Below are 49,867 nucleotides of genomic sequence, written 5' to 3'. Positions count from 1 at the left end.
GCAATGTCAGCAATACAGAAGGCAAACCACTTGCTAACACCCGGGTGGAATTCTGGCAAAACGATCACTCAGCCAAATATTCCAACTTTGACTCCGATGCGCCGGACTTTAACTTGCGCGGCCATTTCTATACGGATGAAAACGGCGACTTTGAAGTAAAAACCATCGTCCCCGTCCCATACTCCATTCCAACAGACGGCCCAACCGGTGAATTCCTGGAGTACATGGAACAGCACTCCATGCGTCCGGCTCACTTGCACATTATGTTTGAAGCCCAAGGGCATGACACCTTAATCACCCAAGTCTTCTTTGAAGGAGATGAATGGCTTGAAAGCGATGTCGCAGAAGGCGTTCGTGACGAACTGCTCACCAAACTAGAAGACAAAGGGGATCATAAAGAAGCTTCTCTCAACTTCGTTATGCGCCCGTTATAAGCAATGAATAGGGACATTTCAATATGTCCCTTCCTTTTTTTCATCTTAAAAGCTTTAAAACGGAGGATATTATGGAAAAAGTTACGATTAAAAACATCACAACACAAATACTGGACATTCCGATTAAACGTCCACATCAATTCTCTGCAGTGAAAGTCTCTTCTAAAAGCTTCGTGCTTTTAAAAATAGAATTAAGCAACGGCATTGTAGGAATTGGAGAAGGAACGACACCTGGTGCTTTTTGGAACGGTGAAACAGTGGAAACAATGCAAACCATTATTGACCGGTATGTATCGCCTTTGCTGTTAGGCCAAGATCCCGTGTTAACAGAAGCTCTTTTGCAAAAAATCAACCGGCAAATCCGAAACAATTATTTTGCTAAAGCAACGGTAGAGATGGCTTTATTTGATGCGCTGGGAAAATGGTATAACACACCAGTCCATCAGCTTTTAGGAACTCTTCATAAAGACAAGATTCCTGTACGCTGGGCACTAGCTTCCGGCACACCAGAAGGTGACATTGAAGAAGCAAAAGAATATGTCGAGAGCGGGACGTATGCCAACTTCAAAACGAAATCTGGTAAAGAAGCACCAGATGATGATGCAAAACGTTCGATTCGCATTGCAGAAGGGATTAAAAGCCATTCCACCATTGGTATTGATCCAAATGGTTCATGGGACCGCTTAACAACGATGAAATGGATGGATGCTTTCTTTGATGCTGGTATTGATTTTCTTGAACAGCCGCTTCAGCCGCAGGATGTTGAGGGGATGGCGAGATTAGCCGCTATGAAGAAAGTTCCTATTATGGCAGATGAAAGTGCCTCTTCTGTCGAAGATGCGATGCGTTTAGCAAAAGAAAATGCGGCCGATATCTTCTCCTTAAAGATCCATAAAGCTGGCGGCATGAAAAACACAATAAAAGTTGCGGGCATCGCTGAAGCAGCTGGCATTTCATGCTTTGGAGGCACGTCCTTAGAAAGCTCCATCGGTACAGCCGCTTGTGTCCACGCGTTCGCATCCATCCCTAACCTGGATTATGGAAGCGAATTGTTCGGTCCAAACTGGCTTTTGGATGACCCTGTAACCGAGCCGCTCACGATTAAAGACGGTTATATTCATGTTCCTGATAAGCCTGGACTTGGTATCGAACTAGATGAAGAAAAAGCAGCAGCATACACAAGACAATAAACTTTACAATGTATGCAACGAAAGGAGATATACACCAATGCAACACTTACCTGCTCCCTCCCTTGCATTTTTAGCAGACATGGAATTAACAGTAGAAGGTGCACACTTGCCAGGCAAAACACCTATTGGAAACCGCCGGATTATTCGCGTGACAGGCGGAGCGCTGCGTGGAGAAAAATTAAATGCTGAAGTTGTTCCAGGCGGTGATGATTGGATTACTGTCCGGGAAGATGGAACGATTATCCAAGATGTACGCATTCTGCTTAAGACAGAAGATGATGCGTTGATATTAATGACATACCGGGGGATTCGCACCGGCGAACCAGACGTGTTACAGAGGCTCGACAATAATGAAGACGTTGATCCCGATGAATATTACTTCAGAACCTCCCCCGTCTTTGAAACAGCTTCCGAGAAATATGACTGGTTGAACCGGCGTGTATTTGTCTCAAAAGGTATTCGCCTTCCGGGAAAAGTAAACTACTCCATATACACCGTTGAGTAAAATCTACGAAAGAAAGGATACGAGTGAGACATGGGAGAATATGTCACCGTCAACAATGGGCAGAACCTTTATATTTATCGAACAGGCCAAAACAACAAAGGAACCATTATCGCGGCTCACGGCTTAACTGGCAACCATAAGCAGATGCACTTTTTCCAACAAGCTTTCTCAGAAGATTATCAGTTTATCAGCTATGATGTACGAGGACGAGGATTAAGTGACAGACAAGATACTAATACGTCCATTAATAAACACGCCGACGATTTAGTTGAATTAATTGAGACATTAAATATTAAAGAGCCTATCCTGATGGGTTATTCCATGGGAGCGTATATCGCAGCGATTGCTGCCAGCCGCTTGTCTCATGTAAAAGGACTAATACTGCTTGATGGAGCCGGTGAAGCAGATGACACTACTCGTGATCTTGTCATTCCTTCGCTAGGACGCCTGGAAAAAACGTACGCGTCCGCAGAAGATTACGTAAAAGAAACGAAACATTTATATGAAAACTTAAACATTCATTGGGACACTCGTTTAGAAGACATTGCCCGCTATGAAATCAAACAAGTTGGCAGCTCTTTTACGCACCGCTCAGACTATGATTTAACCAAGCAGGACTTTGAGAGTTTCTATACGTTTGATATTCACGGCGTTACCTCTTCTATTACGTGTAATACACTTCTCATGATTGCCACCGGAGCCATGAAAGATAACAAATCGCTTTTTACAGAAGAGTCTTATCACCATACGCGAAACAACATTCGTCATTTACAAACAGAAATAACTCCGGTTAACCATTATGAACTGGTATTTAATAAACAACCCGATGTGTTGAAACACATACAACAATTTTTAACGAATGGAGGGGCGAGCTCATGACTGTTTCCATTATAAATGATGCACTGCGCGAAATAACCAGAGTACAAACAGGAGACACTGTCATGGTCGGAGGCTTCGGATTGGTGGGAAGTCCTTTGACATTGATTGATGCTCTAACCAAACATGATGCTTCCGAACTCACTATTATCAGCAATAACGTTGGTGAGACCGGTAAAGGGTTAGGTATCTTATTGCAGCAAGGCAAATTAAAAAAAGCTGTCGGATCATACTTCACTAGTAACCGTGAAGTCGCCCAGTGGTATAACGAGGGAAAATTAGAGTTGGAACTGCTTCCACAAGGGACATTTTCTGAAGCCATTCGTGCTGGAGGTGCCGGCATCGGCGGCTTCTATACAAAAACAGCCGTCGGCACAGATCTTGCCAAAGGAAAAGAAACAAAAGACATCGATGGAGAAACCTACCTGTTAGAAAAAGCATTAAAAGCTGATGTCGCCTTAGTCCGGGCATGGAAAGCTGATACAAAAGGCAATCTCGTATACTATAAGACAGCAAGAAACTTCAATCCTATTATGGCGTCTGCTGCCAAATATGTCATTGCGGAAGTGGATGAAATTGTCGAAGAAGGCGAATTGTCTCCAGAAGAAATCGCAACCCCGCATTTATATGTCGATTCTCTCATTAAGAGTCAATTGATTTTAACCAAAGAAGGGGTGATTGATCGTGAGTAAAAAAGAAATGATTGCTAAAAAAGCAGCAGAGGAGCTGGCTCCTCATTCCATCATCAATCTCGGTATCGGTATCCCTACGCTCGTTGCTAATTATCTCGATAAAGATAAATATTACCTGCATACAGAAAACGGCCTTCTTGGAGTTACATCGGTCGAAGAAGAGGATATTGACCCACTGCTTGTCAATGCCGGCAAGCTTCCAGTCGGTGAAGCAGTTGGTGCGTCCTACTTTCATAGTGCCGATTCATTTGCGATGATCCGCGGCGGCCACGTGGATACAGCTATTCTTGGAGCTTTACAAGTAGATTCCAATGGCCACGTCGCAAATTGGGCGATTCCCGGAAAAGACATCATTGGTGTTGGTGGAGCGATGGATCTTCTTGTTGGAGCAAAACAAATCATCATCACAACCAATCACGTATCAAAAGACGGGTCTCCAAAACTTGTAGACGAGTGTTCGTACCCTATCACTTCCAACCGGCGCGCAGATATTATTATTACAGATATGGCCACCTTTAAATGGAAGAATGATGGATATGAATTAACAGAATTAATCGACGGTACATCCTTAAAAGACGTAGAAGAAAACACCACCCTGTCTTATCGTGTAAGTGAAAAGCTGCTGCAAAAGGAGAGTAAATAATGAGCGAAGAAGTAGTTATTGTTGATGCCGTTAGAACTCCTATCGGCCGATACAAAGGTGCTCTGAAAGACGTTCGGCCTGACGACCTTGGTGCTGTCGTTATCAAAGCATTACTAGAGCGAAATCCTAACCTGCCGGCCGAAGCCATTAATGATGTTATTTTTGGCAATGCCAACGGAGCCGGCGAAGAAAACCGAAATGTTGCAAGAATGTCCTCCTTGCTGGCAGGACTGCCTCAAACTGTAAGTGGTACCACGGTCAACCGTTTGTGCGGTTCTAGTTTAGATGCTGTCAGCATTGCAGCTCGTGCTATTTTGTCCGGGGAAGAGGACATTTTAATCGCCGGTGGTACCGAAAGCATGACGCGTGCACCTTTTGTCATGGCAAAACCAGAAAAAGAATTTCCTCGCGGAAACATGGAAATGTATGACACAACGATTGGCTGGCGTTTTCCTAATCCTAAAATGGTGGAGATGTATGGCATTGACTCTATGCCGGAAACAGCCGAAAATGTAGCTAAACGTTTCAATATCTCTCGCGAAGACCAAGACGAATTTGCTTATCAAAGTCAAATGCGGGCCAAACAAGCGATTGAAAATCAACGGTTCCAAGAAGAAATAGTACCTGTAACGATTACAGACAAAAAAGGCAACGAAACCGTCGTGGACACAGATGAACATCCACGTCCGAATACAACGCTTGAAAAACTAAGCAGTCTGCGGCCGCTTTTCAAAGACGGCACCGTTACAGCCGGAAATGCTTCCGGGGTAAATGATGGTGCTTCCGCTTTATTAATCATGCGGGCATCACGTGCGAAAGAACTTGGCTTGAAACCTCTTGTTCGTTTTAAAGCCTCAGCTACTGCCGGGGTAGAACCTTCTATTATGGGAATCGGCCCAATCGCTGCAACGAAGAAGCTGATGGAGCGCAACAACTTAAATAGCAGTGACTTTGATTTAGTTGAATTAAATGAGGCTTTCGCTTCGCAATCACTGGAATGTGTCAAACAATTAGAACTCGACCAAGACAAAGTAAACGTTAATGGCGGTGCGATTGCTTTTGGACACCCTCTTGGGGCAAGCGGTGCCAGAATTTTAACGACACTTATTTATGAGATGAAAAAACAATCTGCCGGACTCGGCCTTGCCACAATGTGCATTGGTGTGGGACAAGGTATTTCCGTTGCTGTTGAAAACGTTGACTAAAACGTGAAATAACGATTGGAGCCGATGGAGCTGACCACAGCATGTTGGCTCCTTTTACGTTTGTGCCTGTACACCTGCCGTTTATTCCTGCAGCTATAAAGAAAAGCGCAAGCGCCTTAAAAGAAGGAGATCCGGCTAAGGTGATGAAACTTCGAGCGGGCAGGTACTTGCACTGGACCATGAAAACGCCAACCTTTTATCCTTTCTTACCTTAGAACCAAAAACGTGATGGCTCTTGTCTCCTAGCAGCCATCACGCCATTTCTTTATACATCTTGTACACATCGAAAACCAACGTTTCCCGAGGAACTGTCCGGCGTATTTCCCGTTCGTGCTGCTACCCGGTACCGATTACAATACGAGTCATGACATAAATAAGATCCGCCTTTCATTACTTTAGCTATGCCGTTCACCGGCCCTTGTGGATTTGTTTGGACACGCGACCGGTCATGATGAGGAGAAAACCAATCCGCACACCATTCCCATACGTTCCCGACAGTATTGTATAAACCATATCCATTGGCGTCATACGTATCAACCGGAGCAGTCGACAAAAACCCATCTTCTTTTGTATTGTACACAGGAAATTTGCCTTGCCAGATGTTGCATTGATCCTGTTGATTCCTATCTTTCAAGTCGTCCCCCCACGGAAATATTTTTTGTTCCAGTCCTCCTCTAGCTGCATATTCCCATTCCGCCTCAGTCGGTAATCGCATCCCCACCCATTTACAATACGCTTGGGCGTCATTCCACGACACATGAACAACCGGGTGATCCATACGATGTTTAATAACAGAAGCCGGGCCTTCCGGAGCTTTCCAGTACGCACCTTCCACTACATACCACCAAGGAGTTTGCTGGACAACCTGCTGTACATTTTCTTTCACTGTATTTGAAACGAGCAAGTGAAACACAAACGACCATCCATATTGTTCAGCATCAGTGATGTATCCGGTATCATCTACAAATTTTTGAAAGTCATGATTGGTTACCGTGTAAGGATCGATAAAAAACGGTGATACTGTCACCTCACGAATGGGACCTTCTCCGTCTTCCGGATGACTGATCGTGCTTTCTGTTCCCATTAAAAAATGACCGCCGCTTAAATGTATCAGCCTTTCTTGATTCGGCGGCTGCTTTGTATGTGCTGGTTTTTCATGAGAAGATATTGTTTCTGCTGTTACCGTTTCACGTTGCGGCCCGCAGCATGGTTTCACCGTACCTCCCCTCCTTCCTGTACATATCTCTTCCACGACTGTATTCTTTTTCCTGCTTCAGACACCGCATGAAAATGTCAATATGTCTCCATCATGAGAGAATGAATACATGTAATCCCATTTCTGTTTTCTTAACATATTGACACCTCCCTATAAATAAAGCAAGCTCATTTACTATGAAGGATGATCATAGGTGTATAATTGTTTTTTATATGAAAAGTCCATTATGATTTCCATTCCTTCTGTTCCTGCAGCCATCCCGTCACAGCTTCTATGTCTCGAAAAAACGGACGGTCATGGGTAATCGCAGGAACGACCTCGCGGGCTTTAACCAATACGTTTCTGGTTGCTGCTGCCATTTTTTCGATCCCCCGATATTCTGCCGCTTCCATACTGCAAATAAGTTCCATCGCTATAACTTGCCGCGTGTTTTCAATAATTGCTGCAGCATGCCGTGCAGCAATGGTTCCCATACTTACATGATCTTCTTGGTTGGCCGATGACGGAATGGAATCAACACTGGCTGGATGTGCTAATGTCTTATTTTCTGAAACGAGTGCGGCCGCCGTGTACTGCATAATCATTGCGCCGGATTCCAGGCCCGGATTGGCACTTAAAAACGGCGGCAAATCACTTAACTGAGGATTCACGAGCCGCTCAATCCGACGCTCCGACATGTTCGCTAACTCCGATGCAGCAATGCTGAGAAAATCCATTGCAAATGCAATCGGCTGCCCGTGAAAATTACCGCCGGATATCACCTTGCTGCCGTTATCAAACACAAGGGGATTATCGGTTGCTGCGTTTATTTCAATCGCCAGTTTTTCTTGGACATAGTGCAATGTCTGCCAAATCGCTCCATGAACTTGCGGAATACAGCGCAAAGAATAAGCATCTTGCACACGCAGCTCGCCTTGTTTCGTCGTTAAATTGCTCCCTTTAAGCAGTTGTCTCATTCGTTTAGCCACAGCTATTTGTTCTTGATACCCTCGTGCTTGGTGGATGTCATCATCAAACGCATCAATAATGCCGCGCAAGCCTTCTATCGTCATTGCTGCAACATACTCTGCCTGCAGAGCCAGCTGCTCCATCTCGATATAGGCAACCACGCCCACAGCTGTCATTGCCTGGGTGCCATTGATTAGCGCCAACCCTTCTTTAGCACGCAATGATACTGGCTGCATGCCGGCTTGTTGTAAACCTCGTCGTGCCGCCATTCGTTTTCCTTTATAAAAAACGTCCCCTTCTCCAGTCAAAGCCAAAGCCAAATGAGCAAGCGGAGCAAGATCGCCGCTGGCACCGAGTGAGCCTTTCTCCGGAACACATGGATACAGCGGAGCATTTACCCATTCAATCAAACGTTTGATTAACAGAGGACGAACACCAGAATAGCCTTTTAACAAAGCATTCGCACGCAGCAGCAGCATAGCATTCACCACTCTTTCAGGAAAAGGTTCTCCTACCCCGCATGCGTGAGAGGAAATCAAATTTTTCTGCAGGATCTCTGCGTCTTGTTTTGAAATACACACATCGCTGAATTTCCCAAAACCGGTCGTAATACCATATACAACGTCTTCTTTCTCGACGATCTTTTCAATCGCTTGCCGGCTGTTTTGCACTTTTTCCATGCTGTTTTTATCTGCAGCTACTGTTTCTTTGTTCCATAATACCTTGTGGATATCTGTCAAAGATAAATCTTCTCCTGTTAAAACAACCAATTGAACTCCCTCCTTTAGCAGAAAGTTCATTACGTACAAAGGACTATACTGCTGAAACATATTTGCTTCAGAAGCATAGCCCCCTTACCCTGCCTTGATATGTCATCATTGATTCATTCTATGCACACACGCCTTCTTACATGCGCAGCCGGCCTTGTTTCTGCAAGCGTTTCGTGTAACCGGTCAAAAATGATAACATCGTTTGCACAGACGTTTTCACCGATATTTCTGCGACATCTTTTCGCGGATCAGAGCAGACAATGTCCACTGCTTTTACTTTAGCGCAGGCACCAGCTATTGCTGCGGCCTCAAACAATTCTTCGCTGTACATTCCTCCAGGAGCCGAGGCTGGTGCTGCGGGATGGTGCGTGATATCAAGCACATCCATATCAATCGTCACATAAACAGCATCCACATGCTGGCACAGCTGCAACAGTACACGCCTTGTTACATTACTAATTCCCCGCTGTCTTGCTTGTTTCATTGTCATATAGTGGATGGCGTGTTTATCGGCATAGTCTTTTAAGGTTTTGCCGTTAAAAAACCCGTGCACACCAATATTGTATACATGAGCACCTTTCACCGTGCCGCTGTCTATTAACACGCGAATAGGCGTACCATTGGCTTTTCCCAGCTCTTCCGGGTCCCGCACGTCAAAGTGCGAATCAAACTGCAATATTCCTACCGTTTCGTGCGTGTGCACTTGTTTGTAACCTTTTACGAGCATTGCCGTAATCGAATGATCGCCGCCTAATATGACGGGCAGTGTGTGAGGGTGGTGGATGCGCATCACAGCCATTGCCTCTTGAATTCTCTCATGTGTCCAGGCAATATCAGTCACGTGTTGTTTCACATTGCCAAGGTCAATCGCCTTCATCTCTTGCAAATCTATATCTTCATCTATGTTATACGTATAAAATGCCTTCCATGCGCGCCGCATCGCATCTGGATTTTCACTTGCACTCGAAGAGCTGATCGAAGACTTTGACAAAGGCACCCCTATGATTGTGACATCATAATCAGACCAGTCAGGAACCGTTCCCGCAGCTGTTTTCACCCACTGATGTACTTTCATGTCTCCTGTCCCGCTTGAAGTGTGCGTCCATACAAACGAAGGCGGATCTAACATCGGATATGGATAACCGCTCATAACAGGTGCCCGCCTTCCACACAGACATTTCCGTTTTTCACGACCGTATCTACGTGATTCATTCCGTATTGATAAGAAAGCATCAAATAATGAGGCACATTAAAAATGGTTATATCCGCTTTCTTTCCCGGCTCTATACTTCCCACTTTAGAAGCTGCTCCAACCGCATGAGCAGCGTTAATCGTTACTGCGGTTAACACTTCTTCAGGAGTCATGCCCATTTTCAAACAACCCAAATTCATCATAAACGGCAGAGAATGTGTCGGAGATGACCCTGGGTTGGCATCGGTAGACAGCGCTAACGCAACACCTGCGTCCCTCATTTTGCGGGCGTCAGCAAACTCTTTCATTAAGAAAAAGGCGGTGCCTGGGAGCAGTACTGCAATAACCCCTGCTTCAGCCATTTTCGATATTCCAGCGTCTGAGGCTTTGAGTAAATGGTCTGCCGACACAGCTCCCACTTGTGCTGCCACTTCCGCTCCTTGGTACGGCTCGATTTCGTCGGCATGAATTTTAGGCAGCAGACCATGTCGTTTGCCAGCTTCTAATATTTTCAACGATTGCTCTGGTGTAAACACTCCTCTTTCACAAAACACATCATTAAACACGGCAAGGCCGCGTCTGGCCACTTCGGGAATCATGTCATTGACCACACGCTCAACAAAACGGTCAGGATGGTCTTTTTCGGCATAGGGAATGGCGTGTGCTCCCATAAACGTAGAAACAATATCGACAGCATGATTGTCTGCTAGCGCATGCGCTACCTCCAGTTGTTTGATTTCATGCTCAAGCGTCAGCCCGTAGCCGCTTTTTGCTTCAATCGTGGTGACTCCGTGCAGCAAAAACTGATCCAGCCGGGCTTTTGACTCTTCATACAACTGTTCAACGCCTGCTTTTTGCGTAGCCCGTGTCGTCGCATGAATGCCTCCACCTGCCTGCATAATATCCATGTAGCTTTGCCCGGCAAGACGCATTGCATATTCGTTTTCTCTCGTTCCTGCATAAACAAGATGTGTGTGCGGATCGATTAAACCGGGTGTAGCCAGTTTTCCTGCAGCGTCGATTTGTTTTGCCTTTTTAAGACGGCTTTTATATTTCTCACACAACACCCTGTCTTCTCCTGCTTCCACAATACAGCCGTTTTCGATTAAGACACTGCCGCCTTCAATGACACCAATATCCGACATTGCTGTTTTTACAGCGGGCCGTTTAGAATGAGAAGCCATCGTAATCAACTGGCTTGCATTTCGAATCAGTACGGTTTCGCTCATTTATGCCCCTCCCTGGTCACTATCCATCGGCATCTGAATGCCATGCTGCTGTGCCGCTTTTTGAGCTTCCAAATAGCCGGCATCGGCATGACGGACAATACCTAAGCCAGGATCTGTCGTTAACACACGTTCTAGCCGTTTTTCTGCTGCTTTGGTTCCATCCGCGACAATTACCATGCCAGCGTGAAGCGAATATCCCATTCCCACACCGCCGCCATGATGAACACTCACCCAGCTCGCTCCGCCAACACTGTTAATGAGCGCATTTAAAATCGGCCAATCTGCTACCGCGTCACTTCCGTCTTTCATCGACTCCGTTTCTCGATTCGGAGAAGCAACCGAGCCAGAATCAAGATGATCCCGGCCAATCACAATCGGTGCTTTAAGTTCCCCGCTTGCGACCATAGCATTAATCTTTTTCCCAAAAGCTGCACGCTCTCCATAACCAAGCCAGCAGATTCGTGCCGGCAAACCTTGAAAACGGATGTGCTTTCGTGCCATGTGAATCCAGCGGCACAATGGCTGGTTATGCGAGAACATGTTTAAAATCACATCATCGGTTTTATAAATGTCGGCAGCGTCTCCCGATAACGCTGCCCAGCGAAACGGCCCTTTTCCTTCACAAAACTTCGGCCGTATAAATGCAGGGACAAACCCGGGGAACTGAAAGGCATCTTTCACGCCTTCATCTTTTGCGACCTGCCGGATATTGTTTCCATAGTCAAACGTGACTGCTCCTTGTTTTTGAAAATACAGCATCAGTTCCACATGTTCGCTTATCGTTTTTTTCGCTCGTTTCACGTAATCATGAGGGTCCTGCTTTCGCAATTCACCGGCTTCATCGACCGACAATCCCGTTGGAACATAGCCGTTCAGCGGATCATGAGCAGACGTCTGGTCGGTTAAAATGTCCGGGATAAACCGTGCTTGCTTCATTTCGGTGAGAACTTCCGCTGCATTTCCCACCACCCCAATCGACAGCGGCTGCTTATTTCGTTTTGCTTCGTTTGCTAACCGCAATGCTTCTGTTAAGCTTTTGGCAGACACATCCAGGTAGTTCGTGTCAATACGGCGCTTAATGCGCTTAGGGTCCATCTCTGCAGCAATACATACCCCGCCATTCATGGTGACAGCAAGCGGCTGGGCGCCTCCCATTCCTCCAAGTCCTGCTGTTACCGTGACCGTTCCTTTCAAAGTGCCGCCAAAATGCTGGCGTGCACATTCTGCAAAGGTTTCATAAGTTCCTTGTACAATACCTTGGCTGCCGATATAAATCCAGCTGCCAGCTGTCATCTGCCCGAACATCATTAACCCTTTTTGATCCAGTTCATGAAAATGATCCCAATCGGCCCATGCTGGAACGAGATTGGAATTAGCGATGAGTACTCTCGGTGCATCCGCATGCGAGCGAAAAACAGCTACAGGCTTCCCTGACTGAATGAGCAGCGTTTCATCGTTATCAAGCGACATCAGTGTGTTAACAATTTCTTGATAACACTTCCAATTCCGGGCTGCTTTGCCGATTCCCCCGTATACGACGAGTTCTTGCGGGTTTTCAGCCACATCTTTGTGCAAATTGTTATTCAACATCCGCAATGCTGCTTCTTGAATCCACCCTTTGGCATGGAGATGTGTCCCGCTGTAATGACACACATGATGCAAGCGTCGGTCTGTCACATTCGTCATCCTTTCCTAGAGCAAACATTCTTCTTTTATACCTATGCGATGGATGAATACAAAAAAACTCCAGAGACGCATTCGTCTGGAGTTTTCTATCTCTATAACTTTTTTCTGTCCTTTTTATTACGACAATATAAACGAAGCAGCTGTATAAAGAGCCACCGTAATTGCAGCAGCAATTAATGCAGGCTTGAGCTTAAAATGAGCATACTCTACGACTGATACATTTAAAATTTTGGCCATGGTGTTGGTATCATCACTTAATGGAGAGGCAAATGCGCCAAATGAACCACTTGCAAATACTGCTCCGATAATCATTGGCAAGGACACATCTGCTGCGATGGAAAGGGAGACACCAAGCGGCATTAAAATCCCCCACGTCCCCCAAGCTGATCCGATAAAATAAGAAACAGCCGCACCAAAAGCAAACATCAGCGGTGTCACAAATGCTTCTGGAATCCATCCGGCATGAGCTGTCACAAACTCCGAAAACCCTAAGTCCTCGGTCACAGATGACAGTCCCCATACAAAGGCCAATAACACGATAACGCCCATCAGTTCATTGCCGCCAACGACAAAACTGTTAATTAAATCTTTTAGTTTAAAACGCTGAAATAAAAAAAACAGAGCCGCTGCTAACACGGTAATCATCAGCGCTACTACCATCGCCTGCATCACATCTGCCTCAATAAACGCTTGCCAAACCGATGACGCCTCGGCCTGGCCATCCCACCACGTCAAAAACAGCGTAAGCACGATGACTAACACTACCGGCACTAGTAAATTCCAGGGCTTAGAAGGAAGTTCTCTGGCAACGGCCGGATGACAGTCATGCCAGTCATCCTCCTCTTTCTCTTCCCCTTCTGTTTCATCGATTTGCATCGGGCCTCCTGATTTTGAATGATGAAAAAAACTCAAGTAGATACCAAGTAAAATAATAACAATCGCAAAAAAGTTAAAAGGAATGCTTTGCAAAAACAAATCATATGCCCCTTCTGTCCCTCCCTGGTTTTCCACCGATATTTGCACAACGGAAACCATATAGCCTACAAACGCTGTTGCGACAGGGATTAAGACAATAACGGGGGTCGCTGTTGTTTCGATGACAAACCCCAGCTCTTTGGCACTCATCTTAACTTTTTTCAATAGCGCTTTCATAATCGGTGCAATCGTCACAAATCGAAACGTCGGGGCGCTAAATGTCCCGATCGTAGAAATATATGTTAAAAAAAGCGCGCCTTTTTTCGTTGATATTCTCTCCGATGCTGCTTCGACAAACCCTTTAATACCACCGCAGTATTTAATCATACCAATAAGCCCTGAGAACCCGTACAAAAACACAATAATTTTAATATTGCCCTCGTCAATTAATGCCTGAATCACATACGAAAGCATCTCTTCCATGCCGCCAATAATAGATGGAGATATTAAATAAGATCCGGCCAATAGCCCCAAAATCAGCCCCGGCAGTACTTGCTTAGTATACATCGCTATGGGCATTACAACGAGAAATGGAATAACAGACAGCCAGTTCGCATCCATACACAGTCACCTAACTTTTTTGAAATCACCCGTTTTAGTGTATGGATTGTGCAGCAAAACATGCGCTGTTTCATCTGTTGGCATGTCTTCATCAATATTTAATATAGTAATGATAGCATGTTTAAAGAATAGTCATTTGACTTTCTATTCATCAATAGTGAAAATAAAAGTAGACAGTATGTTTGAAATGGACAATTACATCCACACATCTTACGGCAACATCACGGAGGTATGTAAATCATGAATGAAGTTACCATTTGGCTGGCTTTAGGAGCAGGTGTCATCTCCTTTTTGTCTCCATGTGTATTCCCTTTAGTCCCCGCATACTTAGCACAGTTAACAGGAACGACTGTTTCCAATAATGAAATAAACGCTGACCAGCGTATCATTTTGATGCGAAGCCTCGGATTCATTCTCGGCTTTACTATTATATTCATGCTGCTTGGAGCTTCATCCACGTTTATCGGACAACTGTTCCGCCAATACAGCAATATGATTGCACAAATCGGCGGTGTCATTATTGTCTTGTTTGGCCTGCAAATGACTGGACTGCTTTCGATTCGCAGCCTTATGTCAGAAAAGAAAATCCAGAAACAACCGAAAAAAACGAACAGTTTTGGCGGTTCTGTTCTGTTTGGCCTCTTGTTTGCAGCCGGATGGTCTCCATGCGTCGGTTTAGTATTGGGATCTATTTTAACGATGGCCAGCCAAAGTGAAACCATGACAGCTGGCATGCTGATGCTGTTTGTTTACTCTATAGGAATGGGGATCCCGTTTTTAATTGTGGCTCTCTTCTTTTCCAAGTCTCTTCATAAACTCAAGCATTTTCATAAATGGATGCCCCGCTTGCAAAAAACCGGTGGTGTGGTGATGGTCATTATGGGGCTCATGCTGTTTTTTGGCTACTTCCAAATGATTTCAAGCTACTTGGCTCGTTTCGTACCGTTTAGTATCTAAGCAAAGCACAAGCGCCCTGAAAGAAGGAAGTTCAGCTAAAACTGCCGCGCCTCCTGTGCCAATGCTGAACAGGTCCGCGTCACGTGTACTTGAGCGTCTGGGCGCTTGCGCTGGACACCAAAAACGCCGTACTTGTATACTTTCTTTCCTTAAAAAGCTGCCTGTCATCTGTGTGTATGACACAAGTGATAGGTTTTTTAATGGTTTTACAACAAATGTCGGGGTGCATGGATGGTCTACTTTTTTGCACATTAAGAACGTTTACCTTTGTTAAAAATACGCTATCATCACTCAAGGACAAGCCATCTTTTCTTATTTGTTCCTCAGTGATGTTAGCGGGAAAAGCAGCAGCTGCAGTGTCAGCTCGAAGAACCATCCAACCAGAAAGGAGAAGGCGGCGGTCATCCCTAACAAAAAGTGCAGAGTCTTTTAACAAACATAATAAAATTAACGCTGCGTTTACATTCCTCTCATACCTTCCCATATCTCTTTAACCATTTCCAAATTTTGGTGTGATAATTTGAAACAGATTCAAAAATAACCGCAATACATAGACGATGCTGGTTTCCTTTGCTAGGTTTAATGTAGCTGATCACATTCAGCATTAAAAATGAATGGGGGAGTTGTTTATGAACAAAAAGCTGCTTTACACTACCGCTTCTGCTTTACTTGCATTTGGAGTGCTTACTGCATGCGGTACTGAAACAGAAGATGAAGCCCCTGCTGGCGAAGACGCTCCGGCAGAAGATGTCGAGACAAATGCTGATGTAGAGGAGCCCGCAGATGACGGTGCAGAAGAACCTGCTGATAATGGAACAGAAGAACCTGCCGGTAACGAAACGGAAGAACCTGCAGACGATAGTTCAGAAGACAATGAACTCGAATTAGAAGATGAAGAAAACACAGAAGACCAACAGTAAAAGTTTCGAAATACGAGTTTTTTCGTACCAATCCATCTTTTCAAATGGTCCATAAACAAAAAAGTGCACACCGCCCAGCGTCAAGAAGGAAAACCCTGAGCAGCTAGGCGCTTGTGCTACACAAAAAACGTATATTTTATCCTTCTCATTCCTGCCTTACTACGCCCCCCCTAAACCGCTTTTGACTTTAGGGGGGATATTTATCTTACTCTTTCCACTCAGCAAACAACTGTTTTACTTTTTCCACCGTATACGTACTTCCGCCTTTATCCTGCACACCTTCTATCATCATTACCATCAGCAAATCTTCCTTTTCATAATCGTAAGCCGCGAACCAGCCGTTTTCTTTTGTGTTTTCATCTGTTTGGCTTCTTTTCAGCTCGGCTGTACCCGTTTTTCCGGCAATGGTGAGCTGTTCCATCACTGGCTGATAAGCAGATCCACGGTGATTTTCCACAATACCTTGCATGCCTTCACGGATAACGTCCAGATGTTCTGCAGGAGCGGCCTGTTCATGCCATACTTCTCTAGGCTCTTCTTGGCTTAAAAGTGTCGGCTCAAGCATATCCCCTTCATTAATAAAAGCTGTAAATGCGGCTGCCACATGAATAGGAGACATCAGCATTTGTCCTTGTCCGTAACCCGTATCCGCCAGCAGCATCTCATCATCCAACTCGTCATTGGCAATCGATGAGGGAGCAACTGGAAACTGGTAAGGAACTTCTTCTTCAAAACCAAAACGCTTCAAGCCTTCACTGAACGCTTCACTGCCTGTATCCAATGCCGCTTGTGCAAAGTAAATATTATCAGATGTAATAAGGGCATCTTTTAAGTCTACACGCGTCAATGCGTCCGACACACGTGTCACTTTATAGCCGCCCCAGCTCTCATTTGGCTGCCAGCTTCTTCCTTCTATCGTCTTCGCCTCTTCTGCATGAAGGCTTCCCGCCTGCAAGGCCGCCGATGCTGTCAGCGGCTTTATCGTAGAGCCTGGAGAATAGCGATTATTAAACCTTGCAGAAAATGGTGAATCTGGATGTTCACTTGCTTTTGTAAATGCTCCACGCGGCCAGCCAAAGACAAAATGATTAGGATCATACGACGGGGTGCTCACCAGCGCCAGTGTCTCTCCTGTCTTTGGATCCAATGCCACACCAGCTCCTGCATCGTTCTGCATGCTGTCATACATGTTCTCTTGAAACGCGGCATCTATCGATACTTTCACGTCTTCTCCGTGTTCTACTTCTTTTTCAGCAATCACCGTTTCACTTTCCGGTATATAAATACGCCAGCCTTTTGAGCCATGCAGCTTTTCTTCATAAATGCTTTCAAGCCCCGCTTTTCCTACAACAGATCCCGTTCCATATTCATCTGCCGGCAGTTCTTCTAAGTCTTCTGCTGTTACTTCTTGAATATAACCAGTAAGATGCGCAGCTTTTTCTTTATACGGATAAAAACGTGCCGACGCTTCCTGTATCATGACCCCGTCAATCTCCAGCATTTCTTCGGCTTCGCTGTCTTTCCCATCAGGACGTAATTTTTTTAGCGGCACAAATGTCTCTTCTGTTACCCAGTCCGCCTCCAGAGCGGAAGTAATGTCGTCTTCTTCCATCTCCAAAGCAGCAGCAATTTCCGATGCAGTGTCTTCTGTCATCTTACCTGGCACCAGTCCCGCTTCTTTCACAGGAGACTGCATCGCAAGCGGACGGTCATTTCGGTCATAAATATTGCCGCGCTCCGGCTCTTCCGACATGACCTGTACAGTCTGTCCATCGTTCAATTGCGGGAAAATAAACGAAGCATCCCAGTGAATACGCCACGTCTGTCCGTCATCTGTTTCTTCTTGCACCATCTCCGCTTCTCCGTCAAAAGAAATGGTTCCTGCTACCGTATCCATTGTCACGTGAAAAGGCTTCGGTGTGTCATCACCTTCCTCCTCTGTGGTTGTTCCTGCTTCTACTGTAAGATTTTCTGCCTCAACTCCTTTATAAATGGATTGATATCTCTCCACAAATGTCTCTTCCTCTATTTTTTCTTTTGATTCACTAGAAAGATATGTATACATCAACGTAAAGTCTCCATCATTCCAAGCAGAAACAAATTTCTCCATCACTTCTTCTTGTGTCGGTCCATTGGAGCAGGCTGCCAGTCCAATGAAGAAACATAACATAAGCAGTAATTTTTTCATGGCTGTGTTCCTCCGTTTCACAGATTTATTTGTCCCCTTCTTCTCATTATACGAGCAGCATCCAAATGTTTTCCTGCTTTTTTCTCATTCATCTATTACCTCCCCCATTCTTGTCACCACGTCTATTTCTATTAGTCGTGAATATGTAAAAAGTGATGCACTAATAGACCTAAAAAAATAAAGGATAAGCTCATTAGAAAAACTCGGTACGAAATTTTTATTACACTGATTTGTGTCTTACTAAAACAACCATGTTTTTTGGAATAAACAAAAGTGACAATTCCCTGTCTTTTTCATATTAGACATATTGTATTGTCTTTCTTAATGCTTTCTCTTCTTTATTAAGAATGTGAGAAGTGGGATATATTAAAAGAAACATGGAAAGGAAGTGATGTTTTTGCACAATAGAGACGTTGTCATTGAAGAGTTGAATACCATTTTGCGGGGTACATACATGGGCATTCGTTCATTTGAGCACTACATTCAGCACGTACAAGATTCTCATTTAAAAGAAACCTTTCAAACGATGCAGCAAGAATTAAAACACCATGCCCAGCAGCTCTGTGAACGCATCCAAAATCTCCATGGCGTTCCTGCAGATAGTGAAGGTGTTACCGGTAAAATGCACAGTTTTATGCACAGCCGCATGCTCTCTCATGAAACAGACGATATTCTAGAAGACGCACTCAAAGGCCTGGACAAATACGGCATTCACTATTCAGAAGAGATCGTGCGAGGAGATGTGGACCCTGAAAGCCGGCGCATTGTAGAAGAAGTAATTGATACGAACCGCAAGTTTGTTGATGATATTAGAGCGATGCTTCATTAGCGCGGCTGTCTAACCGTTTTTCCCGCATTTTTTCCTTTCCTCCCCGCGGTTTTCTTCTATCCAAAAACAACGCAGCCCTCTACAGGACTGCGCTGTTGTTATTTGCCATCAACAATTTCCTTGAAAATTTCATACGACCGCTTTTGTTTGTCTGGATCATAAATATAAGAAACAGCCATAATTTCATCAACATGGAATCGCTCTTGAAAGCTGGAAAGCTGTTTTTGCACCGTGTCTTTGCTTCCCATAAATGTCATGCTGGACATGGACTGAGCTGCTTGCTTTTCTGCGGGGCCCCAAATAGCATCCATATCATCTACCGGCGGGCTGAGCGGATTTTTCGACCCGCGTACAACATTTAAGAAAAATTGCTGCATAGTAGTTGATTCACGCTCTGCCTCTTCATCTGTCTCTGCTGCAATTACATTCATGCCAGCGATAATGTATGGAGCTGATAAATATTGTGATGGTTTGAATTTTCTTCGATAAATTGAAAAAGCTTCTTCCATATATTTTGGCGCGAAATGAGAAGCAAACGAATAAGGCAGTCCTAATTCGGCTGCTAAATGAGCAGAATCCGTAGATGAACCAAGAATATAAAGTGGAACACCCGTACCTACACCAGGGTACGCTCTGACATAATCCTGTACTTCTTCCGGTCCAAGATATTTCAACAAAGCATTCACGTCTTCTGGGAACGTATGCACCGACTCATGCTGCGAGCGGCGCAGCGCAGTGGCTGTCAGCATATCGGTTCCCGGTGCACGGCCTAGTCCTAAATCTAATCGATTCGGATAAACCGATGCCATCGTGCCAAATTGTTCTGCGACAACAAGCGGCGAGTGATTCGGCAGCATAATACCGCCAGAACCAACGCGGATGCTGTCTGTGTGCTCTAACGTATGTTTAATCAAAAGAGCCGTTGCCGAACTCGCCAACGTTGATGTATTGTGATGCTCTGCAATCCAATAGCGGGTATAGCCCATTCTTTCTACAGCTTGTGCTAAATCCGCCATATCAGCAATGGCTTCACCTGCATCTTGTCCTTGGCGAATGGGAACCAAATTCAAAACGGAAACCGGAATATTTATATTGGACATTGTCATAATCCTTTCTTGATGGAGTTTCATTATTTATCGTAACAGCAATCTTTGCAGATACAAAAACAAATGCTTGGGGTGTTTTTTATTATCTCCTTCTCGCTTTGTCTTATGATGTCTCTTTGTTATTAACCCCTTCTATTGCATCACCAAGAAAACAAAGCACTGACGTGGAAAACATCAGCGCTTTGTTAACACGGTATATTTAATCTTCTTCCGCAGCCAATGCGTCTGCTTTTGTCTGATGAACCGTTCCATATGGATGCTCAGGCGGCGCATAAATGGTGTATAATTTCAGCGGAACATTTCCTATATTCGTTAAGTTGTGCCACATACCAGCAGGAACCATGATAGCATCATCATCACGTACTCTTGTTTCAAATGGCAATTGATCTTGTGTTTCTCCCATCTGAACAAGTCCTTGCCCTTGTTCAATCCGTAAAAACTGGTCCACATCTGGATGTATTTCTAAACCAATATCATCACCAACATCAATACTCATAACAGTGACTTGTAAATGCTCTCCTGTCCATAAAGCTGTGCGGAACGTGTTATTTTGCGTGGTTGCTTCTTCTATATTCACCACAAATGGCTGTGACCCGTAATCTTGTAAAGAGATGTGTTCATTATTGTAATTATTATTATATGGCGGTGCGTTTTCTGAGCGTTTGGCAGGTGCCGCCTCATTCATATAAGGGTTTATAAACGCTTCTGGATATGCCATCTGCTGCGGCGGCATCTGCCTATCGTGCCAATACTCTGGAGCGGGATAATACCTTGATGCATACCCGTAAGGCATGTAAGGAAACATGGGCGGGACATAGTACATCCATATCATTCCTTTCTTTTATTTGTACTATATCCTATGTCACGAGCTTAGGAAGTGTACGATGGTGTATAGGGATTGCACCCAAAGTAGGAGTGCCGTCTCCTTTTCCAACACTATATATGGAACGTAACAGCCACATGTAAAGGCGCTTTTGAATCACAAGCGCCTATGACCAATTTTCCTCTTCTTTTTGTTCTTGTTTTCGTTTTTTCATCTCTTCGTAACGACGCCGCTGCCGGTATCCATACGTCGCGTTACGTACGATTTCCTCTCTCTCCAATACAGCACCTAATGCACCGACAATCGTTGCTACTGAGCTCGCCACCCAAGCGAGAGCAAAATAGTTTGCCACATGAAATGCTTCTGCTCCTAATTCGTCGGCTAATAAACTGGCCGGAACAAATATAAAAACAGCCAGCAAAAATAAACTGAATAATAAAAGATAATAAAATAACACAGAAATAATGAGTGTAATGACTGTTGTAGCATTATAAAGTTTGGCTAAATAAGGAGAGTCTGCTGTTGATTTCTTTTCCCAAAGACCATGTGCTAAAACAATCCAAATCACCATCGCCATGATTGATGTCACCATTAACAAAATAAAACGATGCAGATCATATTCGCCGCTCAGCCTCCACATCGTTGGGAAAACTAAACCGTAGGAGCCTGTGGCAAACGCTATCGCCACGACTCGCTTAAACTCAGGAAAAATCAACCACGGCCGGTTCGCCCGTACCATGCCCGAAAGAAGCCGCAATCCTCCAGTCAGCCGCGAACGTACAATAAAAATTACTTCTGTCTGTCTGTTATTTTCAAGCTGCGTTTTACGATAAATTGGAGACAGCCATTCAGATACACGCTCTTTCATTAACTGACGGGCCCCTCTTTTCACAACGCTTTTTTGTTTTGTTTGTATTCGTTTAGCTTGCAGACGTTTTTGTTGTTGATCTCGAGCAGACGAGGAACTGCCATAATACATTTCGTTTACTAGCTGCAAGATCGATTCTTCAATCCGGCTTTTGATTGGTACCGCTCCAAGAGACGGAAGCGACAGAAACGCGACACGATGTTTGGCACTTGCCTCTGCTACTACCAAGTCTCTATTTTCAAATAAAGGCAAGTCCGTGATAGAAACACCATAATCCCACGTATAACTATTTTTCCATATCTTTGTCTCATCCAAGATTTCACCAGGCTCTGATGTGGCACCTGTTAATGAATCAACTTTTATTTCTATCTTCCATTCAACACCGCTGTTTACGTAATATGATAAAAGCCCGGGCAGCTCCATTTTTATCTCCTCGGCGACGGCTGCTGCTAAATCAGGTGCCGGCACTAACCCCAGTGTTACAACATTTTCATTGCGCTCTTCCTTTTTCTCTGACAAACTCTTCTCCCCCCCTCTTTTGCCAGAACGTTTTTACCATCTGCTGATTTTTGTCTGTTTGCGTTCTTCATACGTATACCCAATATGATGCTAAAAAACACATACAGATAGAAAACATGTTTCCCGACATGCTTTAAGCACTTCCGTCTTCTATTTCTTTCATTAATGTTATGATAATACATGGTGGAAATAAGGGAGGATCATTGACATGGATAAACGCGTTTACCTATTTATGGTCGTTTCGTTTATTGCCGGATTGGCCGAGCTGATTATTGTTGGACTGCTCGATGTTATCGCAGATGACATCGGCGTCAGCTTGAGTGCAGCAGGCCTTCTCATCACTGCTTTTTCCCTGACTTTTGCTGTTGCAGCCCCTGTACTAATGGTGGCCACTGCAGCAGTAGAACGAAAACGGCTGATGCTTACGACCTTATCTATTTTCTTTGTTGGAAATGTTCTAGCTGCGCTGAGCCATACCTACTGGCTTTTAATGACAGCTCGTATTATTTCAGCAGCCAGTGGATCATTGCTTGTCGTTCTATGCATTACCATGGCTTCTACTATTACCGCTCCTCCCCACCGAGGCAGGGCGATTGGCCTCATTTATATGGGCATTAGTGCTTCTCTTGTCTTAGGAGTTCCTATTGGAATCATGATGGGAAACATCTTTGGCTGGCAAGCTCCGTTTGTTGCAATCAGCTGCTTTACGGTCATGACGATGCTCGGTATTCTCGTGTTGATGCCCTCGGTCCATGTGCATGACACTCCAAGCATCCAAACACAATGGCAAAGTTTAAAAAACAGCCGTCTGTTAGCTGCCCACCTTACTACATTCTTATTTTTAGCTGGTCATTATACCCTTTATGGATATCTTAGTCCGTACTTAAAAAATGTACTCGAATTAAATGAAACGTGGGTGACTATCATATACTGGCTGTTTGGCATCGCAGCGGTAGCAGGTGGTGCTGTAGGAGGAGGGTTATCGGACAAATGGGGGTACAAGCAGACCATCTATTCGGTTATTGTTTTATTTGCTGTATCAATGTTTGTTCTTCCATTTACCACGACGGCGACGACATTTTTCTTGTTGACAGTCATGATTTGGGGCGCCATGAGCTGGGCACTGTCTCCGCCTATGCAAACCTATCTTGCTGAAACGTATCACAAAACATCAGACATACAGCAAAGTTTAAATAACGCTGCTTTACACACAGGAATTGCATTTGGTTCAGTGAGCGGCGGTCTTGTCGTTGAACAAGGAGCTATCCATCATACTCCAACCGTTGGTGCACTGCTGGTGCTTTTGGCGCTCGGTACAGCTGTTTATGCCTTGGCTAAGACCAGCACAGCGTCCTATCAGCACAGCAGCCTGTAACAGCCGCCGGATTTTCACGACACCTTTTACTTGTTTTCGTTACGTGATAGTAGCTTGCAGCGCGGAAGCATTGTTTCTTTCCATTTAATCGCTGTGGTAATCTGCACATATCATTATCAAACGGGGCTTTTATCCTAATCATTGAAGAAAAAAGAAGGAAGTACAATGAATTATTTAGCGGTTTATTATGACATGAACATGATTGTTCAGTGAGGAGACTGTGATGCTGCTGGTATTTCGTACTGTGTCTAAAACTTTGAATGGTTCACCAATACTTACATGCAGTTCCTCGCGCATAATGGTTTTCCATATATGGAAACATTTCATGCACAAGACATATCGCTCGTATGTTTAAAATCTGACTGTCAGCAGAAACAGCTCTTCAGGCGCTGGATATGGCTGACCACCAGCCTGAACGCATTGTGATGGCAGACATGTCAGGGGAAGAAACGCTGCCAGAAGGGCATACTCCCTGTGCCGATTACGTGCACAGTCAACGATTAAAAACCCTGACATTAAACGTCCGAAACATATGTATGATGAAAACACACGAATGTATACGTCTGGTACAACAGGCAACCCTAAAGGTGTGCTGTTAAATAACATCAATGATGTTTCTTCTGCGCAGGATGCCGCCATGTACTTTCCACTCAGTCCTGTCGATAAGACAATGAACATGAGTCCATGGTTTCATCGCGGGGGACTTCATTCAGGCGGGCCGGCACCAGCACTTTACATAGGCGGAGAAGTGATTATTCTTTGCTATCTCCACCCGAAAACTTGCCTGAAATACGCTGAAAAGTACGGCGTTTCCTTCTTAATCGGTGCACCGCCGATGTTAAAAATACTCAGCCAAACCCCAAAAACAAGGTGCCGACTTATGTTATTGAAAAGGAATCATCACCATAGGAGCACCACTTGAAAAAGAAGACTGTATCACGTACCAAAAAACGTTAACCCTAAACATCTTTAACGGATATGGAACATCAGAAGCTTTCTAGAAGACATTTTTACGTCCATTTGATCTGCCGGAAATGCCGGTTCAGCCGGAAGAGCTTGCACTGATGATGATGTTGCTGTCGTAAAAGTATTCCCCAATCGACGTGCCGAACCACATGAAACCATGGAAAAGAACAATGAAGAAGTCGGTGAAGTCATCGTAAACGCCCCGGGGAAAACAACGTCTGACATAAATAAAGAAGATAAGAGCAAAAAAGTGTTCTACAAAGGCTGGATTTACATCGGCGATATAGCAGCATGGAACGAGAATGAATTCATTACGATTGCCGGGCGAAAAGGTGATATGATTCATTCTTCCGGAGAAAATATTCATCCCGTATAAATCAAAGAAATATTAAATCAGCACGAGCACATTCAGCAATCGGTCGTTGTTAGTGTTCCAGACGAACTAAGAGGAGAATCTGTCACTGCGTATATTGTAAAAGACGTCCCTCTCTTACCGCAAAAGTTTTAAACAAGTACTGCACCCAGCATCCGATGCTGGCTGATTATAAACGCCCGCGCTATTATCGACTTGTCGATGCACTTCCCTATACTGCTACAGGGAAAAGAAACATTTTGAAGTTAGGAAACTAGCGCTTCAAGACCAGCAGCAAAATCTTTTAGAAAAAGCGTAACCTTCATAAAGGAGAGACAGATATGAATAGAAGAGTTGTCCTTACTGGTTATGGAGTCATCACACCATTAGGCCACGATGTAGATACCCTTTGGTCTAATATCAAACATGGAAAAACAGCCGTAAAGAAAATACATGCGGAAGGTTTCGAGGATATCAGCACAAAAATTGCCGCAAGCATTGATGACTTTCCAGGAGAAACATATTTCGATAAACGAGAATTAAAACGTTATGATTCATTTGCCCAATACGCCTGTGCAGCAGCCATGCAGGCATTAGAACAATCTGGGTTGAATGATGACAACCTTGACAAAAATCGTGCGGGAATTTATATCGGCTCTGGTATCGGCGGCTTGAATACATTGCTTGATAACCATGAAACAATGTTAGACAAAGGAGCAAAACGTGTATCACCTTTTTTAATTCCCATGCTGATTAGTAATATGGCTTCTGGCTTGTTATCCATCAAAACTGGGTTTAAAGGGCCAAGTTACTCCCCTGTTTCTGCATGTGCCACGGCAAATCACGCTATTGGTGAAGCGTATTTAAACATTGCAGCAGGACACACTGATGCGATTTTAGCAGGTGGGGCAGAAGCTGTTATCCATCCACTGACGTTTGCTGGTTTCTCACGTATGAAAGCTATGTCTACCCAAAACGATACGCCGGAAACAGCCAGCAAGCCATTTGATAAAGAGCGGGATGGCTTTGTCATGGCAGAGGGAGCTGGCGTTTTAATGCTCGAAGCGTATGAACACGCGAAAGAACGCGGTGCGACCATTTTAGGAGAAGTTACCGGATACGGTGCGACCACCGATGGGTATCACATTACGGCTCCGGATTATCAAGGTGCTGCAAGAGCCATGAACCTTGCCCTGGATATGGCTGGCTTAAAGCCTGAGGATGTCGACTACATTAATGCACATGCTACCAGCACACCTGAAGGCGATAAATCGGAAACAAAAGCGATTAAAGAAGTGTTTGGACCTCATGCGTATAATATGAAAATAAGTTCGACCAAGTCGATGACCGGCCACTTGTTTGGGGCTGCTGGTGCCGTAGAAGCCATCATTACTCTAAAAAGCATGGAAGAAGGTATCATTGCTCCTACTATTAACTTAGAGCATCCTGATCCGGAATGTGACTTGGATTACGTGCCAAATCAAGCAGAGAAAAAGGAAGTCCGTGCGGCCATTTCCAATGGCTTCGGCTTCGGAGGACATAATGCCGTATTAGCTTTCAAAAAAGTCTAGACGGCAAAAACACACTTTCCCTGCAGGCTGTCAGCGTGTCATGCCTGTTTTCATGAAAAATGCAAGAACCAAAGTGAAAGAACGACAAAATCATCCGGACGGCTCAGAGGCCGCTCGGATGATTTGTTTATGATTATTATTTTTAGTTGGATAAAGCTTGGCGGGGTTACTGTCGTCTTTCCCTTTCTAGTTGGATGGCTTGGCAAGCTGACACTTCAGCCCCCGGAAAAATTATCCTGGTCGATTTTCAGCTGCTGCTTTTCCCGCTGCGGTCAGAACTTACGGCTTGCTGGCAGCTTGCCGCGTCGTCTTAAAGTCTTCCAATAAATAATTTCTGTTTTAACCGTGCATTTGTGAAACTGCTTTCTTTGACGGCTGCCAGCATTTCTAACAGTTCATGCCGCATAAGCCAGAAAATGGCTGATAAATAAAGGTACACAAATATGTAAACGTTTTTGCAACGCATGTTATCGTTTCCATTCCAACAAGGCGTTTTTGTCTTCTGCCGCCTTTCTGCTTACAATAAAACCATCATCAAATGAAAGAAGGTTCTATAATGAAAAAGTTGTTCCGTTCTGTTCTTACCTATGTGATGGAGTCTCAACAAGAACGAGTCAAACGAATGATGGAAAAAGACCAATTCTTTTAAGAACGAACGTGCAAATAAATAATCACTGGATGTCAGCACACACATCTATGTCCCCTTGTTTCGGATAACCATACGCGATGGACATATGCCTCTTGAAGAGCTGTATTTGCGTCAACAGCTCTTCTTTACAGGCATATGTTTTCTTATGTTTCTATCTTTTTCTCCGCTAGTCACTATTCTTTCGTTTCACGCCAGCCGTTTTTGCGGCAGACAGTCTATGATTTCCACTGTCTTTTAGCTTCTATCCTATGTATCCCCGATGTGACATCAATGCTTGTTAACCTCCACTCCCGATGAGAAAACGCCATATCCAGCCAGGCAGCAATTTGGCGTACGGTGTACTGATTTTTATCCGGACTGCCGCATTGCAGCATCCATGCTTCCATGCATGAAGATGACGGTAATTTGTAAACAATGGAAAAGTCTTGCACTTTTGCGCTCTGAATGTTTCCCGCACCACGTAAATGATGGAACAACTTTAATGCTTCATCCATTACCTTCGCCATAGCAATAAGATAGTCGCCATACGTCCGAAAATGTTGCACATCAATATATTTCCATCTTTTTTTAATACGAAGCAGCAGCGTTTTATCAGTTACAATATATCCATTCGCCAGTTCAAACAGCAGATGATTTAATAACGATTGCAAACGTATCGAATAGCGGTGATGGCACTGCTTTTGTTGTCGTTTCATATTCATGTTATCGTCTTTCACGCACACTCCTCCTAAAAGAACAGCTTTGCTTTTGTTCTTGCTATATGCAAATCGAACAATCATGACAGACTTTGGGACAATGGGTTAGAGATTGATAAATAGAACACCAATACCGCTTCGCATAACATATTGGAATGGAACGCATTTTTGCTCTTTCGGTCACTTTCTTTGCTGTATTGTGGTTAATAAAATCGGTCAATACCAATACAAGATCAATGCTTTCTGGAATGCCTTTATGAATCATGCGCACTTTTCGTCCGCTCAGATGTTCAATATGGCGAAAACCAAGCTCCTCTAGCTTATCCGGAATTGAACCGAGCTTGTCCGCTCCTACAATCATTAAAGACTCCATTCTTTTCACGCCTCCATCATTGAAAATCATTCTCATTTTACATACTTTGATTTTATTGAAAATGATTATCAATGTCAATATATTTCAGAACATTCCCTCTTTCTTTTTCAATATACTTTGTCTGAAGCTGATACCAAACAGGACTCTTGTTTACTGCTGCTTTCACACAAGAAAAGCGCAAGTGCCTTGAAAGAAAGACGTTCGGCTATGGGGAAGGTTCTTCGGGAAGGTTCTTCTACTAAGAACGCACACGTCCTGTTTTGGGCGTTGAAGTCACCACTTCCTGTGGCAACGCTGAACCGACCCACGTCGTGTGCGCCTGGGCGAGCAAGGCGCTCGCACTGGACAGTGAAAACGCCAAATTTTTATACTTTCCTATCTGTGTACAAAAAAAACAGACACTCGTCCGTGAAGTGTCTGTTTCTGCTCAGCAGTGTATATGTATCTCACTGTTCGTGTCGTTCATTGATGGGTTAATCCGCAAAGCTCATACCCATTAACAGCACTTTGTCTTCTTTTTCAACCAATTGTTCGACCTGATTGTCTTGGTTGATATCATTTACGGTGGAAGAACCAGAGTGCATAACATACAGCCACGATGTTTCACTTAGCTCCGCCGCGGCTTTAGACACAGTCTGTTGTACAGCTTGGTCAAATTCTATTGGCACCTCTACTCCGCCCACAGATGAAACCGATGACTCTGTCTCCATTGCATCTTCTCCTAAAAAGCGCTGGCCCAGCGCAATGCGGTAGACAGTTTGCTCGTTAGATGGAATTTCTGTCAGACTAAGAGCAAGTTCTTGCGGTGTTTGTTCATTACTTGTATTCAGCTTTGTCGTCAAAAGCGGACCCTCCCATTCATCGACACGCTCTCCATGTTCATATGCATGAACGTGAACCTCCAAGGCGGATGCAGCAGAAGGCAGCTCGGCTTCATAAACAGCAACGTGGTTTACACCAAAGTTTAAATAATACTCTTCTTGTGCAGAAAGTTCTTTCATCGTAAGCGCTCCCGCTGCAGAGCTCTTCTCTGTTTTTTCAGGCTGTTCAAAGGAAATCTGCTCTGATTCATCCGGACTGCAGGCTGTCATGAATCCTGCTAGAAACAGTACAGATAATGTCTGTCGTTTTATCATGAAAAATTCTCCTTCTCTAGTTTTGCTTTCAGCTCCTCTTCATCGGTCACTTGATAGACCGACAAATCAACGTTCCCATCATCGCTGACCAAGATGCCTTCCATTTCTGCATTCATTTTTTGCTCACAAAAAGCTTCCTCTTCTTTTAGCGCAATGTTTCCCTCTCTGTTGACAACACGATGCCAGGGCAAGTGATACTTGCGGCTCATTGTGTGCAGAACTCGCACGACTTGTCGAGCAGCACGACGGTTTCCAGCCAAGCGCGCGACTTGGCCATAGGTCATAACCTTCCCTGCAGGAATATTCAGGATAATCGTTACAATGTTTTTGGTGAAAGATGTCACGTTTCAACCTCCTGATTTGCTGCTTTAGACTGTTTCTTTACCCATTCTATCTCATTCTTTCATCATTGTAATAGCAAATAAGGTGCAACATGAGGATATTGTCGGACATCTACTCATTCTATTACATGAAAATACCTCTCTGTCCTGTGACGGGAAACGGCGTACCCAAGCTGTGCGGCCGTGAATTAGTTGTTTCCAAGCCACTGGCTTTTTGATAAAATAAACATAATACCAGCAAATTTCACTAATTTTCGAACACCTTTCACTGTTACAGGAGCTGAAAACCATGCTTAGCGAAAAAATAACCCATTATCGGCTGATGAATAATATGTCTGTGATGGATTTATCCCGTGAAACAGGCCTCTCCACTACTCGCTTGAAACGAATTGAACATAATAAACATGTTCATTTACCTCCAGATACAATAAAGACAATCGCTGATGGACTAGGTGTCTCTGTACACTCATTACTCGAAACAGAAAACAATGCAAACAATCCAGCCAACCTGGACAGTGTATGGACAGATATTGTAAAAGAAGCCATGGACTCTCATGTTACGAAAGAAGAGTTCAAACGTTTTTTAGAAGCTAAAAAACGGGAAACAGATCATCATGACTAGTACCACTCGTCCGTGCAGACCGCTCCTCGTACTAAAACACATCAAAACGGAGCCGTATATCAGCTCCGCTGCATCTCTTCGATATCAAATGATACCATGCGTTGATTATCCGATTCGTAGATAACATTCCCCCGTACTTTTTTTGTTTCTTGCGGTGAATGCAGTGTAATTTCAAACGTTTCCTTTGTCCGCTCCGCTGAAATATCAATTTGTTCTACCGGAGCATACCCACCTACATAGAGATTCGGATATGCGGTCTGTGCGATTGCCGCTAAATGTTCCCCCCACCTGCTGCCATTCGTACCGTTATCTCCCGATGACACCGGTGTTATAGCGATATTGATCACTCCCACATCTACGTGTGCACCTAACGCTTCAAATGCTTTGCGGTGAAGATTCAACTTGTTTGCCGGGTAGCCTGATGTCTGATCGACAATAACCACTGTAATTTCGTGATCCGGCATGGACAAGTTCCGAACATGCAAATATTCTCCGCATTGATATGGAGACTGTTCTCCAACGGCCGCTGTCATGCTGTTATTGTCTGACCAGGACAAACCGCATTTCGTTACTTCCCCGCCTTCCGTCCATGTCGCTTGCCCCAGCACGGCTTGCTGCTGACGCATAAATGGGTCTGCATATGAATAAACAGGCATCATTCTTGGTGCATACTGCAGCGGATACGGATGCACAGCATAAGGATACATCGCTCGATAAGGGCCATGTGGATAATACATCTTACTCCTCCTCTTTTCAGCACTCTCGATAACGATATGTGTAAAACAAGCTGCAATATGACACCAATGTTATTTTTGTACAACATTTTTACATGACTGCCTATAAAGAAAGACTTGGCGTCAGCCAAGTCTTTCTTTAGGTGCAGGCGGCTGCCTGGCTGCACTTATATTGATTTCCCCAACGTTTTAGCTGCATCAATCATTCACCCATGCTGCAATATGATACTTGCCTGTTCAGTGCAAAAAAACGCAGGATGCTCCCTGCGTTTATCTTTTACCGTTCATCTCGTAAGTCGAACCAGAGACGGTCATACTGAACAAGAGGCCGTTTATCGTCTTTTCGAACGAGAAACCCTGCCCAACCCTCAATCTCCTCACCGCTGTTCACATTATCTGGCCATGCAGGGATCAAACCTATAATATTATTATATAACTCGTAAGATATACCATCCTCATTCACCACATGAAACGTGTAGGCGTTCACAAAAAATGGTTCGTTTTCCACTTCTTTCAGCGTCATATGAAACTTAGCGAGAATATATTCTAGTTCCGCGCCAGACGGCTCATTATGCGGACTTGCTTTCAGCACGATTTCTTCCGCTTCCTCTCCGCTAATCACTTCGCACAAGGTCATCTCGTAATGAACATGACCATAAAAAAAATCATTTGTTTTTATAGACACTGTCACACCACGGCCAACAGGATTGTCTTTTGACCCGAGTGTCATAGTTTCTTCGATGTCAGGTGGTGTATTTTTTTTATCAGAAGGAGAAACGCCGGATTCACTCGTGCAAGCCATCAATACACTTGCGATCACCCAAAGGCTGATGAAAACCATCCATTTTTTCACGGACGTCCCCTCCAACAACGACGTTCCCTTCGATTTAACTCTCCGCTGCAGCCGGTTGTTTTTCTTTGCGGATAATACCCATTAATCCAGCCGGAATTAAGAACAATGCCGGAACCACACCAAACAACCCGAGCGAAATCAATAGAATAAGTCCACTAACCGCCATCACCCAGCCGCAAAAGACAGGTTTCCACTTAACAGCAATCGCTCCGATAACAGCCAAACCACTAAATACAAAAGCACTAATACCTAACGCTGTTAATCCACTGGCTGCTTCATTTACAGCTGCATCAATTGTTCCCATAAACAACGCAAAAAATGCCGCACCAAATCCAATAAGTCCACCAATGATTCCTAAGACCATCTCCGTCACTCTGTTCATCATGCTGTCCTCCTCATTCTATGAAAGTTGGTATACACAAAAACTATATGAAACGAGCATCGTGGTTATGCTCACCTTTTTGTGCGCACCAGACGTTTCTTGTTTCGCTGGTCTCCTCGATGACCACGTCTTAGTTCCCGCTGTTTTCATTGATATGTTAACTGTTTCGATATTTCAACCGTGCTCGTGCCGCCTTTTTTCACCAATACAAAAAAGCAGTCCACTTTTTTATATGAGTGAACTGCTTTCCTTTCTCCTATGCCAATCTATAATGAAACTTGATAATTTACTTTGTTCCGACATACTCTTCGCGGATGACGAGTTTCTGCCACTTTAGTTGTTCCTTATCTTTTCCTTTTATTTTTTGTTCAGCATTTCTATTTGGATTTACATTCTGCTGTATCATTCTTTTTCTCATCTGCGATTCCTCCCACTTCATATCCTCTGAGTGCCTTTTTCAAATGACACTCTTGATGTTGTACTTTTGTTCATATCCATGTGTGCGCAATCTTCTGATCTTTGTATACATATTTGACACCAAAAAGATTTCATTGTCTTTATTACCAACATAGGAAAAAGGTATATTTCCATTATATAAAAATATAAGAATATTCTCAATTAATAAACCTGTTGTTTCGACAATTATTTTTTATTTTTTTATTTTTTTAATATTTATAGAAATATACTGCTCTTATTCTTCCTATACCCGATTTCTCCTACAAATATGCGCAAGTCTTTTTGTCTTTATAATATGTCGTTTTCATCAGAGTATATGGAGATAAGGAGAATGGCGTTGGTATCACCAATGTTTTTCACATAATGCGGGACGCTGGCATTCCAGCTGAAAGAATCACCGTCTTCTAGAATCACAGAATCTTCTCCTTGTTCGGCCAGCACTGTACCTTGAAGTACTACGTGGCATTCTTCCCCAGCATGCGCATGCGGCTCCTTGCCTGTAGAAGCACCAGGTGCCATGTCAACACGCTGCATACGCAATCCTCCTTTATATGTTAAATGCTCCACTTTTACCCCTTGATTGTTGTGTATCGTCTGCTGACGTTCATGTTCACGAAGTACGCGTATTTTTTGATGATTTTCTAATAATAAGTAGGGAAGAGGCACGTGAAGAAATTCAGCAATCATTTGTAACGTGTGAAGAGAAGGAGATGTATGATTGTTTTCCATATTGCTAATAAATCCTTTTGACAATCCAGTTCCTTCACTCATCTCTGCAATCGTAATATTTCGTTTCTTCCGTATTGATCGAACAGCAGATCCAATGTCCATGCTTTTCACTCCTTTTTTATAAGAAACTTTTTTCGTTATTGGAAAACATATTCATTGACGCCTTTCAACACTTTTTGTTATGTTTTAGTAAACAATTTTTCATATAAGAAAACAATATCATATACAAAATGATTTTTCCAATCATATGAGGAGGTCTTTGACCATGACTATGCCTGCATTTTTTATTGCTCACGGTGCTCCGCTATTAGCATTAGAAAATAATGAATATACCCAAGCTATCCAGCAGCTGCGAGAAGAGTTTCCACGGCCAAAAGCCATTGTGCTGTTTTCTGCACATTGGGAAGCCCCTGTACAAATGGTGAGTAACGCAAACGACTATGACACTATTCATGATTTTGGCGGGTTTCCTGACGAATTACATCGCATGCAGTATCCTGCTCACGGCGACCCTGCATTAGCTGAAGACATTACGCAGTTGTTTGATCACTATCATATTGATTACAGCGTCAATTCACAACGCGGCCTCGACCATGGTGCCTGGGTTGTATTAAATATTCTCTATCCCGATGCAGACATACCCGTTATTTCTATGTCTGTGAATCCGCACCTGTCACCTGCTGATCAATATCATATTGGCAGAGCACTAGCCTCGCTAAGAGAACAGGATATTATGGTGATAGGCAGCGGCGGCACGGTTCACAACTTGATGATGGCACGAATGGACCTTGATGATGATATCGTCGACAGCTGGGTGCCTGAATTTGAAGCATGGCTTAACGAGAAAGTGAAAAACTGGGACACAGAGGCTTTATTTGATTATGAACAACAAGCTCCTCATGCATCCAAAGCTGTTCCCCCTTTTGGCAAAGAACATTTTATCCCGCTGTTTTACGCAATGGGAGCAGCTGACAACAATAAAACAGCAATGCTTCGTCATCAAAGCTATCGTTACCGCAACCTAAGTCACACGATTTGGCAGTTTGGATAATTAAAGAAAAGCATATTTTGGTCCACTTCACCAACAGCCTGTTATGAAAAAATTATTGTCATAACAGGCTTTTCCACTGTATACCATGTACGTATCATCCTTTTTTCAGACTCTATAACGTTTAGCGGGAGCATTCACCGCCTGCATTTTTCTAATTGGATGGTTCTTGGACTGCTTCTATTTTTCACAGGTATCTCCCCTGCTTTCCATTAAATCAGGTCAGAAATAAGAAAAACTCGGCGTGTCACCAAGTCCTTATAGTCGAAGCCGCCGTTTTTCTTAGTTTTTCATTTTTTACATAATGTAAACAAAAAGCACACCATTGATTTACTCCAACATGGATAGTAGAACCTTTTTTCAAAACATACTGTTAGTATTTTTTATTTTGTGTTAATATTTAGTAAATTGTTTTAATTTTATGTAAATTATACAGCGGATAGAAAGGAGGATGATCCATGGCATTATTTTACCTTGGGTGCGCAGCAGTACTGGCTGCTCTTCTCTATCTGTTTTATCATGTATGCCGCAAATGGATAACTAAAGAAACAAACATGTCCAAGAAAGTATTTGCTTTCTTGAGCGCCGGAGGCTTGGTTATTATGATTGCCGGCTTTGAATTTATTGATAGCACGACAACCGCTACGCCCCTTCACAACACAGATCAAACGACAGAACCCCTTACTGAGGAGCTACACACACTAAAAGCAGAAAATGATTCATTAAAAAAAGACTTAAAGACGTTTCGCACCGAAAAACAAACGTTAGAAGAAGCATTACAAGAAAGCAAGAAAGAATTACAAGAACTATCCAAAAAAGCAGAGGAATACATGGAAGAAACAACGAGATTAATTGATGAAATGGAAGTCCTTCACGAACGTATTAAAGAGCTAGAAGATGAAAACGCATCGTTAAAGGCAGAAATAGATGATACAGAATATAATGAAAATTCCTACAATATGGGAGCAACAGATACAACCTTCCCTTCTTCGTCCCAACAGCACAACTAAGCTTTTTCGATAAACAAGCAAAAATGCACACACATCACACCATTTATAAAGAAGTGGTTCCTTACGCATGGACGCAGGAACCACTTCTTTTCACATATTTAAATGACTAGCGGCTTTTTCCATTGTACGGCTTGCTGTGTGCTATACAATACACTGATGTCCAAAGGAGCCTGAAACGATAGATTAGAATCGTGCTGTAGACACGTCAAAGATAGAGTACCCCAAAATGGTCTGCACACTGATGAGCAAAATCTCCAATATGAATAAACCGGTGTTTATGTTTCTCCATTGATACTGCCTTCACAAGCCATCCAAGACATGATATTGCTTATAAACTATGACAGCCTAATCCATGAAACCAAATAATGTTGGTGCCTGTTCCTGTATAACGACTTTGAATAGCGGTCATTCAAAGACCAGCCGTAAACACGCTGTTATAAACATTACTCCATAGCAGATTCCTCCTATAACAACAAATGCAGCACCGCCGTTTCTTTTTGAAAAGACAGAGCTATATACTTTTGAACACAGCTACTTTTTTTCCTTACAAAAATAATAAAGTTAATGGGGGGATGATGATAATAACAGCTAAACTAAACAACATAACAAAAAAGAACGGAACAACAGCTCTTGCTAATGCCGGCATGCCAATCCCTGAAATACCAGAACCAACAAAAAGATTTACCCCCAGAGGCGGAGTGATAAAGCCAATCGCCAAAGTGACAATCATCAGTACCCCGAAATGAATTGGATCTACACCTAATTCCAGTGCTATCGGTAAAAGGATTGGGGTAAAAATAATAACAGCAGCGGAAGTGTCAATAAAACATCCAATCAATAATAATAACAAAATGATACAAAGTAAAAGAATCAATGAATTTTCTGAAATTGATAAGAATTCGTTAGCGATTGCTTGCGGAATCCGCTCCATCGATAACAACGTCCCAAACGCATTAGCTGTTCCGATAATAAGTAGGATAACAACAGAATTTAATGTTGCATCACGAATAATAATCGGAATGTCTTTCCACCTTATTTGTTTATGGAATAAAAAACTCACCAGGCCTGCATACACTACAGCCACAACAGCAGCTTCCGTTGGTGTAAATATCCCTCCATAAATTCCGCCTAAAATAATTACTGGTACAAGTAGTGACCACTTCGCATGATTTAATTTGATCAGCATATTTTTGAAGGTAAACTTTTCTTTTGTACCGGTGTAGTTTTTCTTTTTAGAATATATATATACCCATGTAATCATTACGACACCCAGTAGTATTCCAGGTAATATACCACCCATAAATAAATCACCAATCGACTGATTTCCAGACACACCGTACAGCACGAGTGGAATACTTGGTGGAATAATAATTCCTAACGATCCAGCGGACACAATAACTGCTGTGGCAAATCTTTTATCATAGCCTTGTGCGACCATAGCTGGAATCATAATGCCTCCTATAGCCGCCACTGTTGCTGGCCCAGAACCGGATATAGCCGAAAAAAACATGCAAGTAAGCACTGCAGCCATTGCAAAGCCTCCGGTCAAACGCCCAACAAACACGTTGGCTAGATCAAATAATCGATTGGATATGCCGCCTCTTCCCATCAGTTCTCCAGCCAGTATAAAAAATGGTACCGCCATTAAAGCAAAGTTATCAGTAGCTGTTACCAACCCTTGCGCTAAAAAAGTAATCGAAATATTCGAAGAATAAAGGGCTGTTACCAACCCAGCCAGCCCTAATGCAATACCAATTGGAACAGTTAGAATTAAGAAAAAGAAGAAACTGCCAAATAAAATAAACGTGGTCATATAGCTTCCTCCCGAACTTCGTATTCATTTTTTCGATGTAACTGTTTCCATTCGTGAACCTGCCTAATAAACTGTTGAATTAAGCGAAATGTTGTTAAAACCATACCAGTTACCGGGGCAGCATACACCCATCCCATTGGCAACTGCATTGCTGCAGATTCTCTCGTAACGTTAACCACAATGTCAAACCCATACCATGCAATAACTAACGCGAATACAAGAAATGATAGCGTCGAAATCATTCCCAGTATCACTTTTCCTTTTTTGCCAAATAATATAGAGAAAGCATCGACATTTAAATGTTTGCGTTTTTTCACTCCATAGCTGATTCCTAAATAAATCATCCAAATAAACGCATATCTAGCTGCTTCCTCTGACCAGGACAATGAATTTCCAAAAACATAACGCATAATCACTTGTGTAAAAATAATGACTACCGTGAAGCTGCTTAACAAAATTAATGGATATTCCTCTAAGTGCTCATCTAACCACTTTAATACCTTCATGCATGCCGGCCTCCAAAAAGATCATAATTATTCCTTTATTTGGTCTAGTAATTGATTCACCGTCTCATCATTTTGTTGACGCCGAAATATTTCATGTACTTGTTCGGTCTCTTTTCGAAATGGTTCTTTGTCAGGTTCAATCATTTCCATGCCAGCTTCCTGTAGCTCTTCCATCATTTTTTCTTCATTTTCTACAATCATATCTCGATGATACTGAGCGGCTTCCTGTGCACTTTCTTGAACAATTCTTTGCAAATCAGGCGAAAGTGACTGCCAAAAATCTTCATTGATTGCAGTTGGTAAAGGTATATATTGATGACCAGTAACATTCAGATACTTCTGTACCTCCTGAAATTTACTTGCGTAAATATTGGCAACAGGATTTTCTTGTGCATCCACCGTTCCTTGCTGTAAAGCCATATATAATTCGCCAAAAGCCATTGGAGTCGGGTTTGCCCCTAATGCTTGAAAGGTGCTTAGCGATAACGGAAATTCAGGCGTTCTAATTTTTAATCCACGCAGGTCTTCAGGAGCCTCAATCGGTTTGTTAGATGTTACATGGCGAAAACCATTTTCAAAATAAGCTAACACTCGCAAATTATCTTCTAAAAGCGGTTCGGCAATTGCTTGCCCTAACTCTCCATCTAAAATTTCCCAAGCTTCCTCATAAGAATCAAATAGATACGGCAATTCAAACACACTTATGCGTTGGTCATACTGACTAAACGCACTCGAGGCGGCCATTTGCAAATCATTTAACGTGACACTTTCAATCATTTCTGCTTCTGAACCCAACTGTTCGTTCGGATATACTTGAACATTTATTTTGCCATTTGTCCTCTCTTCCACTAATTCCTTAAAATGCATGACAGCTAAATGCCGTTCATTGGATTCTGCCGCCCCATGTCCAAAACGCAGTACGATTTCATCATCAGATTGGAAAGCCTCCCCGCCAGATATAAATGCAACTAACACGCTGACACCAAGAATGCCTGTCATGGCAACCATTATGTTCCGTAAAAAATTCATGCCTTATGTCCCCCCTTAACTGGTTAATGGTTTAACCTAAAATATTGACAACGTTTACATAATTAGCTAAAAATATAATATTCTTTATCATTAGTACCAAAAAATAGGATACAGGCAGCCAATATAATTGACTGCCCTCTGCTGTCTCTTAAATCTAATCAATGTGTGAACCACCATTAATATCAAGTTCTTCACCTGTAATATAGCTTGCGCCTTCAGATGCTAAAAACGTAATAGAATACGCAACGTCTTTTACTTCCCCTACTCTACCAGCAGGAATACCTTCTACAATAGCCGTTTCCTTGTCTTCTGTCATTAAGCCGGACGTTATATTTGTACCCCCAATTAATCCAGGAGCTACAGTATTGCAGGTAATTCCATATGCCGCTGTTTCGCGCGCTACTGCTTTGGTAAAACCAGTCACTGCTGCCTTTGCTGCAGAATAATGAGAACCTCCAAAGATACCGCCGCCACGCTTTCCTGATACCGAACTTAAATTTACTATTCTTCCATAGTTACATTCCTTCATATGCGGAAGAACTGCTTGAGTAAGAAAGAAAATTCCTTTCATATTAATATCAAAAATTAAGTCCCATTCTTCTTCACTGATTTCCTGCACGCGCGTGGGGCGGGAAATACCAGCATTGTTAATTAGAATATCAATTTTCCCAAACTCTTTTATCACTTTTTGAACAGCTTCGTTTACCTCTGTCTTATTTTTCACATCAAGCTTTAATGCCATTGCCTTGCCGTTATTGTACTGTCCGATTTCTTCCTTCGCATCTGCCAAACCAGATTCATCGATGTCGGTTAAGACAACTGCTGCTCCTTTTTGACCGACCTGTCTTGCCGTTTCTCTCCCAATTCCTTTTTTTGAAGCTGATCCAGTAATCAACACTACTCTATTTTTAAAATCCATCGAAAGTCCCCTCTCCCTGTTCTATTCGTGTTGAACGCTCTTTATTTATTTATAAATTCGTTTGCGACAGAAGCAATACCCGCTCCATCCAACTTATAATGTTGATAGAGATAATACGGCTTTCCGATTAAGGAATATTCATCATAAAATCCATGACGCTTAAACTTGCAGCTAATGCCTGACTCCAGTAATACTTCAGCTACTGCACTTCCAAGACCACCCTGCACATTATGCTCTTCTACAGTCAATACAGCCCCCGTTTCTTCTGCTGCCTGTAATACTGCTTTTGTATCCATCGGCTTAATGGTGTGCATATCCATTACCCTTGTGCTGATTCCTTGTTCTTGAAGCTCATCAGCCGCCTTTAATGCTTCATTCACTTCAATACCGCAGGCAATAATGGTTAAGTCACTGCCGTTTCTTAGCGTGTTTGCTTTCCCGATTTTGTTTTGCACTTTTTCTGCGTCACGTTTATACACTGGCTCTTCACGACCTCGGCTGACTCTGAAATAAATTGGACCGTCATACGTTTTTACAGATTCTTCAATCAATTCAGCTAATGCTGCTCCATCTGCTGGAGAAATGACCGTCATGTTAGCCATTGCTCTTGTAATAGAAATATCTTCTGTGGCGTGGTGGGAGGTTCCATAAAATCCCATAGCAATGCCTGTGTGCGTTCCAATTAAACGAACATTTAAATTAGGGTAGGCAACGGCTGTCCGAATGTTCTCAGCAGCTAATACTCCTAGGAAGGACGCATACGTTGACACAAACGCTGTTTTTCCAGTGGAAGCTAAACCTGCAGCAGCTGTCACCATGTTCTTTTCAGCCAGGCCAAAATTAAAGAAACGCTCTGGAAACTCTTTTCCAAAATCCCAAAGACGCGTTGGTTTACTTAAGTCTGAAGACATCGCTACAATTTCTGGATGATTTTTTCCGAGCTTAGCTAACGTCTCGCCGGCCGTTAACTGCTTAGACATCTCAAGACTTTTGTACAGTTCCCACGTATCTTTATGAAAAGTCGTTGTGTTCATCTTAATTACCTCCTTCAATTTCTTCAATAGCGCGCTTGATATCGTCTTCTCCTAAGTTCGCAACGTGCCATTCATAGCCATGTTCCATAAAGGAAACGCCTTTTCCAGCTACCGTGTCGCAAATAATGGCCGTTGGCTTCTCGGAATCCACAGCCGGAAGATTTTCAAATGTTTTAATTAGTTCTTCTACATCGTGACCGTCAACATCTACAACATTCCAACCAAAGCTTTCCCACTTTTCTCTAATTGGATTGATATTCATTAACTCTTCCGTGTTGCCGTCTACTGTTACTTTGTTATTATCAATAATTGCTACCAAATTACCTAGTTTGAAATTCCCTGCGCTCATTGCTGCTTCCCAGACTTGTCCTTCCTGTAATTCCCCATCCCCCATTAGAATATAGGTTCTATATTTTTCATTATCCACACGTGCACCTAAGGACATGCCAACGCCAACCGACAAGCCGTGGCCGATAGAGCCAGAACTGAAATCGACACCTTTGATTTTATTCATATCTGGATGGTCTCCAAAAGGACTGCCTAACTGTGTATATGTGTCCAAATCCTCTTTTGGGAAAAATCCGACATCAGCAAGAATTGGGTACACACCAACTGCTGAGTGTCCTTTCCCCATCACAAACCGATCTCTGCTTTTCCAACTTGGATTCTTGGAATCATAGTTCAATGTATGATAGTAAAGGGTCGCAAAAATTTCGGAACTAGAAAAAGAAGACCCATAGTGCCCACTCTTTGCTAAAGATATCAACCGAATAGTTTCCAAACGGGACATTTTCGCCTTTTCTTTAATTAACTCTATTGTGTTTTGTGCAACCGAACTGGTTTTTGTCACGGAAAATCCTCCTTTTGGTTAATCGTTTTACCAACTTTGATTGTGATGATACTATGTAAGCGTTTTTCTGTCAACAATAAAAGACAGAAAGTTTTTATTAATATAGATATTTGCAACAAACTTAGAAAAATAATAAGGTTTTGACGCTGTTTTATGGATAATCGATCTTATTTTCTTTACAATGAAGTAAAAGGATTTACTTTGTGGAGGAATACAGAAATGAAGGTGACAATGAAGCAAATCGCAAAAGAAGCAAATGTTTCGGTAGCCACTGTTTCACATGTTATAAATGGAACAAAACATATCACTGAAGATAAATACAACAAAATAATGCAAATTATTCATAAATATAACTACAAGCCGAACTCCACCGCAAAAAACCTCCGGCAGCAAAAAACTAAAACAGCCGGTATGGTAGTATCCAGCTTTCCAGATAGTTTTATCACAGAAATGGTATATGGTGTGGAAGAGCGAGCAAGGGAAATGGGATACAACCTGCTGCTTGTCAATACAAACGAAGATAAAAATTACGAAGAAGAAACAATCAATCTACTGCACTCTAAAATGGTTGACGGTATTATATTATCACCGACTTCTAATGATATTGAGTACTTAAATGCTTTTACGGATGAAGATTTCCCAATCGTACTAGTAAACCGCTACAATAACATCGTACAACATGCACCCAAGGTTACTGGAGATAACGTGCAAACGGGATATGACGCTACCATGCATTTACTGCAGCATGGGCATAAAAAAATTGGGATGATCTATGGAGTATCAAATGTCTCTACCACGGATGAAAGAATTGAAGGATATAAAAAAGCATTACAGCAATACAATCTCCCTTTTAACGACAGTTACTTTGAGCTTGGTCACGCAACAGTTTCCGGCGGTGCAGCAGCAGCAAAATCTTTGTTAAGCCGCCATAGTGACATCACCGCTTTATTTATCCAAAATGATTTGATGACAATTGGAGCCATTTCGCAAATTAAAGACTTATTATTAAAAATACCTGATGACATTGCTCTGATTGGCTTTGGCGACTTTGCTTCGTCTTCTATTATTGATCCGCCTGTTACAAATATTGTACTGCCGCCCGATACGATTGGAAAAACAGCCTTTGATGTCTTGCTCAACAAAATTAATAACCCAGATTATACAAAACATATTGAGCTACCCCCTTCTTTAATCACACGTCAATCTTGTGGATGTAAGTAATAACTTGATTGGACATCACCCCTCTGAGCTCATTGCACAGACACAAAAGAGAAGCGCAAGCACCTTGCCTATGAGCGACAAGTCCTGACGGCTCGTCTATGAAAAACTGATCTTTGGCTTGTCATGGCCGGACCGAAGGAACTTCGAGCGAATAGGCGCTTGTGCTGGAACGTGAAAAAACCAGACTTTTATACTTTTTGCCTTACAAAATCGAAAGTGCCCTGGTTGGTGATTTCCCACCTTTCAGGACACTTTTTCATCGTACATTTATTCCTTTGCATGCACCATACTGCTTTCTCTGCCTTCATTCATATTCCTTCTTCCCTTCAACCACACCCTCTCTTCCAAAACCCTTTGCAAGAATTACTATGAAAGACATGGAAAATATATCAAGAGAGAGAATGCTGTCAGGAATTTCCGACACGTTCAGAAAGCTGGTCAATAAGCATAGAACAGGTCTAGAGAGGTGTTCAGGTGCTTGTTTATATCTTTGTCAGCCCTTTTTCCTAGAAGCCAAAAACCACGGATTTTGCAGATGTTCTTTATTGTAGACAAGAGGTGCGTTATCAGAAGCCACGGTTACCGAACCTCCTGCTGCTTCCACAACTGCCTGGCCGGCTCCGGTGTCCCATTCCATCGTCGGGGCATAGCGCGGATAAAAATCAGCTTCTCCCGCAGCGATTAAACACAACTTTAACGAACTGCCTGCCGACACGACTTCCACACGTTGATATGTGTGTTTTAATTCTTGCACAAATTGCTCGGTTTCGTCCGACATGTGTGAACGGCTTGCAACTACTCGGACGCGATCTGCCGCCTCTTTTATATACGGCAATGACTTGCCCCCCGTAAAACAGTCCTCTATACGGTTCATACCGGCCAGACGTGACGCAGCTTTATCCAGCCTCACAGCACCTTGTTGCATATCGCCAACATACAGCACATCAAGAGCTGGAGCATATACGACGCCAAATATTGGTTTTTGGTTATCGATAAGTGCAATGTTAACTGTAAACTCATCATTTTTCTTAATAAATTCTTTCGTTCCATCAAGCGGATCAACGAGCCAAAATTGTTTCCACGATTCCCTCTCTTCCAAAGACAGCTGCTCGCCCTCTTCACTTAAAATTGGTACATCAGGCCATTCTGCAGATAGTATATCTGTAATTATTCGGTGGGCTGTCTGGTCAGCCACTGTCAGCGGGGATGCATCGTCCTTGTAAGCCACATCAAAATCGGTCTTATATATTTCCATTATCTTCTCTCCTGCTTTCACAGCAGCTTTTATCGCAGGTAACATACCGGCGTCCTCCTGTACCACATAAATTATAGGTATTCTTATCCTTCTATTGTACAATAAATAAGAGGAAACCTCTCCCTATTTTCACTTGATACAACACCCCAACTTTCGAAACGACAACGTCACAGCAAAAAGCCTACCGGACAGTTCTCCATCTGTTTATCCGACAGGCTTGTATATTGCGCACTTCATTTTATGTATGTTTATATCAAAACAGTCCCAAAAACTTTCTTTTTTTAAGCGGTTCGGGGGACTCCATCCGCAGTTGTTTATTATTGACAATATCAGCCGCGTTTTGTTTCAGCATCTCTACATACTCTATGCCAATGTCTTTTTCAAGAACGCGGTATGCTTCGTGTATGTTAAACGGGCGAGTGTGTGTGTTATGAGCATCTGATGCAATAATGTGTGCCAAATGACGAGTCACTAACCCCTCGGCAAATTGTTTTGTTCTTTTATCCGCACGTGCGCTGAAACAGTGAGCAGTCACTTGCGTCAAGGCACCGTTTTTAACAAGATGATAAAGAACATCCGCCTTTTCTACAAACGTTTTGTTGCGTTCCGGATGAACGATGACCGGAATATACCCTTGCGTTTGCAAATCAAAAAACAGCTGCTGTGTGTATGGCGGAACTTCTACAGAGGGAAATTCAATCAGGACGTACCGGCTATGATTAATCGGGATTGCATCACCTTTTTGAAGCTCTTCGGCCAAATAGCTGTGCACCCGGTTTTCCTGGCCGCTGACAACAGTGAGAGGAATGTTCTCTGCGGCAAGCATGCGGTTAAAATCATGAACCATTACCGCGATTTCATCTCCTCGGTTGACGAAGGCACCATTGCGATGATGCGGCGTGGCAGCCACCGTGTGAATGCCTTTTTCTACTGCTGCGCGCGCGAGTGCCAGGCTGTCTTCATCGGTTGCTGGGCCATCATCCACAGCAGGCAGTATATGAGAATGGAGATCTATCATTATCTGCTCTCCTTTGTGCCAAATTCACTATAATCGATATTTCCTGCAAGCTTTGTTTCATCATCTTATCACGTTTCCACGAAATTCTAAACTATTTTCTCTCCCTGAAAATCAAAAATTGAAATAATTCTGTCGCTTTCATGAAAGGAAAAATACCCAACTTCAGTCACAAGCAGTCTGGCACATTGGATGGCATATATTCATGATACAGCTGATAGTACCAAGCTTCTTCCTTGCTTCGAATCAAACATGTCGTTTGCTGCTGAATTTGTTTAAATTCTTTCTCCCCTATGACATTGTTAGCATGGGCGCGGAGAATAGATGCTTCTGATTGGTTCAAAAGAACAGGTGATGCATGTCCATGTAAAAACGGTGTTTTGACAGAAAGTGAAAAGGATGCACCTATTTTTTGCACGATACGCCCCATTGCAGAATCGGTCAGCGCAACAGCAGCTGTACCAGCAACTTCAGCTGCTTTTTTCAAAGCAAAATAATACGGTACTGCCTGGCGTATCAGTTCGCGATTCCAACCTTCCACTGCATAAATGATGTTTGGAATGGAAGTAATTAATTCTGCTGTGTTGTACACATAAGTGTAATGTTGGCTGTCAAGCGTTCGTGCCGCTTGTTGAACAGTTTTGTTGTTTTCACTAGAGATAAGCCCCGCCCAACACGTCTGTCGTTTGTCAGCCGGACATGACACCACTAGTTTATAACTGGCTTCATCACCAAACAAAAGCACCACTGTATCTTCATGAGACAATTTTGATACCGTACTGTCTCCCGCTGGCGAAAATGACCTCCAGCCGATACGCCGCGCAAACACATGACCAGGCGGAAACGTATACACATGCCTGACTGCATGGTGTAGCGCAAAGATACTTGTAGAAAACAGATAATGACCGTTTGCTGTTTGGCCATAATAAAATGGAGCGAGACTGTGCCTATCGCGCGCCGCAAAAAAGGTGTGATTTACCGTATCCACAATAATACAAAAAAATGCCCCTTGAATGTCATGAAAAGCCGCTGTTCCGACATGTTCAAAACGTGACAGAACTATTTCCTTTATTTCATGTTCAAAGCTGCCAATCATCCAGAGCGTACGTGAAGAATTGGCTTGCATACTACTATGTTTGGAGAATACAGTGAATGTGTCTTGACCCAGACCAATGTGTTTTAATACACCGTTATTCTTTTCTTCATCAGCCTGATGAAAGCTGTGAATGACATCCTTCATAACCGCTGCTGACAGACGGCAGCTGCTCACAAACACGCTGTCCATCTTCTTTCACCTCTCCCCATATCCCCGATTCCCACGTATTATTCTTGTGTCTTTTACAGAGAATATACAAAAAGGATCCGGTTTCCCGAATCCTTTGTTTGTCTATTTTGGCAAATGATAGGGCTTGTGAAGAGAAGCATAATTACCAGCAAGACGCGCAAGCGGCTTCCAGGCTTCTATATCTGTTTTGAAATTGCCAAGATACGCATCTTCATTTACATGAGCACAGACAACTTGTCCGAATACCATGTTTTCTCGACCAATAGAAACAATGCGATCCAGTTTACATTCAAACGCAATCGGCGTTTCTTTTATAGATGGCACGTCAATCATACGTGACGGTTCTGGCGTTAACCCTGCTTTGTCAAATTCACTAACATCCGGTGCATGCTGGAGCGAAGATTCGTACATTTCGTTCCCCAATGCTTCAGGAACAACATTAATGACATACTCTTCTGTTTCTCGAATATTCGAAAGGGTATCTTTCACTCCTCCTTGGTGTTCTTTAGGAGCTGGGGCAATCGTTACTGCTAAGGTTGGCGGCTGGCTGGATGCAACCGTAAAAAAACTGAATGGTGCAACGTTGTAGATACCGTCACCGTTTTTCGAAGAAATCCAAGCAATTGGGCGCGGCACGACCGATCCAATTAACAACTTGTATATCTGCTTTTTTTCCATTTCATTTGGATAAAACGCATGTGCACCGTTATTTGGCATACGTAACTAACTCCTTTCTCTTCCTTTTTTCACACAAATATTAAAAACATTAACCTCTTCTAAAGATTAAAAAACTTTGACAGGGCAAGTTTCCTCCCTGCACTTATACTAATTTCTTCCACGTATTAACGGCACCGGCCACTCACTCAGGCTGACGTTTGATACGTTTCCCTGCGCAAAATAAATGATATGACAGCACGATGGATGTTGTTTGCTACACACACCATTAACAACATGTTTATAAACATGTTTATAGAAAAAGCATAAAGACCGTAAGAATGACCAGTTCCCTCCACACTTTTAGCGGACTCTGCTTACTCATCAAGATGGAAGGGATGACCTGATACATGGTATATGCTAAAAATAAAGAGAACCTCCGATCAACCGGAGGCTCTGCTTTTTTTATTCATTATAAAATTCAGCTGGAATTGGACCGAACTTGCGGCGGTGATAAAGCATTGGGTCTTTTTCACTGTCAACTTCAATGTCTTGCACTTCACCGATTAAAATAGTATGGTCACCTGCTTCTACTTGCTTAAATGTCTTACATTGCAAGACCGCAAAAGCATCCTTAATGACCGGCAAGTTATTTTCAGAATTATTCCATTCACAAGTGCTGAAGCGGTCTTCGTGCTTACTTGCAAATGTTTTGCATAACTCTTGTTGTTCTCCTGCCAAAATGTGGACAGCAAAACCATCTGCTTTTTGGAATTCTTCTAGCGATGAAACGCCGTGGTCAATGGACCAAAGCACCATCAGCGGATCAATTGAAACCGATGCAAACGAGTTAACCGTTAACCCGACCGGCTCACCTTGCTGCGTGTTCGTTGTTACTACCGTAACACCAGTTGGATAATTCCCCAACGCTTCTTTAAACAAATCTACTTTCTCTTGTGTCGGCATGAAAAGTTCCTCCTTCTTTTCTTACAGTGTTATGGCCAGGGGAAGTCGACTGCTTCCTGCCTCTGCTTCCAATATTCTATGAACATAACCCCAAATCCTGTTTGAAGCTGTCCATTTTTGTCAAAAAATTAACAATCTATTATGATACCGTTTTATTTTAACATACCTTTCGTGATTATGCTTGCTTTCCAACTGAAAGATTTCCTCTTTATCTCCCATGTTCTCATATCCTCTTTTACTCTCTGAATCTAACAACCACCCTGCCTGTCATGGAAAAACGAACTGCTTTTTCTGTCCATCTTTATCACAAATCCGATAAAACAGGTATTTGCCCTGCGGTAAGTATCCATCCGTGAAAAGTCTATGCATCATAAGATATCAAAGTCTCACGTAAAGGGGGTTACCTACTTGGACACAGCTGAGAACAAACATGCAGGAGGCGAAGAAGCATTGAATCATTTGAACCATGCAGCACCAAGAATGCTTGCTTATAACAGCAGCATAGATAAAAAAAAGCTTGCATTGAACTTGGAGAAAAAGAAAAAACATGATCATTTCGGGGTTTTAGTATCTGCGAAGAACTTTCATTCTCTCGCCGAACAAAAACCGCACTTTCGTACAAAAAAGTTAATTCAAGTCAATCAAAAAGTTGCTCGTTTCCACTTATACTTTTTCTGTGTAAGTTCTATTGATATTGACAACCAGCTGATTAAAGGCGTGTACTATGATTTTTCAGACAGCACGTGGAAAACCGGTTTCTTCCCTTATCCGGATTTTCTTTACCGGCGCGGTGGAATCGGCAAAAAATCTAAACGGCGTTATCGCAAATTTACCCAGCAATGCAAAAAAAAGCGCATCTATTTGTTAAATCCATCTTCGCTTGGCAACTGGGATGTGTATCATTATTTTCAATCCATCAGTTCCTTGAAAAAGCACTTACAAGAAACAGTTCTCTACCAATATCCTGATGATTTATATGACATGGTTGATAAACATCGAATCGTGTATTTGAAAGGGTTAACCGGCCGCAAAGCGAAAAACGTTATTCGTATCGAATTGGGTCTTGACGATCGTTACCGCTATCGATACTATAACGCGGCACAAAAAAAGGTAGAGACCATTGTTTTTAAAACAAAAGAAGACATGATTCCGTATGTGCAGCATTTTTACAAAGGTAAAAAGTTTATGATTCAAAAAGCAATTGATTTATTAGAAATCGACAACCGTCGTATTGATCTGCGTGCCGAGCTGCAGCGCAACGCCAATGGATCCATTTCTATTTGCGGTATCAGCGCAAGGCTTGGAAAATCGAAATCACCAGTTACTACGCATGCTGATGCGATGACATTAGATGAGTTATTCAAATATTTAAAGCTGACGACTGCTGAAAAAGAAAAGCTCTGGATAAAAATCGAAACGTTTTTATCTAAAGTCTACCGTGCCACAGAAAACAAATTCGGTACGTTCGCTGAAATGGGAATTGACTTTGCGCTTGATGAAGACTACAACATTAAATTTATCGAATGCAACAGTCAAAGCGCGAAAGTATCACTGTGCAAAGCCCATGGAGATAAAGCATTAGAACAATCGCTCATTAACGTTTTGCTTTATGCCAAGTCATTACAAAGACAGCGTCTAAAAAAGAAAAGCAGTTAACACGCACAAGTGTTAAATGGAAAGGAGGTTTTTTATGATA

The 49,867-nt window shown here is 42.9% G+C and carries 51 protein-coding genes (1 of these 51 running past the window's edge); 21 read left to right on the top strand and 30 right to left on the bottom strand.

The window, feature by feature from the left end; translation table 11 throughout:
* From BLT18_RS05000 to BLT18_RS04970, 7 genes are all read left to right on the top strand, one after another.
* Nucleotides 1-434 (top strand): peptidase associated/transthyretin-like domain-containing protein (locus tag BLT18_RS05000; protein WP_456061254.1); only part of this gene is annotated, 434 nt, incomplete at its 5' end.
* A gap of 71 nt (nt 435-505) precedes the next feature.
* On the top strand, nt 506-1,624 hold the full coding sequence (locus BLT18_RS04995; RefSeq protein WP_175487380.1) for a muconate/chloromuconate family cycloisomerase: 1,119 nt from the start codon (nt 506-508) through the stop codon (nt 1,622-1,624).
* A gap of 37 nt (nt 1,625-1,661) precedes the next feature.
* The gene (locus tag BLT18_RS04990; RefSeq protein WP_091271795.1) at nt 1,662-2,129 is read left to right on the top strand and encodes a DUF3237 domain-containing protein; all 468 of its coding nucleotides are present in this window, start codon (nt 1,662-1,664) and stop codon (nt 2,127-2,129) included.
* Between the two features lie 30 nt (nt 2,130-2,159).
* Complete coding sequence (locus BLT18_RS04985) at nt 2,160-3,008, top strand: alpha/beta fold hydrolase (RefSeq protein ID WP_091271794.1); 849 nt, start codon at nt 2,160-2,162, stop codon at nt 3,006-3,008.
* On the top strand, nt 3,005-3,697 hold the full coding sequence (locus tag BLT18_RS04980) for a CoA transferase subunit A (protein ID WP_091271792.1): 693 nt from the start codon (nt 3,005-3,007) through the stop codon (nt 3,695-3,697). Before BLT18_RS04985 ends, BLT18_RS04980 begins: the two co-directional genes overlap by 4 nt.
* On the top strand, nt 3,690-4,340 hold the full coding sequence (locus BLT18_RS04975; protein ID WP_091271790.1) for a 3-oxoacid CoA-transferase subunit B: 651 nt from the start codon (nt 3,690-3,692) through the stop codon (nt 4,338-4,340). Before BLT18_RS04980 ends, BLT18_RS04975 begins: the two co-directional genes overlap by 8 nt.
* Complete coding sequence (locus BLT18_RS04970; RefSeq protein WP_091271788.1) at nt 4,340-5,545, top strand: 3-oxoadipyl-CoA thiolase; 1,206 nt, start codon at nt 4,340-4,342, stop codon at nt 5,543-5,545. Before BLT18_RS04975 ends, BLT18_RS04970 begins: the two co-directional genes overlap by 1 nt.
* A gap of 265 nt (nt 5,546-5,810) precedes the next feature.
* On the opposite strand, the gene BLT18_RS04965 is transcribed toward BLT18_RS04970, so the two are convergent.
* The 6 genes from BLT18_RS04965 to BLT18_RS04940 form a co-directional block, all read right to left on the bottom strand.
* Nucleotides 5,811-6,761, bottom strand: coding sequence for a formylglycine-generating enzyme family protein (locus tag BLT18_RS04965; RefSeq protein ID WP_407639915.1), 951 nt, complete (start codon nt 6,759-6,761; stop codon nt 5,811-5,813).
* A 224-nt stretch (nt 6,762-6,985) separates the two neighbouring features.
* Nucleotides 6,986-8,479, bottom strand: coding sequence for a histidine ammonia-lyase (gene hutH, locus BLT18_RS04960; RefSeq protein ID WP_091271787.1), 1,494 nt, complete (start codon nt 8,477-8,479; stop codon nt 6,986-6,988).
* A 136-nt stretch (nt 8,480-8,615) separates the two neighbouring features.
* Nucleotides 8,616-9,629: an agmatinase family protein gene (locus BLT18_RS04955; protein WP_091271785.1), complete on the bottom strand. Its 1,014-nt coding sequence runs from the start codon at nt 9,627-9,629 to the stop codon at nt 8,616-8,618.
* Entirely contained in the window at nt 9,626-10,900 is a 1,275-nt protein-coding gene (gene hutI / locus BLT18_RS04950) for an imidazolonepropionase (protein WP_091271783.1), read from the bottom strand. The genes BLT18_RS04955 and hutI overlap by 4 nt, the downstream gene beginning before the upstream one ends.
* Nucleotides 10,901-12,577 (bottom strand): urocanate hydratase, encoded by a 1,677-nt coding sequence (hutU, locus tag BLT18_RS04945; protein ID WP_245705179.1) that lies wholly within the window; start codon nt 12,575-12,577, stop codon nt 10,901-10,903.
* Between the two features lie 126 nt (nt 12,578-12,703).
* Nucleotides 12,704-14,122 (bottom strand): Na+/H+ antiporter NhaC family protein, encoded by a 1,419-nt coding sequence (locus BLT18_RS04940; protein ID WP_091271780.1) that lies wholly within the window; start codon nt 14,120-14,122, stop codon nt 12,704-12,706.
* A gap of 240 nt (nt 14,123-14,362) precedes the next feature.
* Here BLT18_RS04940 and BLT18_RS04935 point away from each other — a divergent pair, with 240 nt between their 5' ends.
* Together BLT18_RS04935 and BLT18_RS04925 are read left to right on the top strand one after the other, a co-directional pair.
* Entirely contained in the window at nt 14,363-15,079 is a 717-nt protein-coding gene (locus tag BLT18_RS04935) for a cytochrome c biogenesis CcdA family protein (RefSeq protein ID WP_091271777.1), read from the top strand.
* 629 nt (nt 15,080-15,708) lie between these two features.
* The gene (locus tag BLT18_RS04925) at nt 15,709-15,999 is read left to right on the top strand and encodes a hypothetical protein (RefSeq protein ID WP_091271772.1); all 291 of its coding nucleotides are present in this window, start codon (nt 15,709-15,711) and stop codon (nt 15,997-15,999) included.
* 205 nt (nt 16,000-16,204) lie between these two features.
* Here the strand turns inward: BLT18_RS04925 and BLT18_RS04920 are convergent, their stop codons facing one another.
* Nucleotides 16,205-18,187 carry a penicillin-binding transpeptidase domain-containing protein gene (locus BLT18_RS04920; RefSeq protein WP_091271770.1) on the bottom strand — a complete coding sequence of 661 codons (1,983 nt, stop codon included), beginning with the start codon at nt 18,185-18,187 and terminating at the stop codon, nt 16,205-16,207.
* Between the two features lie 397 nt (nt 18,188-18,584).
* Here BLT18_RS04920 and BLT18_RS04915 point away from each other — a divergent pair, with 397 nt between their 5' ends.
* Nucleotides 18,585-19,016, top strand: a complete 432-nt coding sequence (locus tag BLT18_RS04915) for a DUF2383 domain-containing protein (RefSeq protein WP_091271768.1) — start codon at nt 18,585-18,587, stop codon at nt 19,014-19,016.
* Nucleotides 19,017-19,114: 98 nt separating this feature from the next.
* Here the strand turns inward: BLT18_RS04915 and BLT18_RS04910 are convergent, their stop codons facing one another.
* The 3 genes from BLT18_RS04910 to BLT18_RS04900 all read right to left on the bottom strand — a co-directional run bounded on the left by BLT18_RS04910 (nt 19,115) and on the right by BLT18_RS04900 (nt 22,332).
* Nucleotides 19,115-20,116 (bottom strand): LLM class flavin-dependent oxidoreductase, encoded by a 1,002-nt coding sequence (locus BLT18_RS04910; protein WP_091271766.1) that lies wholly within the window; start codon nt 20,114-20,116, stop codon nt 19,115-19,117.
* A 205-nt stretch (nt 20,117-20,321) separates the two neighbouring features.
* On the bottom strand, nt 20,322-20,945 hold the full coding sequence (locus tag BLT18_RS04905; RefSeq protein WP_091271764.1) for a cupin domain-containing protein: 624 nt from the start codon (nt 20,943-20,945) through the stop codon (nt 20,322-20,324).
* A 166-nt stretch (nt 20,946-21,111) separates the two neighbouring features.
* On the bottom strand, nt 21,112-22,332 hold the full coding sequence (locus BLT18_RS04900) for a hypothetical protein (protein WP_091271762.1): 1,221 nt from the start codon (nt 22,330-22,332) through the stop codon (nt 21,112-21,114).
* A 208-nt stretch (nt 22,333-22,540) separates the two neighbouring features.
* Here BLT18_RS04900 and BLT18_RS04895 point away from each other — a divergent pair, with 208 nt between their 5' ends.
* From BLT18_RS04895 to fabF, 5 genes are all read left to right on the top strand, one after another.
* Nucleotides 22,541-23,707, top strand: a complete 1,167-nt coding sequence (locus BLT18_RS04895) for an MFS transporter (RefSeq protein ID WP_091271760.1) — start codon at nt 22,541-22,543, stop codon at nt 23,705-23,707.
* A gap of 553 nt (nt 23,708-24,260) precedes the next feature.
* Nucleotides 24,261-24,629, top strand: coding sequence for an AMP-binding protein (locus tag BLT18_RS04890; protein WP_175487379.1), 369 nt, complete (start codon nt 24,261-24,263; stop codon nt 24,627-24,629).
* 201 nt (nt 24,630-24,830) lie between these two features.
* The gene (locus BLT18_RS04885) at nt 24,831-25,049 is read left to right on the top strand and encodes an AMP-binding protein (protein WP_091271757.1); all 219 of its coding nucleotides are present in this window, start codon (nt 24,831-24,833) and stop codon (nt 25,047-25,049) included.
* Nucleotides 25,050-25,181: an AMP-binding enzyme gene (locus BLT18_RS18725; protein ID WP_139184710.1), complete on the top strand. Its 132-nt coding sequence runs from the start codon at nt 25,050-25,052 to the stop codon at nt 25,179-25,181.
* A 185-nt stretch (nt 25,182-25,366) separates the two neighbouring features.
* Entirely contained in the window at nt 25,367-26,596 is a 1,230-nt protein-coding gene (gene fabF, locus BLT18_RS04880) for a beta-ketoacyl-ACP synthase II (RefSeq protein ID WP_091271755.1), read from the top strand.
* 864 nt (nt 26,597-27,460) lie between these two features.
* Here fabF and BLT18_RS04875 read toward each other — a convergent pair.
* From BLT18_RS04875 to BLT18_RS04860, 4 genes are all read right to left on the bottom strand, one after another.
* Complete coding sequence (locus BLT18_RS04875) at nt 27,461-27,961, bottom strand: hypothetical protein (protein WP_091271754.1); 501 nt, start codon at nt 27,959-27,961, stop codon at nt 27,461-27,463.
* 40 nt (nt 27,962-28,001) lie between these two features.
* Nucleotides 28,002-28,313: a DUF2325 domain-containing protein gene (locus tag BLT18_RS04870; protein WP_091271752.1), complete on the bottom strand. Its 312-nt coding sequence runs from the start codon at nt 28,311-28,313 to the stop codon at nt 28,002-28,004.
* Between the two features lie 473 nt (nt 28,314-28,786).
* Nucleotides 28,787-29,449, bottom strand: coding sequence for a hypothetical protein (locus tag BLT18_RS04865; protein WP_091271750.1), 663 nt, complete (start codon nt 29,447-29,449; stop codon nt 28,787-28,789).
* The gene (locus BLT18_RS04860) at nt 29,446-29,793 is read right to left on the bottom strand and encodes an MGMT family protein (RefSeq protein WP_091271748.1); all 348 of its coding nucleotides are present in this window, start codon (nt 29,791-29,793) and stop codon (nt 29,446-29,448) included. The genes BLT18_RS04865 and BLT18_RS04860 overlap by 4 nt, the downstream gene beginning before the upstream one ends.
* A gap of 286 nt (nt 29,794-30,079) precedes the next feature.
* Here BLT18_RS04860 and BLT18_RS04855 point away from each other — a divergent pair, with 286 nt between their 5' ends.
* A complete protein-coding gene (locus BLT18_RS04855) occupies nt 30,080-30,412 on the top strand; it encodes a helix-turn-helix domain-containing protein (RefSeq protein ID WP_091271747.1) in 333 nt (110 codons plus the stop codon).
* 59 nt (nt 30,413-30,471) lie between these two features.
* Here the strand turns inward: BLT18_RS04855 and BLT18_RS04850 are convergent, their stop codons facing one another.
* The 5 genes from BLT18_RS04850 to BLT18_RS04835 form a co-directional block, all read right to left on the bottom strand.
* On the bottom strand, nt 30,472-31,149 hold the full coding sequence (locus tag BLT18_RS04850; RefSeq protein ID WP_091271745.1) for a hypothetical protein: 678 nt from the start codon (nt 31,147-31,149) through the stop codon (nt 30,472-30,474).
* 274 nt (nt 31,150-31,423) lie between these two features.
* Complete coding sequence (locus BLT18_RS18110; protein WP_091271743.1) at nt 31,424-31,999, bottom strand: DUF4352 domain-containing protein; 576 nt, start codon at nt 31,997-31,999, stop codon at nt 31,424-31,426.
* A gap of 34 nt (nt 32,000-32,033) precedes the next feature.
* A complete protein-coding gene (locus BLT18_RS04840) occupies nt 32,034-32,381 on the bottom strand; it encodes a hypothetical protein (RefSeq protein ID WP_091271741.1) in 348 nt (115 codons plus the stop codon).
* A gap of 286 nt (nt 32,382-32,667) precedes the next feature.
* Nucleotides 32,668-32,799, bottom strand: a complete 132-nt coding sequence (locus BLT18_RS18645) for a hypothetical protein (protein ID WP_281242335.1) — start codon at nt 32,797-32,799, stop codon at nt 32,668-32,670.
* Nucleotides 32,800-33,125: 326 nt separating this feature from the next.
* On the bottom strand, nt 33,126-33,668 hold the full coding sequence (locus BLT18_RS04835) for a helix-turn-helix domain-containing protein (RefSeq protein ID WP_091271739.1): 543 nt from the start codon (nt 33,666-33,668) through the stop codon (nt 33,126-33,128).
* Between the two features lie 163 nt (nt 33,669-33,831).
* Between BLT18_RS04835 and BLT18_RS04830 the strand changes: the two genes are divergently transcribed.
* A complete protein-coding gene (locus BLT18_RS04830; protein WP_245705178.1) occupies nt 33,832-34,617 on the top strand; it encodes a dioxygenase family protein in 786 nt (261 codons plus the stop codon).
* Between the two features lie 455 nt (nt 34,618-35,072).
* Nucleotides 35,073-35,624, top strand: coding sequence for a hypothetical protein (locus BLT18_RS04825; protein ID WP_091271736.1), 552 nt, complete (start codon nt 35,073-35,075; stop codon nt 35,622-35,624).
* 544 nt (nt 35,625-36,168) lie between these two features.
* Here BLT18_RS04825 and BLT18_RS04820 read toward each other — a convergent pair.
* The 6 genes from BLT18_RS04820 to BLT18_RS04795 all read right to left on the bottom strand — a co-directional run bounded on the left by BLT18_RS04820 (nt 36,169) and on the right by BLT18_RS04795 (nt 41,775).
* Nucleotides 36,169-37,437: a TRAP transporter large permease gene (locus tag BLT18_RS04820; RefSeq protein ID WP_091271735.1), complete on the bottom strand. Its 1,269-nt coding sequence runs from the start codon at nt 37,435-37,437 to the stop codon at nt 36,169-36,171.
* Nucleotides 37,434-37,943: a TRAP transporter small permease gene (locus BLT18_RS04815; RefSeq protein ID WP_091271733.1), complete on the bottom strand. Its 510-nt coding sequence runs from the start codon at nt 37,941-37,943 to the stop codon at nt 37,434-37,436. Before BLT18_RS04815 ends, BLT18_RS04820 begins: the two co-directional genes overlap by 4 nt.
* 27 nt (nt 37,944-37,970) lie before the next feature.
* Entirely contained in the window at nt 37,971-38,972 is a 1,002-nt protein-coding gene (locus BLT18_RS04810; protein WP_091271731.1) for a TRAP transporter substrate-binding protein, read from the bottom strand.
* A 154-nt stretch (nt 38,973-39,126) separates the two neighbouring features.
* On the bottom strand, nt 39,127-39,891 hold the full coding sequence (locus BLT18_RS04805) for an SDR family NAD(P)-dependent oxidoreductase (RefSeq protein WP_091271730.1): 765 nt from the start codon (nt 39,889-39,891) through the stop codon (nt 39,127-39,129).
* Between the two features lie 41 nt (nt 39,892-39,932).
* Nucleotides 39,933-40,925, bottom strand: coding sequence for a transketolase family protein (locus BLT18_RS04800; RefSeq protein WP_091271728.1), 993 nt, complete (start codon nt 40,923-40,925; stop codon nt 39,933-39,935).
* A gap of 1 nt (nt 40,926) precedes the next feature.
* Nucleotides 40,927-41,775 (bottom strand): transketolase, encoded by an 849-nt coding sequence (locus BLT18_RS04795; protein WP_091271727.1) that lies wholly within the window; start codon nt 41,773-41,775, stop codon nt 40,927-40,929.
* 219 nt (nt 41,776-41,994) lie between these two features.
* Between BLT18_RS04795 and BLT18_RS04790 the strand changes: the two genes are divergently transcribed.
* Nucleotides 41,995-42,996 (top strand): LacI family DNA-binding transcriptional regulator, encoded by a 1,002-nt coding sequence (locus BLT18_RS04790; protein WP_091271725.1) that lies wholly within the window; start codon nt 41,995-41,997, stop codon nt 42,994-42,996.
* A 493-nt stretch (nt 42,997-43,489) separates the two neighbouring features.
* Here the strand turns inward: BLT18_RS04790 and cysQ are convergent, their stop codons facing one another.
* The 5 genes from cysQ to BLT18_RS04765 all read right to left on the bottom strand — a co-directional run bounded on the left by cysQ (nt 43,490) and on the right by BLT18_RS04765 (nt 48,171).
* Nucleotides 43,490-44,296, bottom strand: a complete 807-nt coding sequence (gene cysQ / locus BLT18_RS04785; protein ID WP_091271724.1) for a 3'(2'),5'-bisphosphate nucleotidase CysQ — start codon at nt 44,294-44,296, stop codon at nt 43,490-43,492.
* Between the two features lie 208 nt (nt 44,297-44,504).
* The gene (locus BLT18_RS04780; protein ID WP_091271722.1) at nt 44,505-45,269 is read right to left on the bottom strand and encodes a tyrosine-protein phosphatase; all 765 of its coding nucleotides are present in this window, start codon (nt 45,267-45,269) and stop codon (nt 44,505-44,507) included.
* Between the two features lie 166 nt (nt 45,270-45,435).
* Entirely contained in the window at nt 45,436-46,551 is a 1,116-nt protein-coding gene (locus BLT18_RS04775) for a hypothetical protein (protein ID WP_091271721.1), read from the bottom strand.
* Nucleotides 46,552-46,653: 102 nt separating this feature from the next.
* Nucleotides 46,654-47,268 carry a flavin reductase family protein gene (locus tag BLT18_RS04770; RefSeq protein ID WP_091271718.1) on the bottom strand — a complete coding sequence of 205 codons (615 nt, stop codon included), beginning with the start codon at nt 47,266-47,268 and terminating at the stop codon, nt 46,654-46,656.
* A gap of 402 nt (nt 47,269-47,670) precedes the next feature.
* Nucleotides 47,671-48,171: a flavin reductase family protein gene (locus BLT18_RS04765; RefSeq protein ID WP_091271716.1), complete on the bottom strand. Its 501-nt coding sequence runs from the start codon at nt 48,169-48,171 to the stop codon at nt 47,671-47,673.
* Nucleotides 48,172-48,579: 408 nt separating this feature from the next.
* Here BLT18_RS04765 and BLT18_RS04760 point away from each other — a divergent pair, with 408 nt between their 5' ends.
* Together BLT18_RS04760 and BLT18_RS04755 are read left to right on the top strand one after the other, a co-directional pair.
* Nucleotides 48,580-49,827: a YheC/YheD family endospore coat-associated protein gene (locus BLT18_RS04760; RefSeq protein ID WP_175487378.1), complete on the top strand. Its 1,248-nt coding sequence runs from the start codon at nt 48,580-48,582 to the stop codon at nt 49,825-49,827.
* A gap of 34 nt (nt 49,828-49,861) precedes the next feature.
* Nucleotides 49,862-49,867, top strand: partial view of a YheC/YheD family protein gene (locus BLT18_RS04755; RefSeq protein WP_175487377.1) — the 5' end (the start) only. The gene runs 1,074 nt beyond the window's last position; the window shows 6 of its 1,080 coding nt (coding positions 1-6); the start codon lies at nt 49,862-49,864; its stop codon lies beyond the right edge, outside the window.

Source organism: Alteribacillus persepolensis, assembly GCF_900099605.1.
Lineage (GTDB): Bacteria > Bacillota > Bacilli > Bacillales > Marinococcaceae > Alteribacillus > Alteribacillus persepolensis.
Note: the sequence above shows the minus strand (reverse complement) of the source record. Positions and strands in the feature narration are given on the sequence as shown.

Excerpts from the sequence above, each read along its gene's own strand:
- BLT18_RS04940 (WP_091271780.1), bottom strand. The coding sequence starts at position 14,122 with ATGGATGCGAACTGGCTGTCTGTTATTCCATTTCTCGTTGTAATGCCC.
- BLT18_RS04935 (WP_091271777.1), top strand. The coding sequence starts at position 14,363 with ATGAATGAAGTTACCATTTGGCTGGCTTTAGGAGCAGGTGTCATCTCC.
- BLT18_RS04765 (WP_091271716.1), bottom strand. The coding sequence starts at position 48,171 with ATGCCGACACAAGAGAAAGTAGATTTGTTTAAAGAAGCGTTGGGGAAT.
- BLT18_RS04870 (WP_091271752.1), bottom strand. The coding sequence starts at position 28,313 with ATGGAGTCTTTAATGATTGTAGGAGCGGACAAGCTCGGTTCAATTCCG.
- BLT18_RS04830 (WP_245705178.1), top strand. The coding sequence starts at position 33,832 with ATGACTATGCCTGCATTTTTTATTGCTCACGGTGCTCCGCTATTAGCA.
- BLT18_RS04790 (WP_091271725.1), top strand. The coding sequence starts at position 41,995 with ATGAAGGTGACAATGAAGCAAATCGCAAAAGAAGCAAATGTTTCGGTA.
- BLT18_RS04905 (WP_091271764.1), bottom strand. The coding sequence starts at position 20,945 with ATGTACTATGTCCCGCCCATGTTTCCTTACATGCCTTACGGGTATGCA.
- BLT18_RS04810 (WP_091271731.1), bottom strand. The coding sequence starts at position 38,972 with ATGAATTTTTTACGGAACATAATGGTTGCCATGACAGGCATTCTTGGT.
- BLT18_RS04980 (WP_091271792.1), top strand. The coding sequence starts at position 3,005 with ATGACTGTTTCCATTATAAATGATGCACTGCGCGAAATAACCAGAGTA.
- BLT18_RS04995 (WP_175487380.1), top strand. The coding sequence starts at position 506 with ATGGAAAAAGTTACGATTAAAAACATCACAACACAAATACTGGACATT.
- BLT18_RS04955 (WP_091271785.1), bottom strand. The coding sequence starts at position 9,629 with ATGAGCGGTTATCCATATCCGATGTTAGATCCGCCTTCGTTTGTATGG.
- BLT18_RS04985 (WP_091271794.1), top strand. The coding sequence starts at position 2,160 with ATGGGAGAATATGTCACCGTCAACAATGGGCAGAACCTTTATATTTAT.
- BLT18_RS04895 (WP_091271760.1), top strand. The coding sequence starts at position 22,541 with ATGGATAAACGCGTTTACCTATTTATGGTCGTTTCGTTTATTGCCGGA.
- BLT18_RS04855 (WP_091271747.1), top strand. The coding sequence starts at position 30,080 with ATGCTTAGCGAAAAAATAACCCATTATCGGCTGATGAATAATATGTCT.
- BLT18_RS04990 (WP_091271795.1), top strand. The coding sequence starts at position 1,662 with ATGCAACACTTACCTGCTCCCTCCCTTGCATTTTTAGCAGACATGGAA.
- fabF (WP_091271755.1), top strand. The coding sequence starts at position 25,367 with ATGAATAGAAGAGTTGTCCTTACTGGTTATGGAGTCATCACACCATTA.
- BLT18_RS04770 (WP_091271718.1), bottom strand. The coding sequence starts at position 47,268 with ATGCCAAATAACGGTGCACATGCGTTTTATCCAAATGAAATGGAAAAA.
- hutI (WP_091271783.1), bottom strand. The coding sequence starts at position 10,900 with ATGAGCGAAACCGTACTGATTCGAAATGCAAGCCAGTTGATTACGATG.
- BLT18_RS04820 (WP_091271735.1), bottom strand. The coding sequence starts at position 37,437 with ATGACCACGTTTATTTTATTTGGCAGTTTCTTCTTTTTCTTAATTCTA.
- BLT18_RS04825 (WP_091271736.1), top strand. The coding sequence starts at position 35,073 with ATGGCATTATTTTACCTTGGGTGCGCAGCAGTACTGGCTGCTCTTCTC.
- cysQ (WP_091271724.1), bottom strand. The coding sequence starts at position 44,296 with ATGTTACCTGCGATAAAAGCTGCTGTGAAAGCAGGAGAGAAGATAATG.
- BLT18_RS04885 (WP_091271757.1), top strand. The coding sequence starts at position 24,831 with ATGGAAAAGAACAATGAAGAAGTCGGTGAAGTCATCGTAAACGCCCCG.
- BLT18_RS04815 (WP_091271733.1), bottom strand. The coding sequence starts at position 37,943 with ATGAAGGTATTAAAGTGGTTAGATGAGCACTTAGAGGAATATCCATTA.
- BLT18_RS04890 (WP_175487379.1), top strand. The coding sequence starts at position 24,261 with ATGTATACGTCTGGTACAACAGGCAACCCTAAAGGTGTGCTGTTAAAT.
- BLT18_RS04925 (WP_091271772.1), top strand. The coding sequence starts at position 15,709 with ATGAACAAAAAGCTGCTTTACACTACCGCTTCTGCTTTACTTGCATTT.
- BLT18_RS04865 (WP_091271750.1), bottom strand. The coding sequence starts at position 29,449 with ATGATAAAACGACAGACATTATCTGTACTGTTTCTAGCAGGATTCATG.
- BLT18_RS04920 (WP_091271770.1), bottom strand. The coding sequence starts at position 18,187 with ATGAAAAAATTACTGCTTATGTTATGTTTCTTCATTGGACTGGCAGCC.
- BLT18_RS04775 (WP_091271721.1), bottom strand. The coding sequence starts at position 46,551 with ATGGACAGCGTGTTTGTGAGCAGCTGCCGTCTGTCAGCAGCGGTTATG.
- BLT18_RS04970 (WP_091271788.1), top strand. The coding sequence starts at position 4,340 with ATGAGCGAAGAAGTAGTTATTGTTGATGCCGTTAGAACTCCTATCGGC.
- BLT18_RS04910 (WP_091271766.1), bottom strand. The coding sequence starts at position 20,116 with ATGTCCAATATAAATATTCCGGTTTCCGTTTTGAATTTGGTTCCCATT.
- BLT18_RS04800 (WP_091271728.1), bottom strand. The coding sequence starts at position 40,925 with ATGAACACAACGACTTTTCATAAAGATACGTGGGAACTGTACAAAAGT.
- BLT18_RS04850 (WP_091271745.1), bottom strand. The coding sequence starts at position 31,149 with ATGTATTATCCACATGGCCCTTATCGAGCGATGTATCCTTATGCTGTG.
- BLT18_RS04780 (WP_091271722.1), bottom strand. The coding sequence starts at position 45,269 with ATGATAGATCTCCATTCTCATATACTGCCTGCTGTGGATGATGGCCCA.
- BLT18_RS04840 (WP_091271741.1), bottom strand. The coding sequence starts at position 32,381 with ATGAACAGAGTGACGGAGATGGTCTTAGGAATCATTGGTGGACTTATT.
- BLT18_RS04835 (WP_091271739.1), bottom strand. The coding sequence starts at position 33,668 with ATGGACATTGGATCTGCTGTTCGATCAATACGGAAGAAACGAAATATT.
- BLT18_RS04805 (WP_091271730.1), bottom strand. The coding sequence starts at position 39,891 with ATGGATTTTAAAAATAGAGTAGTGTTGATTACTGGATCAGCTTCAAAA.
- BLT18_RS18645 (WP_281242335.1), bottom strand. The coding sequence starts at position 32,799 with ATGAGAAAAAGAATGATACAGCAGAATGTAAATCCAAATAGAAATGCT.